The sequence below is a fragment of the Sphingomonas pituitosa NBRC 102491 genome (assembly GCF_001598435.1).
Taxonomy (GTDB): Bacteria; Pseudomonadota; Alphaproteobacteria; order Sphingomonadales; family Sphingomonadaceae; genus Sphingomonas; species Sphingomonas pituitosa.
The window spans coordinates 57,672-109,163 of the sequence record NZ_BCYY01000016.1; the positions used below are offsets into that span (position 1 = coordinate 57,672).

Annotated in this window: 70 protein-coding genes and 1 tRNA gene (2 of these 71 running past the window's edge); 38 read left to right on the forward strand and 33 right to left on the reverse strand. The window is 66.6% G+C overall.

The window, feature by feature from the left end; genetic code table 11:
- The 11 genes from SPI01S_RS13655 to SPI01S_RS13705 form a co-directional block, all read right to left on the reverse strand.
- On the reverse strand, positions 1 to 1,291 hold the 5' portion of the coding sequence (locus SPI01S_RS13655) for a retroviral-like aspartic protease family protein (RefSeq protein WP_245653599.1). Its footprint begins 449 nt before the window's first position; 1,291 of the gene's 1,740 nt are visible here — the first part of the coding sequence; its start codon is at positions 1,289 to 1,291; its stop codon lies beyond the left edge, outside the window.
- A gap of 208 nt (positions 1,292 to 1,499) precedes the next feature.
- On the reverse strand, positions 1,500 to 2,393 hold the full coding sequence (locus SPI01S_RS13660) for an SMP-30/gluconolactonase/LRE family protein (RefSeq protein ID WP_066723397.1): 894 nt from the start codon (positions 2,391 to 2,393) through the stop codon (positions 1,500 to 1,502).
- A gap of 1 nt (position 2,394) precedes the next feature.
- Positions 2,395 to 3,192 (reverse strand): D-xylose 1-dehydrogenase, encoded by a 798-nt coding sequence (gene xylB / locus SPI01S_RS13665; RefSeq protein WP_066723399.1) that lies wholly within the window; start codon positions 3,190 to 3,192, stop codon positions 2,395 to 2,397.
- Positions 3,193 to 3,200: 8 nt separating this feature from the next.
- Positions 3,201 to 4,313: a fumarylacetoacetate hydrolase family protein gene (locus tag SPI01S_RS13670; RefSeq protein ID WP_066723401.1), complete on the reverse strand. Its 1,113-nt coding sequence runs from the start codon at positions 4,311 to 4,313 to the stop codon at positions 3,201 to 3,203.
- Positions 4,314 to 4,429: 116 nt separating this feature from the next.
- On the reverse strand, positions 4,430 to 5,086 hold the full coding sequence (locus SPI01S_RS13675; protein ID WP_066723404.1) for a dTMP kinase: 657 nt from the start codon (positions 5,084 to 5,086) through the stop codon (positions 4,430 to 4,432).
- Positions 5,087 to 5,154: 68 nt separating this feature from the next.
- Positions 5,155 to 5,625, reverse strand: a complete 471-nt coding sequence (locus SPI01S_RS13680) for a hypothetical protein (protein WP_066723671.1) — start codon at positions 5,623 to 5,625, stop codon at positions 5,155 to 5,157.
- A gap of 101 nt (positions 5,626 to 5,726) precedes the next feature.
- Positions 5,727 to 6,782: a sigma factor-like helix-turn-helix DNA-binding protein gene (locus tag SPI01S_RS13685; RefSeq protein ID WP_066723408.1), complete on the reverse strand. Its 1,056-nt coding sequence runs from the start codon at positions 6,780 to 6,782 to the stop codon at positions 5,727 to 5,729.
- Between the two features lie 237 nt (positions 6,783 to 7,019).
- Complete coding sequence (locus SPI01S_RS13690; RefSeq protein ID WP_066723412.1) at positions 7,020 to 8,045, reverse strand: peptidoglycan-binding protein; 1,026 nt, start codon at positions 8,043 to 8,045, stop codon at positions 7,020 to 7,022.
- A complete protein-coding gene (locus SPI01S_RS13695) occupies positions 8,042 to 8,473 on the reverse strand; it encodes a hypothetical protein (protein ID WP_066723414.1) in 432 nt (143 codons plus the stop codon). Before SPI01S_RS13695 ends, SPI01S_RS13690 begins: the two co-directional genes overlap by 4 nt.
- Positions 8,470 to 9,846, reverse strand: a complete 1,377-nt coding sequence (gene fliI / locus SPI01S_RS13700; RefSeq protein WP_066723417.1) for a flagellar protein export ATPase FliI — start codon at positions 9,844 to 9,846, stop codon at positions 8,470 to 8,472. Before fliI ends, SPI01S_RS13695 begins: the two co-directional genes overlap by 4 nt.
- Positions 9,847 to 9,859: 13 nt before the next feature.
- Positions 9,860 to 10,261, reverse strand: coding sequence for a flagellar biosynthesis repressor FlbT (locus SPI01S_RS13705; protein ID WP_066723420.1), 402 nt, complete (start codon positions 10,259 to 10,261; stop codon positions 9,860 to 9,862).
- A 197-nt stretch (positions 10,262 to 10,458) separates the two neighbouring features.
- Here SPI01S_RS13705 and SPI01S_RS13710 point away from each other — a divergent pair, with 197 nt between their 5' ends.
- The 3 genes from SPI01S_RS13710 to SPI01S_RS13720 are packed head-to-tail and all read left to right on the forward strand — an operon-like array spanning position 10,459 to position 14,809.
- Entirely contained in the window at positions 10,459 to 11,760 is a 1,302-nt protein-coding gene (locus tag SPI01S_RS13710; protein WP_084253464.1) for a flagellar hook protein FlgE, read from the forward strand.
- Between the two features lie 25 nt (positions 11,761 to 11,785).
- On the forward strand, positions 11,786 to 13,891 hold the full coding sequence (locus SPI01S_RS13715; protein WP_066723431.1) for a FlgK family flagellar hook-associated protein: 2,106 nt from the start codon (positions 11,786 to 11,788) through the stop codon (positions 13,889 to 13,891).
- Positions 13,892 to 13,903: 12 nt separating this feature from the next.
- Complete coding sequence (locus tag SPI01S_RS13720) at positions 13,904 to 14,809, forward strand: flagellin family protein (RefSeq protein WP_066723432.1); 906 nt, start codon at positions 13,904 to 13,906, stop codon at positions 14,807 to 14,809.
- Here SPI01S_RS13720 and SPI01S_RS13725 read toward each other — a convergent pair.
- Positions 14,796 to 15,401, reverse strand: a complete 606-nt coding sequence (locus SPI01S_RS13725) for a uracil-DNA glycosylase (protein WP_066723435.1) — start codon at positions 15,399 to 15,401, stop codon at positions 14,796 to 14,798. The genes SPI01S_RS13720 and SPI01S_RS13725 overlap by 14 nt on opposite strands.
- Positions 15,402 to 15,424: 23 nt before the next feature.
- Here SPI01S_RS13725 and folK point away from each other — a divergent pair, with 23 nt between their 5' ends.
- The 3 genes from folK to SPI01S_RS13740 all read left to right on the forward strand — a co-directional run bounded on the left by folK (position 15,425) and on the right by SPI01S_RS13740 (position 17,460).
- Positions 15,425 to 15,901 (forward strand): 2-amino-4-hydroxy-6-hydroxymethyldihydropteridine diphosphokinase, encoded by a 477-nt coding sequence (folK, locus tag SPI01S_RS13730; RefSeq protein ID WP_066723438.1) that lies wholly within the window; start codon positions 15,425 to 15,427, stop codon positions 15,899 to 15,901.
- A 12-nt stretch (positions 15,902 to 15,913) separates the two neighbouring features.
- Positions 15,914 to 15,989: transfer RNA gene (locus SPI01S_RS13735), tRNA-Lys, on the forward strand.
- Positions 15,990 to 16,152: 163 nt separating this feature from the next.
- The gene (locus SPI01S_RS13740; protein WP_245653600.1) at positions 16,153 to 17,460 is read left to right on the forward strand and encodes a tyrosine-type recombinase/integrase; all 1,308 of its coding nucleotides are present in this window, start codon (positions 16,153 to 16,155) and stop codon (positions 17,458 to 17,460) included.
- Between the two features lie 15 nt (positions 17,461 to 17,475).
- Here the strand turns inward: SPI01S_RS13740 and SPI01S_RS13745 are convergent, their stop codons facing one another.
- From SPI01S_RS13745 to SPI01S_RS13830, 20 genes are all read right to left on the reverse strand, one after another.
- Positions 17,476 to 17,703 carry a helix-turn-helix transcriptional regulator gene (locus SPI01S_RS13745; RefSeq protein WP_066723444.1) on the reverse strand — a complete coding sequence of 76 codons (228 nt, stop codon included), beginning with the start codon at positions 17,701 to 17,703 and terminating at the stop codon, positions 17,476 to 17,478.
- Positions 17,690 to 18,130: a thermonuclease family protein gene (locus SPI01S_RS13750; RefSeq protein WP_066723447.1), complete on the reverse strand. Its 441-nt coding sequence runs from the start codon at positions 18,128 to 18,130 to the stop codon at positions 17,690 to 17,692. The genes SPI01S_RS13745 and SPI01S_RS13750 overlap by 14 nt, the downstream gene beginning before the upstream one ends.
- Positions 18,124 to 18,372 carry a hypothetical protein gene (locus SPI01S_RS13755; RefSeq protein WP_066723449.1) on the reverse strand — a complete coding sequence of 83 codons (249 nt, stop codon included), beginning with the start codon at positions 18,370 to 18,372 and terminating at the stop codon, positions 18,124 to 18,126. The genes SPI01S_RS13750 and SPI01S_RS13755 overlap by 7 nt, the downstream gene beginning before the upstream one ends.
- Positions 18,365 to 18,874, reverse strand: a complete 510-nt coding sequence (locus tag SPI01S_RS13760) for a hypothetical protein (RefSeq protein ID WP_066723453.1) — start codon at positions 18,872 to 18,874, stop codon at positions 18,365 to 18,367. The genes SPI01S_RS13755 and SPI01S_RS13760 overlap by 8 nt, the downstream gene beginning before the upstream one ends.
- Positions 18,871 to 19,176 (reverse strand): hypothetical protein, encoded by a 306-nt coding sequence (locus tag SPI01S_RS13765; RefSeq protein ID WP_066723455.1) that lies wholly within the window; start codon positions 19,174 to 19,176, stop codon positions 18,871 to 18,873. Before SPI01S_RS13765 ends, SPI01S_RS13760 begins: the two co-directional genes overlap by 4 nt.
- A 190-nt stretch (positions 19,177 to 19,366) precedes the next feature.
- Positions 19,367 to 20,251: a hypothetical protein gene (locus SPI01S_RS13770; RefSeq protein WP_066723457.1), complete on the reverse strand. Its 885-nt coding sequence runs from the start codon at positions 20,249 to 20,251 to the stop codon at positions 19,367 to 19,369.
- Positions 20,252 to 20,271: 20 nt separating this feature from the next.
- Entirely contained in the window at positions 20,272 to 20,514 is a 243-nt protein-coding gene (locus tag SPI01S_RS13775) for a hypothetical protein (protein WP_066723458.1), read from the reverse strand.
- The gene (locus SPI01S_RS13780; RefSeq protein ID WP_218017614.1) at positions 20,511 to 20,918 is read right to left on the reverse strand and encodes a DUF7694 domain-containing protein; all 408 of its coding nucleotides are present in this window, start codon (positions 20,916 to 20,918) and stop codon (positions 20,511 to 20,513) included. The genes SPI01S_RS13775 and SPI01S_RS13780 overlap by 4 nt, the downstream gene beginning before the upstream one ends.
- The gene (locus SPI01S_RS22335; RefSeq protein ID WP_157084691.1) at positions 20,915 to 21,337 is read right to left on the reverse strand and encodes a Clp protease/crotonase-like domain-containing protein; all 423 of its coding nucleotides are present in this window, start codon (positions 21,335 to 21,337) and stop codon (positions 20,915 to 20,917) included. Before SPI01S_RS22335 ends, SPI01S_RS13780 begins: the two co-directional genes overlap by 4 nt.
- The gene (locus tag SPI01S_RS13785; RefSeq protein WP_066723467.1) at positions 21,334 to 22,236 is read right to left on the reverse strand and encodes a DHH family phosphoesterase; all 903 of its coding nucleotides are present in this window, start codon (positions 22,234 to 22,236) and stop codon (positions 21,334 to 21,336) included. The genes SPI01S_RS22335 and SPI01S_RS13785 overlap by 4 nt, the downstream gene beginning before the upstream one ends.
- The gene (locus SPI01S_RS13790) at positions 22,223 to 22,519 is read right to left on the reverse strand and encodes a LexA family protein (RefSeq protein ID WP_066723470.1); all 297 of its coding nucleotides are present in this window, start codon (positions 22,517 to 22,519) and stop codon (positions 22,223 to 22,225) included. The genes SPI01S_RS13785 and SPI01S_RS13790 overlap by 14 nt, the downstream gene beginning before the upstream one ends.
- The gene (locus SPI01S_RS21895) at positions 22,516 to 22,695 is read right to left on the reverse strand and encodes a conjugal transfer protein TraR (RefSeq protein ID WP_084253465.1); all 180 of its coding nucleotides are present in this window, start codon (positions 22,693 to 22,695) and stop codon (positions 22,516 to 22,518) included. Before SPI01S_RS21895 ends, SPI01S_RS13790 begins: the two co-directional genes overlap by 4 nt.
- Positions 22,695 to 23,177: a hypothetical protein gene (locus SPI01S_RS13795; RefSeq protein ID WP_066723472.1), complete on the reverse strand. Its 483-nt coding sequence runs from the start codon at positions 23,175 to 23,177 to the stop codon at positions 22,695 to 22,697. Before SPI01S_RS13795 ends, SPI01S_RS21895 begins: the two co-directional genes overlap by 1 nt.
- Positions 23,174 to 23,476, reverse strand: coding sequence for a hypothetical protein (locus SPI01S_RS13800; RefSeq protein ID WP_066723475.1), 303 nt, complete (start codon positions 23,474 to 23,476; stop codon positions 23,174 to 23,176). Before SPI01S_RS13800 ends, SPI01S_RS13795 begins: the two co-directional genes overlap by 4 nt.
- Positions 23,476 to 24,186 (reverse strand): hypothetical protein, encoded by a 711-nt coding sequence (locus tag SPI01S_RS13805; protein WP_066723479.1) that lies wholly within the window; start codon positions 24,184 to 24,186, stop codon positions 23,476 to 23,478. The genes SPI01S_RS13800 and SPI01S_RS13805 overlap by 1 nt, the downstream gene beginning before the upstream one ends.
- Positions 24,183 to 24,395 (reverse strand): hypothetical protein, encoded by a 213-nt coding sequence (locus SPI01S_RS13810; RefSeq protein WP_066723487.1) that lies wholly within the window; start codon positions 24,393 to 24,395, stop codon positions 24,183 to 24,185. The genes SPI01S_RS13805 and SPI01S_RS13810 overlap by 4 nt, the downstream gene beginning before the upstream one ends.
- Positions 24,395 to 24,778 carry a hypothetical protein gene (locus SPI01S_RS13815; protein ID WP_245653601.1) on the reverse strand — a complete coding sequence of 128 codons (384 nt, stop codon included), beginning with the start codon at positions 24,776 to 24,778 and terminating at the stop codon, positions 24,395 to 24,397. The genes SPI01S_RS13810 and SPI01S_RS13815 overlap by 1 nt, the downstream gene beginning before the upstream one ends.
- Before the next feature lie 133 nt (positions 24,779 to 24,911).
- Positions 24,912 to 25,301: a hypothetical protein gene (locus SPI01S_RS13820; protein ID WP_066723493.1), complete on the reverse strand. Its 390-nt coding sequence runs from the start codon at positions 25,299 to 25,301 to the stop codon at positions 24,912 to 24,914.
- Positions 25,298 to 25,564, reverse strand: coding sequence for a hypothetical protein (locus SPI01S_RS13825; RefSeq protein ID WP_066723676.1), 267 nt, complete (start codon positions 25,562 to 25,564; stop codon positions 25,298 to 25,300). The genes SPI01S_RS13820 and SPI01S_RS13825 overlap by 4 nt, the downstream gene beginning before the upstream one ends.
- 107 nt (positions 25,565 to 25,671) lie before the next feature.
- Entirely contained in the window at positions 25,672 to 26,397 is a 726-nt protein-coding gene (locus tag SPI01S_RS13830) for a S24 family peptidase (protein WP_066723496.1), read from the reverse strand.
- Positions 26,398 to 26,502: 105 nt separating this feature from the next.
- On the opposite strand from SPI01S_RS13830, the gene SPI01S_RS13835 reads away from it, so the two are divergent.
- The 10 genes from SPI01S_RS13835 to SPI01S_RS13885 all read left to right on the forward strand — a co-directional run bounded on the left by SPI01S_RS13835 (position 26,503) and on the right by SPI01S_RS13885 (position 32,193).
- A complete protein-coding gene (locus tag SPI01S_RS13835; RefSeq protein WP_066723499.1) occupies positions 26,503 to 26,706 on the forward strand; it encodes a hypothetical protein in 204 nt (67 codons plus the stop codon).
- A 295-nt stretch (positions 26,707 to 27,001) separates the two neighbouring features.
- Entirely contained in the window at positions 27,002 to 27,430 is a 429-nt protein-coding gene (locus tag SPI01S_RS13845) for a hypothetical protein (RefSeq protein ID WP_245653602.1), read from the forward strand.
- 34 nt (positions 27,431 to 27,464) lie between these two features.
- Positions 27,465 to 27,725, forward strand: coding sequence for a hypothetical protein (locus SPI01S_RS13850; RefSeq protein WP_066723510.1), 261 nt, complete (start codon positions 27,465 to 27,467; stop codon positions 27,723 to 27,725).
- Positions 27,725 to 28,930: a hypothetical protein gene (locus SPI01S_RS13855; RefSeq protein ID WP_157084692.1), complete on the forward strand. Its 1,206-nt coding sequence runs from the start codon at positions 27,725 to 27,727 to the stop codon at positions 28,928 to 28,930. Before SPI01S_RS13850 ends, SPI01S_RS13855 begins: the two co-directional genes overlap by 1 nt.
- Positions 28,931 to 28,994: 64 nt before the next feature.
- Positions 28,995 to 29,231: a DUF2312 domain-containing protein gene (locus SPI01S_RS13860; RefSeq protein WP_066723513.1), complete on the forward strand. Its 237-nt coding sequence runs from the start codon at positions 28,995 to 28,997 to the stop codon at positions 29,229 to 29,231.
- Positions 29,232 to 29,488: 257 nt separating this feature from the next.
- Positions 29,489 to 29,710 carry a hypothetical protein gene (locus SPI01S_RS13865; protein WP_157084693.1) on the forward strand — a complete coding sequence of 74 codons (222 nt, stop codon included), beginning with the start codon at positions 29,489 to 29,491 and terminating at the stop codon, positions 29,708 to 29,710.
- Positions 29,711 to 29,733: 23 nt separating this feature from the next.
- Positions 29,734 to 30,096, forward strand: coding sequence for a DUF1064 domain-containing protein (locus SPI01S_RS13870; protein ID WP_066723518.1), 363 nt, complete (start codon positions 29,734 to 29,736; stop codon positions 30,094 to 30,096).
- Positions 30,093 to 30,944: a YdaU family protein gene (locus SPI01S_RS13875; protein WP_084253467.1), complete on the forward strand. Its 852-nt coding sequence runs from the start codon at positions 30,093 to 30,095 to the stop codon at positions 30,942 to 30,944. The genes SPI01S_RS13870 and SPI01S_RS13875 overlap by 4 nt, the downstream gene beginning before the upstream one ends.
- A complete protein-coding gene (locus SPI01S_RS13880; RefSeq protein ID WP_066723526.1) occupies positions 30,895 to 31,455 on the forward strand; it encodes a hypothetical protein in 561 nt (186 codons plus the stop codon). Before SPI01S_RS13875 ends, SPI01S_RS13880 begins: the two co-directional genes overlap by 50 nt.
- Before the next feature lie 54 nt (positions 31,456 to 31,509).
- Entirely contained in the window at positions 31,510 to 32,193 is a 684-nt protein-coding gene (locus SPI01S_RS13885) for a hypothetical protein (RefSeq protein WP_066723527.1), read from the forward strand.
- 95 nt (positions 32,194 to 32,288) lie between these two features.
- Here the strand turns inward: SPI01S_RS13885 and SPI01S_RS22340 are convergent, their stop codons facing one another.
- Positions 32,289 to 32,477, reverse strand: coding sequence for a hypothetical protein (locus tag SPI01S_RS22340; RefSeq protein ID WP_157084694.1), 189 nt, complete (start codon positions 32,475 to 32,477; stop codon positions 32,289 to 32,291).
- Positions 32,478 to 32,742: 265 nt separating this feature from the next.
- Between SPI01S_RS22340 and SPI01S_RS13890 the strand changes: the two genes are divergently transcribed.
- The 22 genes from SPI01S_RS13890 to SPI01S_RS13990 form a co-directional block, all read left to right on the forward strand.
- Positions 32,743 to 33,063, forward strand: coding sequence for an HNH endonuclease (locus tag SPI01S_RS13890; protein WP_066723538.1), 321 nt, complete (start codon positions 32,743 to 32,745; stop codon positions 33,061 to 33,063).
- A 182-nt stretch (positions 33,064 to 33,245) separates the two neighbouring features.
- Positions 33,246 to 33,602 (forward strand): hypothetical protein, encoded by a 357-nt coding sequence (locus SPI01S_RS13895; RefSeq protein WP_245653603.1) that lies wholly within the window; start codon positions 33,246 to 33,248, stop codon positions 33,600 to 33,602.
- Between the two features lie 112 nt (positions 33,603 to 33,714).
- Positions 33,715 to 35,430, forward strand: a complete 1,716-nt coding sequence (locus SPI01S_RS13900; protein WP_066723679.1) for a terminase large subunit — start codon at positions 33,715 to 33,717, stop codon at positions 35,428 to 35,430.
- Positions 35,427 to 36,647, forward strand: a complete 1,221-nt coding sequence (locus SPI01S_RS13905; protein WP_066723543.1) for a phage portal protein — start codon at positions 35,427 to 35,429, stop codon at positions 36,645 to 36,647. Before SPI01S_RS13900 ends, SPI01S_RS13905 begins: the two co-directional genes overlap by 4 nt.
- The gene (locus SPI01S_RS13910) at positions 36,644 to 36,826 is read left to right on the forward strand and encodes a hypothetical protein (RefSeq protein WP_066723545.1); all 183 of its coding nucleotides are present in this window, start codon (positions 36,644 to 36,646) and stop codon (positions 36,824 to 36,826) included. Before SPI01S_RS13905 ends, SPI01S_RS13910 begins: the two co-directional genes overlap by 4 nt.
- On the forward strand, positions 36,823 to 37,467 hold the full coding sequence (locus SPI01S_RS13915) for an HK97 family phage prohead protease (RefSeq protein ID WP_066723553.1): 645 nt from the start codon (positions 36,823 to 36,825) through the stop codon (positions 37,465 to 37,467). Before SPI01S_RS13910 ends, SPI01S_RS13915 begins: the two co-directional genes overlap by 4 nt.
- A 55-nt stretch (positions 37,468 to 37,522) precedes the next feature.
- Positions 37,523 to 38,734 carry a phage major capsid protein gene (locus SPI01S_RS13920; protein ID WP_066723556.1) on the forward strand — a complete coding sequence of 404 codons (1,212 nt, stop codon included), beginning with the start codon at positions 37,523 to 37,525 and terminating at the stop codon, positions 38,732 to 38,734.
- 54 nt (positions 38,735 to 38,788) lie between these two features.
- Positions 38,789 to 39,073: a hypothetical protein gene (locus SPI01S_RS13925; protein WP_066723559.1), complete on the forward strand. Its 285-nt coding sequence runs from the start codon at positions 38,789 to 38,791 to the stop codon at positions 39,071 to 39,073.
- A gap of 2 nt (positions 39,074 to 39,075) precedes the next feature.
- On the forward strand, positions 39,076 to 39,801 hold the full coding sequence (locus SPI01S_RS13930; protein ID WP_066723561.1) for a hypothetical protein: 726 nt from the start codon (positions 39,076 to 39,078) through the stop codon (positions 39,799 to 39,801).
- Positions 39,802 to 39,814: 13 nt separating this feature from the next.
- The gene (locus SPI01S_RS13935) at positions 39,815 to 40,312 is read left to right on the forward strand and encodes a hypothetical protein (RefSeq protein WP_066723563.1); all 498 of its coding nucleotides are present in this window, start codon (positions 39,815 to 39,817) and stop codon (positions 40,310 to 40,312) included.
- Complete coding sequence (locus SPI01S_RS13940) at positions 40,309 to 40,530, forward strand: hypothetical protein (protein WP_066723564.1); 222 nt, start codon at positions 40,309 to 40,311, stop codon at positions 40,528 to 40,530. Before SPI01S_RS13935 ends, SPI01S_RS13940 begins: the two co-directional genes overlap by 4 nt.
- Positions 40,527 to 41,150, forward strand: coding sequence for a head-tail connector protein (locus tag SPI01S_RS21900; protein WP_084253469.1), 624 nt, complete (start codon positions 40,527 to 40,529; stop codon positions 41,148 to 41,150). Before SPI01S_RS13940 ends, SPI01S_RS21900 begins: the two co-directional genes overlap by 4 nt.
- A complete protein-coding gene (locus SPI01S_RS13945; RefSeq protein ID WP_245653604.1) occupies positions 41,150 to 41,515 on the forward strand; it encodes a head-tail adaptor protein in 366 nt (121 codons plus the stop codon). The genes SPI01S_RS21900 and SPI01S_RS13945 overlap by 1 nt, the downstream gene beginning before the upstream one ends.
- The gene (locus tag SPI01S_RS13950; protein WP_066723566.1) at positions 41,515 to 42,045 is read left to right on the forward strand and encodes a hypothetical protein; all 531 of its coding nucleotides are present in this window, start codon (positions 41,515 to 41,517) and stop codon (positions 42,043 to 42,045) included. Before SPI01S_RS13945 ends, SPI01S_RS13950 begins: the two co-directional genes overlap by 1 nt.
- A complete protein-coding gene (gene gp17, locus SPI01S_RS13955) occupies positions 42,042 to 42,437 on the forward strand; it encodes a tail completion protein gp17 (RefSeq protein WP_066723568.1) in 396 nt (131 codons plus the stop codon). The genes SPI01S_RS13950 and gp17 overlap by 4 nt, the downstream gene beginning before the upstream one ends.
- A 17-nt stretch (positions 42,438 to 42,454) precedes the next feature.
- Positions 42,455 to 42,643, forward strand: coding sequence for a hypothetical protein (locus tag SPI01S_RS13960; RefSeq protein ID WP_066723570.1), 189 nt, complete (start codon positions 42,455 to 42,457; stop codon positions 42,641 to 42,643).
- A 61-nt stretch (positions 42,644 to 42,704) separates the two neighbouring features.
- A complete protein-coding gene (locus SPI01S_RS13965; RefSeq protein WP_066723573.1) occupies positions 42,705 to 43,154 on the forward strand; it encodes a hypothetical protein in 450 nt (149 codons plus the stop codon).
- 103 nt (positions 43,155 to 43,257) lie between these two features.
- Entirely contained in the window at positions 43,258 to 43,680 is a 423-nt protein-coding gene (locus SPI01S_RS13970; protein ID WP_066723576.1) for a hypothetical protein, read from the forward strand.
- A 110-nt stretch (positions 43,681 to 43,790) separates the two neighbouring features.
- The gene (locus tag SPI01S_RS13975) at positions 43,791 to 44,114 is read left to right on the forward strand and encodes a phage tail assembly chaperone (RefSeq protein WP_066723580.1); all 324 of its coding nucleotides are present in this window, start codon (positions 43,791 to 43,793) and stop codon (positions 44,112 to 44,114) included.
- Positions 44,115 to 44,163: 49 nt separating this feature from the next.
- The gene (locus SPI01S_RS13980) at positions 44,164 to 44,472 is read left to right on the forward strand and encodes a hypothetical protein (protein WP_066723582.1); all 309 of its coding nucleotides are present in this window, start codon (positions 44,164 to 44,166) and stop codon (positions 44,470 to 44,472) included.
- Between the two features lie 62 nt (positions 44,473 to 44,534).
- Positions 44,535 to 49,184: a D-alanyl-D-alanine carboxypeptidase family protein gene (locus SPI01S_RS13985; protein ID WP_066723584.1), complete on the forward strand. Its 4,650-nt coding sequence runs from the start codon at positions 44,535 to 44,537 to the stop codon at positions 49,182 to 49,184.
- Positions 49,181 to 51,492: the 5' portion of a hypothetical protein gene (locus SPI01S_RS13990; RefSeq protein WP_066723587.1), read on the forward strand. It continues 1,357 nt past the right edge of the window; the window shows 2,312 of its 3,669 coding nt (coding positions 1–2,312); it begins with the start codon at positions 49,181 to 49,183; its stop codon lies beyond the right edge, outside the window. Before SPI01S_RS13985 ends, SPI01S_RS13990 begins: the two co-directional genes overlap by 4 nt.

The following is a 51,492-nucleotide window of genomic DNA, read 5'->3' on the forward strand; positions in this document are numbered from 1 at the left end:
TGCGCAGGCGCTGCATGTCCTCGCGCGGCAGCTGCCCCGCGACCAGATCGAGGTCCTCCATCGCCCCCGGGGCATTGCCCGCGCGCTCCCGCACCGCGGCGCGGGTCATGCGGGTGCCGGTGTCGGCCGGATCGAGCGCGAGCGAGGCGTCGAGATCGTCCATCGCCAGGATCGGCCGGCCGGCAGCCAGATAGACCAGCGCGCGCTGGCGAAGGTAGCGCGGGTCCTTCGGCGCCATCGTCACGGCATGCGAATAGGCTTCGATGGCGTGCGGCAGGTCGCGCTGCGTCTGATACATCGCACCTTGCCGGGCATAGCCTTCCGCATCGAGTGTCGCACCGCCTGCGGGTGCGCCCACGGTGCTGAAGCCGCTGGCGGTATCGAGCTTGGCGGTCGCGTCGAACAGGCGGCCGCCGGTATAGGTGAAATAGATCCGGTGCTGGGCATTCGACACATAGACCCGGTGGGAAACGAAATAATCGGCGCCGAGCAGCATGTCGGTATCGACGTCGCCCAAATCGGCCATGTGCAGCCGCACATTATGCAGTTCCTCATTGCCGATCTTGAGCAGCTTGAAGCTGCCGATCCAGCCCTGCTGCGCGCGCTTGCCGACGCCGACGGACCAACCTGCCTGTTGCACGCCGGGATCGCCCGGCTTCACCCCCGCGCGCGCGGCCGCACGCAGCGAGATCACGGTCCGTTCGGCGCCGGTATCGAACGTGGCCCTCAGCTTCGCACCGTCCAGTTCCACCGTGCCGACCGTGTGATTGCGGGCCTCCTCCTTGGACTGGATCGGGAGTTCGAAGAACGGCTTGCCTTCGGTCCAATAGGCGAAGGCGGTCTTGCCGCAATTCTTAGGCTGGAACAGCCGGACGGCGCCGCCCGGGAAATCATATTCGACGTCGGCGAGACCGAGAACATTCTGGCCCAGCAGCCCGGTCTGCCCCGTGTCGGACCCGCCGACCAGGAATTCGATATTGGGAAGGTCGGCGCCGGCAAGGCCGAAATGCGCCACGCGGGCCACTTGGGCATCGGTGGTCCCGCCGATGCCGCCAAGCCGGAAGCCCGGCGGAGCGGGAGAGCGCGGCAGGTTCAGGGTCTTTGCCACCGGCTGCGGGATGAGGCTGAAAAAGGCGCCGCTGTCGAGCAGGAAAGGCGCCGACTTGCCGTTGACCGTGGTGTCGATGATCGGTTCGAGACCCTTCATCGTCACCTTGAGCTCGGCAATTTTCGCGAGCTGGCAGTTGCCGGCAAGTGCGGGGCTGGCGCTGCTCGTTCCAAGGAGAGCCAAAAACCAAAGATGTGCGATGCGATGACCGTTCATCGACCTTCCCCCCCCTTCGACACCAACCCGCGCGAATTTCGGATTTGGGATGGGAATAGCCTAGGCGCGCAAGATGACGCGAGCCTTACGCCGCGCGGGTTTGATCGACATTGTTGCGAAGGGGACGCGGTCGGCAAGCGCCCTCCCCGGTACGGTGCCGGGGACGGAAGGGCATTCACGCGCCGACGCGGATCATGGCGGTCGGCTGGCCGGCCACGGTCACCCGGAAGCTGAACAGGTCGCCCGAGGTCGGCCGTGCGGCCTTGTCCTCGGCGGAGAGGTGCTTGTTCGCGGTGGTGGCGTAGACCGTCTTGAGGTCCGGGCCACCGAATGCGATCTTGGTGATCGCGTCGACCGGGAAGGGGACGGTCTCGACCAGTTCGCCCGCCGGCGAATAGCGGCGCACCGCCGAGCCTGCATAGAGGCTCACCCACACAAAGCCTTCGCTGTCGACGCAGGGGCCGTCCGGGAAGCCCTCGCCCTCGGCGATGCGCACGAACTCGCGGCGGTTCACCAGCGCGCCCTCCGCGTCGATGTCGCAGGCATAGACCACCTGGCCCAGTGTATCGACATGGTAGAGCGTCCTGCCGTCGGGCGAGACCGCCGGGCCGTTGGTGATCGACACCTTGGGACTGGAGGCAACGCAGCTGCCATCGGCGGCAAGGCGGTAGATGGTGCCGGTGGCGTCGCTCTCGCCATCGTCCATCGTGCCGAACCAGAGGCGGCCTTGCGGATCGACCGTGCCGTCGTTCAGCCGGTTGCCGGGCAGCTCGGGCTCGGGATCGACCAGCGGGGTGAAGCTGCCGTCGGCCGGATCGAACCTGGCGAGGCCGGTCTGCAGCCCCGCGACGAAGCCGCCGCTGGCGCAGGGCAGCGCGAAGCCCATCTGCGCCGGCGCGTCCCAGCTCGCCTTGTCGCCGGTGGCGGGATCAAGACGGTGGATCTTGTGGCTCTTGATGTCGACGAACCACAAAGCGGCGTCGCGCTCCACCCACACCGGGCCTTCGAGAAGCGGGGCGCTGAGCCCCCACACGCTCTCCGGCGCCGAAACCACCACCTTGTCGGTCATCTTATCTCCAGCCTGCATCCACAAAGAACTCGTGGCTCGTTATCAGGCGTGCGTCGTCGGATGCAAGGAACAGCGCCGCGGCGGCGATATCGTCGGGGACGAGGCGGCCGGGCAGGCACTGCGCCTTGACGATCTCGGCCTCGCCTTCGGGCGTGTACCACTTCATCTGGCGCGGCGTCTTGACGTTGCCGGGCACGATGCAGACCGAACGGATGCCGTCCGGGCCCAGCTCGCGCGCGAGGCTGCGGGTGAGGCCCTCGATCGCAGCCTTGGCGGTCTGGTACAGCGTCAGTTCTTCCAGCGCGAGGTGCCACGAGATCGAGCCGAGGTTGATGATCACGCCGGCGCGCTTCGCCTTCATCGCCGGGATCACCGCCTGCGCCATGAAGAACTGGTGGCGCAGGTTCACGTTCAGGCGGTTGTCCCAATATTCCGGGGTCACCTGCTCGATCGTGTGGCGGTCGTCATTGGCGGCGTTGTTGAGCAGCACGTCGAAGCCGCCCTCGGCGTCGATCAGCGCCTGCACCTGCGCCTGCGCGCCGCGGACGTCGGTAAGGTCGACCTTGTGGAAGCGCGGTGCGATCGGCGCGTCGGCAAGGCTGGCGACCAGCGCCTGCGAATCTTCTTCAGCGATGTCGAAGAAGGTCACGTCCGCGCCCTGGCGGACGAACCCCTCGACCAGCCCGGCGCCGATCCCCGAGCCGCCGCCGGTGATCAGGACCCGCTTGGCCCTAAGGCTCGGATAAACGGCACGCTCAGCGGCCGGAATCGGGCCCTGCTGGAGATCGGCTTGCGACATGGAGACCCTTACGAATTCGAGAGAAGGCCGCGGGCGGCGAGGTTGCGCATCAGATCGCGGATGCCGAACGTCCAGGGCGCGGCGGCCTTCGACGTGGTGACGCGGTTGACGAGCGTGCCGAGCTTCGGCGTGGAAATGCGGACGACGTCGCCGGTCTTGTGGGTAAAGCCGCGGCCGGGATGGTCGCGATCCTGCACCGGCGCGAACAGCGTGCCCAGGAACAGCGCGAAGCCGTCCGGATACTGGTGCTCGCTCAGCGTCTGGCGGACCAGCTCGGTCGGGTCGCGGCTGATCTCGCTCATCTTGTTGGTGCCCGAAAGGCGATAGCCCTCCGGCCCGTCGATGGTGAGATCGACCACCGCGCTGCGCACGTCGTCCATGGTAAAGCTGTCGTCGAACAGGCGGATGAACGGGCCGATCGACGTCGAGGCATTGTTGTCCTTCGCCTTGCCGAGCAGCAGCGCGCTGCGGCCTTCGAAGTCGCGCAGATTGACGTCGTTGCCGAGCGCCGCGCCCTTGATCGCACCGTTGCGATCGACCACGAGCACCACTTCCGGCTCGGGATTGTTCCAGTCGCTGTCCGAGCGGATGCCGATCTCGGCACCCCAGCCCATCGCCGACAGCACCGGCGCCTTGGTGAACACTTCGGCATCCGGCCCGATCGCGACTTCGAGATATTGCGACCACATGCCGGCATCGATCAGCGCGGCCTTGAGGCTGGCGGCCTCGGGCGTGCCGGGGACGACCGAGCGGATGCCCGCGCCGACCTTCGCTTCGAGGTCGCCGCGAATCTCGGCGGCCTTGGCGGAATCGCCGCGGGCGCGTTCCTCGATCACGCGCTCCAGCGCCGAGACCGCGAAGGTGACGCCGGCGGCCTTCACGCACTGCAGGTCGACAGGCGCGAGGATCTGCGGGGCCGACTCGGTGCCGAGCGCGTCGACGCTGCACAGCACCTCGCCGCTCAGCGTCGCGATGTCGTCGCGTTCCAGCAGATCGGCGACGGTGGGCGCGGTGGCCGATACGTCGATCACCTGGCCGTCGCGGAGGAGGACGGGGCTGGGGCCGGCGGGCGTCTGCACACGACCGACCAGGGTCGCCTGCGCATGATCGGCAGGCAGCATGTCTCGAAGCGCTTCCAAGGGACCTCTCACCAACTCGTTTCGGATTGTGATAGCGCTACCATTGGCGCTCCGGCAAAGCAAATGTCAAGCGAGGCATAACGGGCTTTCCGCCAGTTTCAAATATGAGAAAGAATTTCGCCTACGATTGCTTCCGGCGCACGCATCGTACCGGCCTCGCTGGCACGGACGATCCGCCATGGCCCAAGCAGATCGGCGGCGACCATCGCCTCATAGTTGCCGCGCACGCGCTGCTGGAGCGCGATGTCCGCCTCATATTCGTCGAAGCTGCGATCGGTGTAGCTGCGCTGCGCCTTTTGCAGGATCAGTTCGCGGGCGAGGTCCCAGGGCGTGTCGAGATAGATCGACAGGCGGGGGCGGGGCAGGGCGAACTGGCCGGTTTCGAGCGCGAGGATCCAGTCCATCAGCGCGCGGCCTTCCTCGCCACCCAGCTTGGCCCCCTGATAGGCCATGTTCGAGGCGATGTAGCGATCGAGCACCACCACGTCGTGCGTCGCCTGCGCCTCCAGCAGCGCGTCGCGCCATTCGAACCGGTCGAGCGCGTAGAGCACGGCGGCGGCATGGGGGCTGACGGCGACCGGCAGTTCGCCGGCCAGCATCTTGCCGATCGTCACGCCGGCGACCGTCTCGCCATAGCGTGGAAAGCCGAGCACCGTGGCGGTCCGGCCCGACGCCTGCAAGGCCGCGCACAGCCCGCGTGCCGCGGTGTTCTTGCCGACGCCGTCGGCACCCTCGATCGCGATGAGTTCACCCATAAGGGCGCCATAGCATGCCGCCACGGCTTGTCACCAAAACTCCCCTCCCGCTTGCGGGCGTAGACGCCTCAATGCAGCGATGCGGTTTCCGGCTGGCTGCAAAGCAGCGCGCAGGGGCCTTCGCCGTCGAGCGGCAGGATCGCCATGAGCGAGGCAAGGCCGCCGGCATGGTCCAGCAGCCAGCCCGGCTCGGCCACCGCGGGGCGTTCGGGCGAGAAGGCGACGCCGGTGCCGTCGGTGATCACGCCCAGCCGGCGCGGCGGGCTCGGCCAGCGGCCGGCGAGATAGGTGAGGCAGGCGCTCGCCGCATCCTGCAGCGCGCCCTCGTCGCTGTCCTCGGGGCAGAAGCCCTCGGGCGTGGCGTCGATTTCGGCGACCAGGCGGAAATCGTCGCCGCGCCACCAGATCATGCGCAGCGATCCGTCGATCTCCTGCTGCAGACCCAGAAATAGCCGACCGCCGGCCGGGAGCAGCGGCTGCGCACAGCGCACCATCTCTTCGGCCAGTTCGGTCAGCTTGTAATTAGACCGGGGCAGCATCTGCATCGCACCTCGGCCGTGTATCTGGGAGTTTCGGGGCATCGGATCATTCCGGGAAGGGGTACCCTTCTCTTATAGAACGCTTTCGCCCCGATGGGGTATCAGTGCAGCGCAGCGCTGCTCGGTGCCGGCGCGGCGGCGATCGAAACCGCTTCCACCGCCTCGCGGTTCGCGTCGGCGGCGACGACCGCATCGATGCTCAAGGCGTCGATGGCCGTGACGCTGGAGAGCAGGTTGTGCGGCTGGCTGGCATCCGGAAGGATGGGGGCGGCGGCACGGGCGGCAGCCGGCTGGCGACGCTTGGACGAAGCCGGGGCGCCATATTCGGCCATCACCGAGAAGCGGGGGTCGGCGGCGGCGATCTCGGCGATCACCTTGGCGGCGCGCTTGGTGATCTGGCGGACGCGCTCCTTGGTCACGCCGGTTTCCATCGACAGGTCGTCCAGCGTGGCGGTCTGGAACACGCGGCGGGCGACGATCTCGCGATCGCGCTCCAGCTTGGCTTCCAGCTTCTCCAGCTCGGCCGGATCGATGCCGTGGGTGGCGTTACGGAGGCGCGGGCCCTCGCGGCGCAGCGCGGCTTCTTCCCGCTTCGGGCGGGGGCGGCGGCGGAGCTGCTCGATGCCGACCTTGCGGAGGTGATCGACATAGGCCTCGATCAGCGAACCGATGGCGCCATCCGCGAGATAGTCCGACGCGGCGCTCTCGGTGCGCTCCAGGGCGTCCTCGTCCTCGATCATCGCCTCGGGCGACATCTCGTCGCCATCGGCGGAGCTGACCATCGCGCTGAGCGAAACCGTGGTGGCTTCGACCTTCTTCGCCGAGGGGCGCTGGTCGGTCATCAGGCGGAAGCGCAGGCTCTGCAGCTCGCCGCGGATCTGCCAGTTGACGAAGGTGGTGAACTGGGCCTTTTCCGGCTCATAGGCCTGGATGGCGCGGTGTACGGCGATGGCGCAGCACTGCTCGGCGTCGTCCCAATGGGCGGTCAGGCCGTACTGGCGGATGAAGTGGCGAATGCGGGGGGCGATCAGCTTCAGGATGCGGGCAAAGGCGCGATCGATTTCAGCGCGCTGACGGTTGGTCTGCTTGCCGTCCTTGGGCGAGTTCTCGATGACGGTTTGGACTGCGGCTTCGAGAGCGATCGTGATCTTCGACATTCGTATTCCCCTGGTTCAGCGCCGGTCCGATCGTTCCGGCGCCGTCGACAGGAGACACATTTCGTCTGAAACCTTTAAAGGAGTGCTAATCGGGGCCTTAGGTAGTTTTCCGCAAACGCACTCCCAAGCTTTATAGCAACGCCGATTCGCTTGGCGAGCCAAGTGCTTGAAAAAATGATGGTTAATAGCCGTTTAGCAGCTTCGCTAACGGACATGGAAACGGCCTAAGTGGCTGTTTCAGGAGGCGAATTTGTCCGGTTGGACGTGCCGGTCGATGAACTCGAGTAACCATTTGCGGTGCGCACGGGTCGCGTCGCCCGCGCTGGCGATCCGCTGCTCGGCCGCCGATCCTCCGATCTGGGCGGTCAGCAACTGGCGTGCACGGGCCGAGTCGATGTTACCGGCAAGAAACTTCTTTGCATCGCCGAGACCAAGATGGTGACCAAGATAGGCAGCCTTGGCCAATGTCTCCGAATCGGCGCGCACGTTGAGGCCCGCTGATTCGAAATGCTGCAGGTTGTTGCGCGCCATGTCGGCGATCGTCAGGATCGAAGCCTTCGGATCGTAGCGGAGCGCCAGCAGTTCGCTGCGGCGCGACGGATCGACCTTGCCGTTATCCTTCAGCCAGCCGCGTGCCCTGGCAACCTCGTTGAGCCAGGTGCCGCCCTGTTCGGCGAGCGTCTGCCAGGTGCCGCTGAGGAACTGGCCGAGCCCGGCCGCGCTGGAGCGCGGATTGCGCGACAGCGGGTTCCAGCTGCCGTCCTGGCCCTTGCCCGCCTCGGCATTGATGATCGCGGCGAGCGCGGAGGAGGGCACGCCGCTCCGCGCCTCGGCCGCCGCGAGCGTATCGGCGTAGCGGGCGTTGTTGCCGAGCGAGACCGCACCGGCTACGGCGCCGGCGGCCGGCGCGGACGCCAGCGCGGCCGGACGTTCGGCAACGGCGCGGGCGCGCTCCGCCGTCATCGGGCCCTTCGGAAGCGCCGCGACCTCGTCGGGCGCATCGTCATGGCACGCGCAGGCGCACTGACACTTGCACTTGCCCTTGGCAGACTTCGGCGCCTGGGTGCCGAGCAGTTCGAGCAGCGAATCCATCGCCATGTCCGATCCAGCGCCCAGCGGTGAGCGGCTCTTCTCGCCGTCGCGGTCGGTGTCGCCGATCGCGGCGCGCCAGAGGCGGGTCGAGAGTTCGGACTGCGCCTGCGCATAGATGACGTTGGCGCGCTGCGCCGGCGTGAGCGCGGCAAGGTCTGTACGGTGGATCATGCGGCCTTCACCAGCATCCGCTTGCGCTCGCGCAGGAAGCGCGCCGCGGCAATGTCGTCAATCGCCGCCTGTTCGGCGGCTTCGGCCTCGCGTTCGGCCTCGGCGCGGAAGCGTTCGGCGGCGCTTTCGATCGCGCGGAACGTGCCATAGGCCTCCCGTGCCTGCTCGCGCAGCGTGAGGAGACGTGCCTGCTCGGCCGCCGCTTCCTCGGCAATCCGCGCCTGGGCATGCTTGGCGGTGGCGAGCCAGGCGTCCGAGGCAAAGGGCAGGGCATGGGCGAGCACGCGCTCCTCGCGGACGCGTGCGACGAGGTCTCTGCCCTGTTGCTCGAGCTCGCTGATGCGCTCGATCGACGCGCCGATCGCGACCTTGAGGTCGTCGACGGTACGTTGCTGCATCCGCAGCGCCGTGTCGAAGGGCGTCCTCATGCGGCGAGGCCCACGTCATGCCCATGCCCATGGCCGTGGCCATCGCCCATCGCCTCGCCGGACAGGATGGCGGCGAGCTCGGCAAAGGCTGCGTCGGCATGGCCCTGGTCGTTCTTGCCCTGGTTGAGCAGGGCCTCGATGCGGGGCGCGAGCGCCACCGCGCGATCGACGTCGGGCGAGGAGCCCGTTTTGTAGGCGCCGAGCCGCACCATTTCCTCCATGTCGGCATAGGTCGACAGCAGCTTGCGCGCGGCGATGCGGATCTCGTTCTGCTCGGGCTCAAGGCAATGGGGCAGGGTACGCGACACCGATTTGAGGATGTCGATCGCCGGATAACGGCCGCGCTCGGCGATCGCGCGGCGCATCACGACGTGGCCGTCGAGGATGCCGCGCACCGCGTCCGCCACCGGCTCGTTATGGTCGTCGCCGTCGACGAGGACGGTGAACAGGCCGGTGATCATGCCCGAACCCGGTGCACCGGGGCCGGCGCGCTCCAGCAGGCGCGGCAGTTCGGCGAAGACGGTGGGGGTATAGCCCTTGGTCGCGGGCGGCTCGCCCGAGGCGAGGCCGATCTCGCGCTGCGCCATCGCGAAGCGGGTGACCGAGTCCATGAGGCAGAGGACGTTGAGGCCCTGGTCGCGGAAATGCTCGGCGACGGCGAGGGTGGTCCAGGCGGCCTGGCGGCGCATCAGCGCCGGCTCGTCCGAGGTGGCGACGACGACGACCGATCGGGCCATGCCCTCGGGCCCCAGATCGTCCTCGATGAATTCCTGCACTTCGCGGCCGCGTTCGCCGATCAGGCCGATCACCGCCACGTCGCACTGCGTCCAGCGCGCGAGCATCGAGAGGAGGACCGACTTGCCGACGCCGGAGCCGGCGAACAGGCCGAGGCGCTGGCCGCGGCACAAGGGCACGAAGGTGTCGAGGCAGCGCACCCCGGTCTCGATCCGCTCGGCGACGCGCGAGCGGCCGGCGGCGGCGGGCGGGGAGGCCTTGATCGGCTGCGGATCGGCGCCGTTGACCAGCGGGCCCTGCCCGTCGACCGGGCGGCCGAGGCCGTTGATCATGCGGCCGAGCCACGCCTTGGAAGGGCGGACGGTGAACTGGCCGGCGCCGAGCTCGGCGATCGCGCCCAGGCCGACGCCCTGCGGATCGACGAAGGGCAGGCACAGCGCCACGCCGCGATCGAGCGCGGTGACTTCGGCTTCCACCTTGCCGGTGGGGGACTGGATCTCGACGCGGCTGCCGATCTGGGCGACGCCGGTCAGGCCTTCGACTTCGATGAGCGCACCGCGCACCGCCACCACGCGACCGAAGCGACGGTCGGGGACCATCTCCTTGATGGCGCGGGCGGCGCTGGCGAGCGTCTGCATCGCGTCGGCTCCCTCAGGCGGCCTGCGTCGTGGCGGAGCCGGCGGCGGCGTCTTCCATGGCGATCAGCTCGCGCGCGACCGACAGGGCCTTGTAATATTCGCCCTGGGCAAGATCGTTGGCGAAGCGGATGCACAGCTCGCGCGCCTCGGCGGTGCCGAGGCTGGCGATCAACAGGCTGAGCAGCTGGACCACTGAATCGTGATGCGCGTCGCGGCCCGACGGATCGATATAGGCGAGCATCGTCGCGAAATAGAGCTGGCGCGCGGGCGTGGTCGCTTCCTCGGGCCGCATCACTTCGCGGCCGCGCAGGATCGATACCATATTCTCCACGGCGAGCTGGGTCCGGCCGACGGCGCGCAGCACGGCACCGTTGACGATCGCCTTTTCACCGTCGCGGAGCGTGATGCGAAGCATGGAACTGGCCTTTCGATAAGCGTTCCTGAACTTATAGCGGTGTTTTGCGCGCGACTGGGCAAACACCCGGCAAATTTTGCCGCCTGCTGCGCACAAGCGGCAAAATCGACCCTCCGATTTGGGCCTTGCCTTTACGCCTCTACAATAAGGGTGTCGCCGGCGTGGGGATCGCGCGGGCATCTCGAGGAGTTTTGAACTTGAGCCTCTATTCCGCTCTTTACGCTGGCGTTTCCGGGCTGAGCGCGCAGTCGAGTGCCATGGCCACGGTTGCCGACAACATCACCAACATCAACACCGTCGCCTATAAGGGCGTCGAGGCGCAGTTCCGCACGCTGGTGACCGATGGTCGCGCGTCGTCGAGCTATGCCGCTGGTGGTGTTGCGGCAACCCCGATCACGCAGGTCACCAAGCAGGGCCTGCCGCAGGCTACCGGCAGCAGCACCGACCTCGCGATCGACGGCGACGGCTTCTTCATCACCCGTTCGGGCGTCTCGGGTAACGATCCGGTCGCCTATACCCGCGCGGGATCGTTCAAGCCCGACGAACAGGGCTTCATGCGCAACTCGTCCGGTCTGTACCTCTATGGCTGGCGCCTGGACGCCACCGGCGGATACACCAACACCGGCAACCTCGACACCCTGACGCCGGTGCGCCTGAGCGACCTGGTCGGTACCGCAGCGCCGACGACCACGATCGACGCGCGCATCAACCTGCAGTCGGATGCCACGTCCTATACCGGTGCGTACACGGCAGGCAATCTGGCGACCAACACCGTCCCGCCGACCTTCACGCGTTCGTTCACGGTCTATGACTCGCAGGGCGGCAGCCACGAGCTCAAGATGTCGTTCCTGAAGACGGGGGCGAACACCTGGAAGGCCGAGACCTACATGAACCCGGCCAGCGACGTGACGGCCACGGGCGGTCTGCTTGCCAGCGGCGAGATCAAGTTCAACGGCGACGGCAGCCTGGATCGGACCAATTCGACCGGGACTTTCTTCAACCAGCTCAACATCAATTACACCAACGGCTCGTCGTCGGTGCCGATCACGATGTCGCTCGGCACCAATGGCGGCATCAACGGCCTCACGTCGTTCGGCCAGCCTTCGTCGCTGGTGCGCGGCGGCGCCGATGGCGGCGTTCTCGGCAACATTGCCGCGACCGAAATCTCGAAGGACGGCACGGTCAGCGCGATCTTCGATGACGGTTCGAGCCGCAAGGTGTTCCAGCTGCCGGTCGCGACCTTCCCGAATCCCAACGGCCTGACCCGCATTTCGGGCAACGCCTATTCGGGCAACCGCCAGTCGGGCATGATGACGATGAACGCGCCGGGCGAGCTCGGTGCCGGCAAGCTGCTGTCGAACACGCTGGAGGCCTCCACGGTCGACCTGGCGGGCGAGTTCACCAACATGATCCGCTTCCAGCGCGCGTACAGCGCATCGTCGAAGATCATCACGACCGTCGACGACATGCTGCGCGAAGTCAGCGATCTGAAGCGCTGATTTTCAAGGCAGGGGGACGCTCGACATGGCGCTGAACGATATCCTGGGAACCGCCGCTTCCGGCCTGGCTGCTGCCCAGGCCGGATTGAAGGCGGTATCGAACAACATCGCCAATGTCGGCGTCGCCGGCTATGCGCGCGAGCGGGTGAACCTTTCGACCTCGGTGCTGGCGGGCAACGTCAGCGGCGTGAGCGTCGGCGAGTTCGAACGCGTCGCCGACCGCTTCCTGGAAGCCACCGTCTACCGCCGCGCCGGCGACTACGGCAAAGCGGAAGTCGCCTCCAGCTATCTGGACCGGCTGCAGTCGCTGCTCGGCGAGCCCGGCGCCAAGTCGGGCCTGCCGGCGCGACTGGACGCGATCAGCAGCGCGGCGATCTCGATGACCGGATCGCAGTCCTCGGCGCAGACGTCGGCGGTCTTCACCGGCACCGTTGCCGACGCGATCACCTCCATGCAGCAGATCACGCGCGACGTGGACGGCCTGCGGGCCGACGTGGAGTCGGAGGTCGGCTATTCGGTCGACAAGATCAACACGCTGCTCCAGCGCATCTACGACCTCAACGGCACGGTGTCCCAGGCGACCGGCCTCGGGCGCAACGCCAGCGGCGCGACCGATCAGCGCATGAGCGCGCTCGAGGAACTGAGCAGCATGCTCTCGGTCAACGTTCGCGACCAGCCGGACGGCCGCGTCATCATCGAGACCACCTCGGGGCAGATGCTGCTCGACTCGCGGCTGCGCCAGCTCGACTATCCCAACAAGGGCGCCGGCATCGGCAACTCGCAGATCACCTATCCCGACATCTCGATCCGCTTCGCCGACAAGAACGGCACGATGGGCGCGTTGTCGGGCGAGAAGATCGAGTCCTCGGCCGTCGGCGGCAAGCTGGGCGGCCTGCTCGACCTGCGCGACCGCGCGCTGCCCTCCTTCTCCGAACAGCTGGGCGTCGTGTTCAGCGGGCTGTCGGAAGCGCTCAATGCGGTTTCCAACGAAAACACCGCGATGCCGCCGCCCGCCAGCCTCACCGGCCGCCAGACCGGCCTGGTCGCGGGCGATCGGCTTGGCTTCACCGGCAAGGCGACCTTCGCCGTTACCCAGGCCAACGGCACCCTCGTCGCCAAGACCGAAGTCGATTTCGACGCGCTCGGGCCTGCGGCAACCGTGTCCGACATGGTCAACGCGATCAATGCGGGGCTCGGCGGCGCGGCGACGGCCAGCTTCGCCAACGGGGTGCTGAGCTTCGCGGCGAGCGGCGCGGGCAACGGCGTGGCGATCGCGCAGTCGACTGCCAGCCCCAGCGCCCGGGCAGGGGTGGGCGTGTCGCAATATTTCGGCATGAACGACCTGATCCGCAGCGACAGCAACAGCCTGGTGCCGACCGGCTTCAATGCGACGGATCCGCATGGTTTCACCACCGGACAGACCGCGCAGATCGTCCTGCGCGACGCCTCCGGTCTGGCGCTGACCAGCTACACGCTGCAGCCGACCACCGGCGGCACGATGGGCGACATCGTCACCCAGCTGAACGGCAGTCCGCTGGGCAATTTCGGCGCCTTCTCGCTCGATAGCCGCGGGCGGATGCGTTTCGACCCGGCCGGCGGCCTGAGCGGGGCCAGCCTGTCGATGGCGTCGGATTCGACCGATCGCTTCGGCAGCGGCCGCACCTTCTCGGCCCTGTCCGGGCTCAGCGGCCTCAACAGCGGCCTGGACGTGGCGAAGGTCCGCAACGAGATCCTCAACAGCCCCGGCTCGCTGCCGCTGGGCCGCCTCGACACCAGCGTCGCCGTCGGGACGAAGGCGATCGGTGCGGGCGATACCCGCGGCGCCACTGCCTTTGTCGAGAAGCTCGCCAGCACGCTGGACCTGGGGAAGGACGGCGTCACCAGCGTCGGGCGCTTCTCGACCCAGCTGCTCGGCCGTGCCGGCCTGGAAGCCAACCAGGCGCAGGGCCGCTACGACGACGCCAATGCCCGCAAGTCCGACGCGGTGAACCGGCGCGACAGTTATTCGGGCGTCAACATCGACGAGGAACTCTCCCAGATGGTCGTCCTGCAGAACAGCTATTCTGCCTCCGCGCGCGTGATGAGCACCGCGGCTCAAATGTACGACACGCTCCTCCAGATGGTTCGTTAAGGGGACTGACCGATGACCCGCGTTGCCACCATTCCGCTTCAGCGCACCATGGCCAGTGCCATTTCCGGCGCGCAGGAGAAGCTGGCGATCACCCAGAAGCAGCTCTCGACCGGCAAGAAGGCGACCGACTTCGCGTCGCTCGGCACCGAGGCGGTGCGCAACCTTTCCGCGCACAGCCTGCTGGAGCAGCAGAAGGCACAGGCCAACGTCGCGAAGCGCGTGGGTACCACGATGTCGCTCTACCAGGGCCATATCGAAGGTATCCAGACCGCCACGACCTCGCTGCGCCAGCAGATCCTCAACGCGATCGGCACCGGCCAGGCGGCCGGCCTGCAGCAGGCGATGGACAGCTCGTTCAATCAGATGCGATCGTCGCTGAACGCAGCGGAAGGCGGCACGCCGCTGTTCGGCGGCTCGCAGATCGACCGCGCGCCTTTCTCCGTCACCACGCTGGCCGATGCTGCGAGCGTGCCCGCGGCGCAGGCCTTTCACGACGACAACGTGCTGGCCAGCGCTCGCGTGGCCGACGGGCTGGACGTCACCTACGGCGTCAATGCCAGCTCGATGGCGACCGGCATCTATGATGCCTATCGCGCAATGGCGCAGATCGGCCCGATCGGCGAGACGCTTACCGATGCACAGAACACCGCGCTGCAAGGCGTGATCTCCAAGCTCGACATGGGGCTGAAGCAGCTCGGCGCCGTCAATGCCGACAACGGCCGCAAGCAGAACCAGGTCGAGGACCTGACCAAGCGCGGCGAAGAGCGCTCGCTGCTGCTGCAGCAGGTGATCGAGGACAATGAGGACGCCGATCTGGGCCAGGTCGCCATCGACCTGTCGCAGCAGAAGACCGTGCTCGAGGCGAGCTATTCGGTGTTCTCGCAGCTTTCCAGCCTGAGCCTGGTCAAGTATCTCTAAGCGCCAGCGCGCGTTCGAACACCGCGATCAGCATCGGCGCGGTCAGCCGGCCGATGCTCTGATTATACCGCGAGACGTGATAGCTATCGAGCACCACCTGCCCCTTCGGCAGGCGGTGCTCTGCGCCGTGCGCGAACCGCGCCTTGGGCAGCTTGCCGCCCAGCGCCTTCACCGCCGACTGGTGCGCGATCTCCCCCAGCGCAACGACGATCGGCGCGCGCAGCTGACCGGCCAGGAACGGGCGGCAGGCATGGATTTCCGGCGGGGTCGGGCGATTCTCCGGCGGCAGGCAGCGTACCGCATTGAGGATCTGCACGCCCTTCGGCTCGCCTGCTTCGGCAAGACCCAGCTCCTCCAGCACTGCGAACAGCAGCGTGCCGGACTCGTCGCCGGTAAAGGCGCGGCCGGTGCGGTTCGCCCCCGACCGGCCGGGCGCGAGGCCGACGATCGCGATTCCCGCATCGGGGTCGCCCAGCATCGGCACGGGCGCATTCCACCATTCGGGCTGTTCGGTGCGCAGCTGGGTGCGCAGCGCAACGAGGCGCGGGCAGAACGGGCAGTCGCGATCGGGTTCGGGGCTTGGCGTGCGCATCGCCCGGCGATAGGCGCAGGCGCGTGTCCGTCACAAGCTACATCATCGCCCTGGGCTCCAACCGCCGCGGTCGCCACGGCCCTCCGCGGTCGGAGGTGCAGGCCGCACTCGCCGCGATCGGCGGCGTTCAGGCGGTGTCGCGCATCCACGAGACGCCGCCGCTGGGCCCCTCGATCCGCCGCTTCGCCAACGCCGTGGCCGAAATCGAGAGCGACGAGGCGCCGGAAGCCCTGCTCGGGCGGCTGAAGGCGATCGAGCGGGCCTTTGGCCGGCGGCGGGGGCAGCGCTGGGGCGCGCGGGTGATTGATCTGGACATCGTGCTGTGGTCCGGCGGCTGCTGGGCGAGCCCGACGCTGACCGTGCCGCACCCCCAGTATAGAGCGCGCCGTTTCGTGCTGGCGCCGCTGGCCGAAATTGCGCCCGGCTGGCGCGATCCGGTGACCGGCCGCACGACACTTCCGTTGCTGCACGCGGTTGACCGGCGGCGCCCCTGCGCCTAGGTGGCGGGACGTGGGTCCGTAGCTCAGTCGGTAGAGCAAGCGACTTTTAATCGAGAGGTCCCGGGTTCGAATCCCGGCGGACCCACCAGCCTCTCCGGACATCCAAGGACATCGAAGGACACAAGGTTGCGGAAACCCTCGGTTTCTGTTGAGCCTCGACGTGCGTTCAAGGACACCCAGGGACACCCGAGGACGGGGCATCCGGGGGCACTCTTGGGGGCATCGTTCCGAGATTTGGGGGCATCCGTTCCGTGCCGTTGACCGACACCCAGTGCAAGAAGGCCGCGCCAGCCACGCGCGAATACAAGCTCGCCGATGCTGGCGGGCTCTACCTGTTCGTGACCACCAAAGGGCACAAGTCCTGGCGGCTCAAGTACCGCTTCGCCGACAAGGAAAAGCGGCTGATCCTCGGCGCCTATCCGGACATGCCGCTGCGCGACGCGCGCGACGCCCGGGAGGAGGCGAAGCGGCTGCTGCGCGAACACCGCGACCCGGCGACCGAGCGGCGCAAGCAGAAGATCCTGGCGCACGCCGCGGCCGGCGCGACCTTCAAGGTGGTGGCCGAGCGCTGGTACACCGCGCAGCTCGGCCGCTGGTCGAAGGTGAACGCGACCAAGATCGATCAGGCGCTCAAGCGGGACGTGTTCCCGGAGATCGGCGCGCTGCCGCTGTCCGACATAGACGGCCCGACGGTGCTGGCGCTTCTGCGCAAGATCGAACGCCGCGGGGCGATCGACAGCGCCAAGCGGATCCGGCAGCACATCTCGGCCGTGTTCGGCTACGGAATGGCCGAAGGCTTCTGCGATCGCGACCCCGCCGGCCGGCACCTGGTGAAGGCGATGCTGCCGACGCCGGTGGGCGGCAGCCAGCCCGGCCTGAGCAGCGTCGAGGAGATCCGGCAGCTGCATGCGACGATCGACGCTTCGACCGGCGGCCCGCTGACGAAGCTGGCATCGCGCCTGCTCGGGCTCACCTTCGTGCGGCCCGGCCTGGTCCCGACCGCGCGCTGGGCGGAGTTCGAGGGCATCGACTGGACGGACCCGAGTGGGGCGAGGGACAGCCCCGAGCCGATCTGGCGGATCAGCGCCGACCGCATGAAGCTCGAGCTGGAGAACAAGGCTGACGAGGCGTTCGAGCATATCGTGCCGCTGCCCGCCCAGGCGGTTGACGTGCTCCGCGCCGTGCACGCGCTGAGCGGGCGCTTCCCCTACTTGTTCCATAGCGTTCGCTCAACGCACCAGCCGATGTCGAACAACACGATCGGCTACCGCTACAACCAGTGCGGCTATCGCGGGCGGCACGTCCCGCACGGCTGGCGGACGGCTTTCTCTACGATCATGAACGAGCGCGCGACGCAGCTTGGGCTCGAGGGCGACCGCCCGATCATCGACGCGATGCTCTCGCACAAGCCGAAGGGCGTGTCCGCAGCGGAGATGGCGTACAACCGCGCGCGGCATATGCCGCGGCGATGGGAATTGGCGCGCTGGTGGGCCGAACAAACTATGGGCGGGGCGATCCCGGCTATCCAGCTGTTGGAAGAGTATGAGCGCGCGGGATAGCCCCCGCGCGCTGGTTCACGCCGCCTCGCTCCAAGACATTGGGTTGGCCATCCAGTCTTGCAGGTCGCTCTCGCGCCAGGCGACGGCGTTCGCGCCGAGGCGCACACTCTTGGGGAACTCCCCCCTTGCCATCTTCCGATAGATCGTCTTTCCGCAGAGCCCGGTGCGGGCCTCGACCTCGCGCAGGCGGACAAACGCGGCGATGGGCGCGGCGGCGCCGGTGAACTTCTCAGCGACTCCCATCGCTCTTCTCCTTCATCGAAAGCATGGGGCGGCCGGCTGGGCAGGCCCCGAGGTTGTAGCGGCGCCAGTACCGGTCCCAACGCGTCGCCGCGCCGGCGGCCAGCACCGCGCACGAAAGGTCACGGCCGTCCGGAAGGCGGCAGCGCGCGACGATGCGGTTGTAGCTGGGCTCGAGCGCCTGGCAGGCCAGCCGACTGTGCAGCACCAGAGCGGAAACCTTGCGCTGGCTTGCCCGGGCTCGCGCGTCATTGCAGACGTACCCGGCGCGCCGCGCGCGGCAGGGCTCGGCCGATCGGAAGTCCGGGGCCTGGACGCCTGCAATGCGCACCTTGGGGCCCTCGGTGCACCAGAGCGGCCCGTCGCCATCGTGGACGCGGGTGACCGTGCAGGTGAACGGCGCGGCGGCTAGGAGGGTGGCAATCAGCATGCCTGATCCTCCAAGATGCGGCGGACGGCGAGGCGTTGCTGGCGGGCTTCGCTTTCAGCATAGTCGGCGTGCCATGTTGCATCGTGCGCGCGGGCAATGCGCTCTCCGTTCACGTCCTCTTTGTGCGTAAAGCCAGTGTCTGCTGGCCCCTTCCAGCCCATGAACGCCATTTCCCGCTGGATGCGTTGGAGCATGTCAGACGGCCACCCCGCGATCTCTTTCGCGCGCTCCAGGTCATGCATGGCGCTGCTCCTCGGTTGCGTGGGCGCGGGTGTAATGCGGGAGGCAAGCGCCAGCACCGGCGGAGAGGCATTCCCGGAGCACCAGCCCGAGCGGGTTGTACTTGATGAAATATGCGCCGCCACCTGGACCGGATTTCGACATACCACTTCCAAACCAGTGCCGCGTAGGCGGAATGATCCAATTCATCCGGTCTTCCGACCATTCGCCGTCGTCGGCCTCGACCCAGTATTCGCAGGAGTGTGCGCGTTCTTCGCTGCGGGTGACCGGCTGATAGGCCAGCGTGTGGCCATAGGCGCGTAGGAACGCCATCTGTTCGACAGTGAGCCGTTCCAGCACGAACCGCGCAACGCCAATATCGGGATCGGTGCAGGAGGTGCATTCTCCGCCGAATGCCTCCCCCGTGCCGTGGCAGATGATGCAGGAGAAATAGGTAACGGCCGGCAGCATACCGCGCCGCTCCACCGCCCCCGCCTCCAGGCTGTCCGCTAGTGTGGGGGTCATGTGGTGGGCTCCAGAGTTGCACCGGCGACATAATTCCACTGGGGCGGCCAGATTAGGCCCTCGTCGCGGCAGTATTCGGCCAGTTCGTTAAGCTGGTATCCCTCAAGGCGGTCAAAGCTACCGCGCCAGAAGAAATAACGAACGATGTCTTTGCACGCCGCGCACTGTCGGTATGAGTTGAAATCGCCTTGGTAGAGCCCGCTTTCGTCCCAGCTCTTTTCCCCGGCGCGCACGGTTTGGCCGCATGTCTCGCAGCGGTGGTCCTTCCTGCGCGTGCGTATCTTGCTGCACCAGAAGCCCATCACTGCTCCCCTCTGTGGTTGAGTGCTGCGGAAGGAAGTTTATCCGCCCATTGAAATTCATGGTGTTCCGGGTTTCCTGTCGCCCCGAAGTGGTAAAGGCGAACCCGTTCATCGCGGGGAAGGTGTCCTTCCCACTGATCATACAATGCCTCTTGCAGCCACCTGCGAGGCAGGAAAGAGAGAAGCCAACTCATCGCTTCGCCCCCTCAATATATCGTCCAGCCGCCTGCGCGATACGTGCGAGACAATTACGCATAGCCTCGTCGATCGCTTCTTCGTCGTTCAGCTTCCACGCCTCAATCGCCTGCACTACAGCGTCGGTCATCGCGTCAAGTGGCTCAGATGCGTTCTGTATGTGCCTCTCCAGCGCCTCCCGCGCAGCATCCCCGCTCGGATGGGGGGTGGCGGACAGGTGAGCATCCCACTCGGCAGGATCATCCACCCCGTCGCGAGCATCAGCCCAAGCCTTGTCCACAATGCGATCGGTCAGCGGGAACGGCGCTTTCCCGGCGCCCACCGTCACTTCGGCGAACGCGGCCATGAAACCGATCTCGAAGAAATACTGCGCGCTTTTTGCTGGAATGCCCTTCTCCGCCTCCCCTCCGCTGATAGGGTTGATGGTGGAGAGCGCGTTACCGTAGCTGCTTAGAAATTTGCCATCCTGCCAGATGACGCCGATGCCGCCGCATTCTCGACAGCCGCTGCCGGGCTGGCACCGAAACCGCGCATCGTAAGGATAATCCTTGGTCGAAACGCATCCGTCGCAGGACTCCTGACATCCGCTGCACGCGGTCCAGCAACCGCCATCCTCCTCCATCACCTCGGCAATACGGACCTTCTCGCGCTCCACCTCAGCAGTCAGCGCGGCTGTGGATGCCTCGCGGTGGCTGGTGCTGATGGGACGCTCAAGCTCGTCAAGTTCTTGCTGGAACCTGCCCCGATCCTCGTACCACCAAGGATCAGATGTCCCGCTCTCGATGGCAATATTGCAGCGACGTATTTCGGAGCGAAGATGCTCGGCACGTTCTACTTTGCCCTTCGCCGCGTCCCGGTCTGCATCAGTTGCTTGCGTCATGGGTGTTCTCCGATCCTCGCTCATGACGGCTGCCTCGCTTCCTTGATGCGTTCGTGGAAAAACAGCACTGCGGCGTCGGCCGCCGCCTGCCAGCGACGCGACTGACCCGGGTCGATTCTGTCCATCTGCGCGAAAGCCTGCGCGACGGTCGCACCGAGCGGGCGCCGCGCGCCCATGGCGGCCTCGGCAAGCCTGCACGCCAGCTCGTCCCGCGGGATCTCGATCCCGATCAGCGTCCGCTTGATCTTCTCCGCTTGGCTCATTCTCCGCTTGCTCCCCAGGCATAGGCGGGCGGCTGATCGAGCAGCCACAGGTGTCGCATATTGGCGACGTTCACGACGGCGCGGTCGGCCGGATAAATCTCGACCGCCCAGCGATCGGCGTATCCGGCCTCGCGCTTCAGGCGCTGCAGGTCGTCCCAGCTGATGTTCTCGCGCCAGCTGTTCGATCGCTCGCACCATGTGGTGCGGTTGACGGACAGACGCAGAATGCCGCCCGGCTCCTCGTAGACCTGCACGAGGAACTCGCGCGATCGGTAGACCTTCAGACGCCGCGCCTCGTCGATGCCAGCTGACGGCCATTCCTGCCACGGCACGGCCACCAAGGCGGCCGGATGGCGCATGTTGTCGCGCTTCAGCTGGCGCAGCTGCGCGGCGTTCGGTTTCATCGTGTCCTAGGCCCTTTGCTCAGGCAGCTTCCAACGCGCGGCGGGCTGCCGATGCTGTTCAGATCGGAAAGCGGCGCGACGCTGATCGTCAGGTCCTCAGGCGTCGCGTCGCGCCAGACCATGACCCGCCGGCGCGGCTGATGTCCTGGGCGCGGCGGGTGGCGATCGTTGCCAAAGACGGCGCCGACCTGCAGAACGACGAGCGGCTGCCCGAACAGCCGCCTCCGCACCGATAGCCTTGTCGGCGGTGTGCTTCCCGGACGCTCGGCATAGTCCTCCACTCTCGCGAGCGCGGCACCTTCTGCGACCAGCTTGCCGAGCTCCTCGGCTTCCGCTGGCGACCAACGTTCGCCGAGGAGCGCCTGGCAGGCAGTCTTGAACTTTTCGCGCGGCGGGCGCGGTGGGATTGGTGGGCTCATCGCGGCACGCTGAACCCGGCGGCGTTGCGGTGCCCGCCACCGCCGAACTTGGACGCGATCGCCGAGACGTCCTCGCGATCGTCGCGGCTCCGCAGGCTCCACATGCGGGCATTCGGCGCGTCGAAGTAGGTGCCCGCGAACGGGGCGCTTGGGTGCGACTCGAGCAGCGCGTGACCGACCTCGCTCGCGAACATCGGCGGGCAGTTCACCACCACCGCATCGAACGCCCCGACGCGCTGCCGGCGCGCGAAGGAGGCGATTTCCTGCACCTTCGCATCGTGGAAGCGCTGCATGGCGGCAGCCTCGCGCATGATGGTCCGGCAGCTCGTCGTGTACGCGAGTTCGTGGGCGATCTCGTCGAAGCGCGCGAAGCTGAACGGCTCGGCGCGAAGCCACAGCCCGAATGGCTTGGTGTCGGGCAGGGTGAAGCGCCACAGGTCCCGATCCTCGATCAGCGTGATCAGGTAGGGCGCCGGGCGCTCGTGGCAAAACTCCCAAGCCATCCGCGCGCCAGACCGTTCCATGTCGAAGCAGGCGACGATCGGCGGATATCCGCCCCGGGTCAGATCTCCAACCATCAAGCCCACCACCGCCGGCGTGAACCGCTCCGGCTTACCCTCGAACCGCGCGAACTGCTCCAGGTCTTCCCTGGCCGTCTTGTGATGGTCGAGGACGACAATCGACCGGGCCGCCCGCGCCATCTCTTCCAGGACGGCCTTCTTGTAGCTGAAGTCGACGATCAGGACGTGGCGGCCGGCGACATCGGGCGGCGTCTGGCCATAGTTCGCCGCCACATACTCGCAGGCGTCGCCCCAGCGCTGCCAGCATGCCCAGGCGGCGCCGAATCCGTCGGCGCACTGATCGTGATAGATCACGAGGTCGGGCCTATAGTCGGGCATCGGTAATCTCCGTTTCCGCCGCCTCGCGGCGCGCTAATTCATGCCGAAGGTCCTCCGTGGGGACTGCGGCCAATGTGGGCTGATCCACGAGCGTCAGGCCGCGCCGGCGGCCCGGAACCTTCCGGACCAACCCGGCGTCGATCAGGAAATCGACCGCCTGGTGAGCATGGCCAGCCGAGGAAAATCCGCACTGGGCGGAGATCTCCCGATAGGTCGGCGCCAGCCCCGTTTGGGACAGCCGCTCCCTGATCAGGGTGAGCACCTGCAGCTGTCGCGCGGTCATCGCCGCCTCCCATCGCGGCAGGGCGCACACCGCCCGCCGACCAGCCTCGCGCTATCACCGCCGCACTGCTCGCATTCGCCCGGCACGCCGACCGGAACCGGCTGCCGTGCCGCGCGCAGACTGCGCTCGAGGTGCTGCTCGGCGAGCTGGTTCGCCTCGTCGATCGTGTCGGCCATCAGGCGGCCTCAGCGACGTCGTGCTCGCCGCAGCCGCGACCGACCAGCTCGCCGTTCACGCCGCCGGTGAAGTCCTTCCAGTGCACCCAACCCTGCGGGCAGGCGAAGCCCCACTCGCGGACCTTGGGCCCGGTGAAGAACAGCGAGACTGCGGGCGTGCCGTCAATCAGCTCGAGCCTGTGCAACGCCTCGGCCGGCCGGTGCACGATGTCACCTGCCTCGCGGATGAAGGTGCCTTCGGGCGTGATCTCGCGATAGCGGCCGATCAGCAGCATGGAGGTGTTCGCCCACGGGTGATCGTGCAGCGCCCGGTCATCGTCGTCGCGCAGGATCTCGTGCAGGAAGACGTTCTGATGCTTGTTGCGAGGGATGAGCCACCAGCGCCGCAGGTAGGCGGGGGCGCCGATGACGAAGTCCGGCCGGCGCTGCATCATGGCGCGTGCCCAGGCGGCCATATCCTCGGGTGAGGTGTAGGGGATCATCGCGCCTTCCTTGCCGTTTTCGCGGGGTTGATCGCGCCGCCTTCGACGTCGACGCCGCGGGCGGTCAGCTGCTCCGTCCAGAGCGCGCGCATCTCGTCGGAGCAGTGCGCCATCGCGTCGCGCCAATCCGGCGCCCGGCCGTGCTCGATATTGAACCGCGTCTGATAGAAAAGGCTCTGCGCGTTGTGCGGCAGCTCGAGCTTGTGGGCAGTCGCGCAGATCTCGCACGTGCCTTCGCGCGCCGGCATCAGCATCATGGTGCCGCTGCCTTCGGTGGGGATGTTGATCGGCTGGCGCATCAGTAGTCGCCCACCGACGTGATCACCGCGTCTTCGTCGATGATCAGCTTGGTGCCACAGGCGACATAGGCCCGGAGTTTCTGCTCGATGCCGTAGACGCGGCCAACCCAGCTCTTCGTCGCGGCTGGCCTGTCGTGAACATAGAACCCGGCGATGCTGCCGTCCTTGTCGACGAGCAGGCGGTATTTCGCCTTGTAGAGATCGCGGCCTTTCAGGACTTCGTCATCGTCAAGCTTGATCCAGGTGCTGCCGTAGTCACTCCGCTCCACCTCAACCGTGATGTGCTCGCCCCACTCGCCGTCGTCCTCGTAGGGCTTCAGCATGTAGGCGGCGATTTCGGAGAGCTTCACCTCCTTCGGGGCGAGCTTCAGAAGCTCATCCATGTCGGCTGCCAGCTGCCCGGCAACCAGCGGCGCAACGCGGGCCTCGATCTGCACCTTGAGCATGCTGGCGACGGTGGCGCCGTAGGAAGGCAGGTCGAGCCGATCTACGCGCAGCGCTTCCTCGATCGCCTTCTCGATCAGCTTACCGGTATCGCTGTAGCTGCGCAGCGCCCGGTCGACGCTCTCGACGATCAGCTTGTCGACGCGGGTCTGCACCTCCTTCTCGATGAAGTCGGGCGTCATGCGGCGCGCGACCGCGGCGCTGATCAGCGAACACAGCTGGTCATCCGCCGGCGCGACGGCCGGCGCGGTGGTGGTGTCGGTCAACGGACGTCTCCCTGGAATGAGGTGCTCCGGCCGGCCTCCGCGGCCGGAGCGAGGGTGCGCGCTTGTGCGCTGCTTGCGACCTCGAGGGGGTGTGCGGAGGCCACCTCGGGGGAATGGGGCTGGTACGCCGCGACGACGCACCGGATCAGCATGCTGGCGAGCAGCAGCGCGGCGACGCCGAGCATGGCTTTGGGGAATCGATCGCGCATCAGAGGGGCTTTCGATCAAGCAGGTGGCGGTTCGGCCGGCTCGGCATCTTCACCCAGCCGTTCGCCAGCACGATCTTCACGTCGCCGCTCGGTGCGATGACGCGGTATCGGCCGTCGGAAGTGACCGACATGACGGGGCAATCGAACTGGAACACCGGCGGCGCGTCGCCGCGCGGCCACCACATTTCCCGCATCGTCGCCTCGCGGAACACGGTGATGATGAAGGCGTGCGTGTTCGGGTCGATGTTGTTCGCCTTCATCGCGCCCAGCTGCGCGCGGGTAAACCGATCGCCCGGCGCATTCAGCCAGCCGACCCAGGGGCTCTGGTTCGACGGTGTGATGACGAGGTTCGAGGGCTGGCGCGGGAAAGTCACAGCGGCCACCAGCGGCGCCGAGGGTGCTCCTGCGGCTGCTCGACCTTGAACGGCCCGCGCCGGTCGGCGGCGATCCAAACACCGCCCCAATGAGCGGTGTCGTCGGGTCGCTGGCTGGCGCGTTTGCGGGGCTGAGCGGCCTTCACAGAGCGCCACCCTTCTGCTTGGCGATGAATGCGCGGATCTCAGCGACCGCGCCGTCCATGATGACGCGCATGAAGTCGACTTTTCCTGCCTCGTTCGCAGGCAGCTCGGCGAGGCCATAGGTCTCCAGCATGGTGGCGACTTCTGCCAAGCTTTCGAGCGTGCCCTGCCCCTCCAGCGGTAGGTTCGCGCAGAAAGCCCGATAGTCCGCCTCGCCAGCTAGCACATGCCTGAGCATGTCCTCTGCCTGCGCGACCGTCAGCAGGTTTGTGCCGTGACGCTGGTGTGGGTGACCCTTGATGGTGGCACAGCTATCGGCGCAGACCTCGGGCGGAAGAGGCCAAGCGCAGAAGCGCTCGGCCATCGCGCGAATGGGATTGCTCTTCATGCCGCCACCGCCACGCGCTCGGCGTCGATTGCCATGTTGATCAGCTCGAAAAGCACCCGAGGGGATATACCGAGCCGAGCCGCGCGCAGGTCGATGCCTTCAAGGTGATCTTCCACGCGGGCACCGATGGCCGCGCGCCGCGGATCGTCGAGCGCCATGCCGACCAGCGGCCGGGTGATCTGGCGGATCGCCAGGACGTCACCGCGGAAGTCGTCGACCGCCTGCAGAACGTCCGGGTCGTTGAGTGAGGGATGCTGTTGCATCGGGGTCTCCATGCCGCAATGTGCGGTACAGATCCCGTATGTGCGGGAAATATCCCGCAGTCAATACCTATGCGGGAAGTTTCCCGTATTTCACTCGTTGCATGCTGTTACATGCCGAACGCTTCGTCCCAAGGCATGACGCGATGAACCTCTCGATACATGCGGCTATCGAGCCGAAAGATTGCTGGCGGGTTGAACTGCTGCAGTTCGATATAGCTGGCCGAGCGCCTAACGAGGCGTTTGATCAGCACCCCTGCAGCGTTGTCGCTGTCGACACGATCGCGGAGGTAAACGACAACATAGTCCCGGATGCTGGGCGGCTTCTTCGGGTCAACGATGATGCCGGCACCGCTTTCGAACGCGGGGGACATCGACTCGCCTGTCACATAAAGCCCATAGATATCGCGACGATGCAGCAAGGCTGGCGGGCGCCTAAAGCGGTCGACCACTTCTCCCATATTGAGGTCGGTCTGCTCGATAGCAACCATGCCATCGAACCCATCCCCGTATTCGTGTTCCGAACCCATTGCAGTACCGTAAACGGGGATATCTTGGATCATATCCTGAGGTTGAGGGACAAGGCTCCTAATTCCGCCTTCATTCTGGACCGCGCCGGCAGGCTGGTCTGACCTGCCCTGAAGATAGTCGGTCGTGGTTTCCAGAATTGAGGCGAGTGATGCCAGGCGCGTGGCGAGAGGGTGGGCGCCGCGCCGTATGTCCCTGATGAGATCGGGTTTCCCCGTGGCTGCCAACGAGGCTTTCCGGTCGCTTAAGCCAAGCGCTTGCAGGCGCTCGTCGATGCGATCGATGAGGATGGTAGATCGGTCAGCCATGCGGGAGCCATCCCGCAAAATCGCAGTCTGTGCATCCGGGAAGTATCCCTTGACATGTGCGGGAACTATCCCGCATATGCTCAATTCCATGGAACAGGCTTCGCAATGAGCAGCAGCAACCTTCTCGCCGACGTCGAGACTTTCCTCAAGAGGACGGGGATGGCCGATAGCGCGCTTGGTCGCGGCGCCGTGAATGACTGGAGGCTGGTCAGCCAGCTGCGCGCTGGTCGCCGCGTCTGGCCGGAGACCGAGCAGAAAGTCCGTCGCTTCATGGAGCAGTACGAAGCGCCCGAGGCGCGGGCCGCATGATAGCGATCGACCACGATAGCGCGCTGCGCGCCCGGCTCGCCTCCACGTGCGCCCTCTGCGGCGTGGGCGGTTGGCACCCGGAAGCCCGGTCCTGCCAATTCCAGAATTGCAGCCTCTCGGTCGTCAGCGATTCCCCCCTGGTCGCTGACGGCGTGTCGGGAGCGGGCGCGGATCTTCCCTCCCTGGGGTCCGCGCCCGTGTTTCCCGCCGATACCGATTCCCTTTTCCATGCCCCGGAGATTGCACTTTGAGCCGCCCGCAGATCCACGGTCGATACGCTACCGTTCCCGCATCCTTGCTTCTGGAAACGCTGGGCGACAGCCTCGCCAAGATCCGGCGGGAAGACGGCGCGACGGATGATGATCTGGGCGCCGTCCTGGGCAAAAGCGGCGACACGGCCGAGCGGTACCGCGCCGGTGGCAGCGAGATGGGCGTCGTCGCGTTCCTGCGCGGCTGCCGCGCCTGGGACGGCCGCTTCGCCAACCCCGCGCTGGCGCTGGTCGGCATGAAGCTGGTCGAGATCGACAGCGGTGAGGGCAGCGATCGCGCTGGCTTCACCGCGCTCGCGACCCTGCTCGCCCAGCTGTCCGAGGCGCTGGAAGACGACAACATCGTCGACGATCGCGAGCTGGCAGCCATGGCGGCGGCCGTCGAGAGCGCCGGCAAGCATATCGACCGGCTCCGCGAACGCGCGCGTCCGCGGCTGATCTCCAACCGAGGATGAACCGCCGGCGCAAAGCCGGCTGAAGGAGTGCACCATGATCGCCAAAAATGGCGCGGCGGCTGCGCAGGCAGCTTCCGCGAGCGAATCTTTGCGCGCTGGAACTGAGGCAGGGGAGCGGTATCCGTTCCGCTCCCACCGGACGGTTGCCGAGGTCTGGGCCGACTGCGGCCCGTTAGCTTGCGTCGGGGGTATCTGGCGCTTGGAGGACGAGCGCGCCTCGACCGTCCACCACGAGGTTGACGGGTTCGTCTTCATTCCGGTGGTGGCGCGTGTCGGCGCTTCGGAGGTGTGCTGATGCCCGCCCACCGCAATCCCGCCTGGTCGGCGGCTGAGCTGAAGCTCCTGCGCGAGCACTATGTCGAGGGCGGTATGCCCGCGGCGCACTCGGCGCTGCCCGCTCGCTCGATCTACTCGATCCGCATGAAGGCCGCCAGGCTCAAGCTGAAGTCGCCGCTCCGCGCGCCGGCCCGCAAGCATATGCTGAACGGCGAGCGCCTGGCGGCTGCCATCGAGCTGCGCGAGCAGGGTGTCCCGTTCTCCAAGATCGCGGCGCAATTCGGCGTCTGCGAGACGGCAGCCACGAACGCAATCACAACGGCGCTCTGCGCAGCGCGCGGGCATCGCCCTGCGGAGCGCGATCGCGCGGGTAAGCTCCTGCCCACCGAGATCGAGCGCCTGCGCTACATGCTGAAGAAGGGCGTGAAGCACATCGAGATCCAGCAGCGGATGGGCATCAGCGCGTCTTCCGTCTCGCACTACCGTCGAGCCTACAACGCGGAGCTGGAAGCGCGCGGCAAGGCGCTCCTGCCGCCCCCAGGCAACGGCGAGCGCTATTCCGGAGTGCCGGTCGATCCGAATGACCGAAAGCGTGTCGAGGAACTGCTGCTGACGGGTCTGGGCTCGATCAAGGTCTCCGACCGGACTGGTGTCAGCAAGACGTCGGTGGTGAAGATCCGCGCCACTCTGGTGAAGCGCCTAAAGGCGAGGGGGCAGGTGCTCCCAGGATGTGACATCAACGGCCGGCGCGTGAAGCTGATCGCCCAGGCGCACAGCATTCCCGAATCGACGAAGGAGCGCTTTCGCAGTTTGCTGCTCAACGGGATGCCGGTCGCGCGCGCTGCCACCATCTGCGGCATCGGGGCCTGCAGCGGCTACCGGCTCCGCAATGAGCTGCGCGATCAGCTTGCGGCCCGCGGCGAGCAGCTGCCGCCGGTCCGTCGGCCTGGCAAGCTGACCGAGCAGGCTCGCGCGATCCGGAGCACGGAACAGCTCAGCCGGGAGGAGCGCCGCCGCCTTCGCCGGCTGGTGAGCGAACACGGCGAAGAGGAGGGGCGCCGCGAGTTCCAGCGCGAGCGCCGCGCCGCCGCCATGGCTCCGAAGACCTTCGAGGAGCAGCTCGCCCGGGTCGCCTCCGGCGCTGCCAGCATCACCCGCACCTTCAAGCCTTCCCGCGCCGCACCTGAGCTGACGCTCGGCGGTGTCGCATCGGCGGCGCTTTGATGAGCGCCGGCCAAATCCAGCTTTTCCGCGCCGAGACCGGCGTCATTTCCAAGGGAGATTACCAGTGAGCGACAACATCTCTGCCGAACAGCTTCGCCTGCTCATCGAACGCATCGAGCGGTTGGAGGAGGAGAAGAAGGGCATCAGCGACGACATCAAGGACGTCTACGGCGAGGCCAAATCGACCGGCTTCGACGTGAAGACGATCCGCACGATCGTCCGCCTGCGGAAGATGGAAAAGCACCACCGCGAAGAGGCGGAGATGCTGCTCGAGACCTACAAGCAGGCCCTCGGGATCTAATCCCCAGCGATGTCCGAACCGTACACTGCCCCGATGATCGCGAGCGTCCTGAGAGGGATGACCGACGAGCGTTTGAGGGCGGTCGTACCCACCGACTTCCATGTCTGGCCCACGAAGCGGATCGTCCGATCGGACGTCATCCGCCACCTGATCCAGCAAGAGCGAGCACGGAGGCGATAATGGAAAGCCCGCCTTACCTTTTCGACCAATTTGCATGCACGCGCGGCGTGTCAAAGGAGGGCGCAAAGCGCGCCCTCATGATGCAGGGCTATGCGGCCGAGGGCCGGACTTTGAAGGAGTCGACCAAGGCGCTGGGGATCAGCGAGCGCTCGGCGCGCCTGCTCGCCCGGCGCTTCATGATCGATTTCACCGACTACCGGCCCTACGCGGGACGGGAGAAGAAGGGACTGGAGCGCCCGGCGCCGTTCGTGCGCCCGGTTGAGCCTGCGGAAGGCCTGCCGCTGTTCGGTGATCACTGACCATGGCGTTCCGACCGTCCGCGATGCTGCGCACCGCACGCAAATCGCGGGGCAACAAGTATAGCGCCAAGCAGACCGCCTGCGGGGCTGGGCACGCGCACCCGTCGAAGAAGGAGGCGCGCCGCTGCAACGACCTGCACCTGCTCCAGATAGCGGGCGAGATCAGCGACCTGCAGATCGGGCCGAAGTTCTTCTTCGAGGTCAACGGCCGCACGCTGCTGCACGATAACGGCCGGCGCGCCGTCTACACCCCGGACTTCGTCTACCGGCAGCGCGGCGGCCAACTGACCGCAGAGGACAGCAAGGGCATGCGGGTGCGTGACTGGCCCCTCCGCAAGGCGCTGTTCCGCGCCTGCTACCCGCACATCGAGGTGATTGAATCATGACACGGCAATCGTCCGCCTGGATGCCGCTCTATGTGGGCGACTATCTGGGGGACACCCAGCGCCTGACGACGGAACAGCACGGGGCATACCTGCTGCTGATCCTCGACTATTGGCGCAACGGCCCGGCACCGGACGACGACGCGGTTCTGCAGCAGATCACCAAGCTCGACGCGCGATCGTGGAAGAAGCATCGCCCGGCCATGCAGCGGCTATTCCAGGTCACGGACGGGGAATGGCGCCACAAGCGGATCGATGCCGAGCTGGCCCAGGCCGAGGCCAATGCGGAGCGCCGTTCGAGCAAGGCGAAGGCCGCAGCCGAAGCGCGCTGGGCACAATCCGGCGATGCTCCGAGCAATGCTGGCCGGGCCGGGAAGGGTGACCCATCCGGGCATGCTTCGGGCACTGCTCCGAGCATGCCCGACGCAATGCTTGGAGCATGCCCGCCACAATCACCTTCACCCAAGAAGAATTCCGTTCCTGACGGAACGGGCGCCGAAGCGCCGAGCCCACCCGATCCCGAGAAGGTAATGTTCGATGCCGGGCGCCAGCTGCTTGCCGGGGCGGGTGTGACGGCGGAGGCGGCTGGCAGGCTGCTGGGCAAGTGGAGGCGCGACCACGGCGCCGAGGCGGTTATCACCGCCCTCGGCAAGGCGCAGCGCGAAGGCGCGATCGATCCAAAATCATTCATCGAAGGATGCTTGCGACATGGCAAATCACCTCATCACGGCCGCCCGAGCGGACCAATCGAGAGCAGTCGCCGCTTTCGCGAGCGGCTCGAACTGGACGCTCAGCGAGGCGATGACGCTGGCCGAGGGCTTGGAGCTTTTCCCTCTGCTGGCACGGTATGAGCGTGGCCTTGCGCCGCTTAAGGACGCGGAGCCGGGCCCGATCACAATCGCATCGCGGCTCAGCGTTGGGCTGCGCGAGGACCTCTCGGTGCTGCTTACCAAGGTGGCGCCGACCATGAGCGCCGAGCAGTCGGATGCGTGGCTCACCGTCATGGTCGCTGCTCTAGGCGACCTGCCCGGGAGAGTAGCGCGCGAGGCGGCGCAGGCGGCGCTGCATCGACCGATGAGCTTCCCCAACCAGATCGAGGCCGAAATCCGCACACTCGCCGCGGGCTTGATGGCACGCCACCGGCTCGCCTGCGAACGGTTGCGGCAGATGGCGGCTGAAGCGAACCGCCGCGCTCTCGTCGAGGAGGAAGAGGTCGCACCGATGACCGACGACGAAATCCGGCGGATGAAGCCAGAGATGCGCGGCCTCGGTCTGGCGTGCGGCGCACTGACGCAAGATCAGATCGATCGCGCGCTCGCCGGGTTCGAGGGCGAGTCACAGCCGGAGCAGCGCGCCGCGTGAAGGTGAGAACAAAGCGTGATTCGGGTGCGGGTTTGGAGTATTGGGGTGGTTGAGATGAGCGGGACGACGGGCACGGCTGGCACCTGGTGCATTCTGCGGACGAGCGGCGGGCGCACCGTGCCCCTATCCAAGTCGCTCGCCGAAGCAGGGTTCGAGGTGTGGACGCCGGTCCGGACGATCCGCCGCCCGGCTCCTGGGCAGGGTCGCCGCCTGGTCATGGGCCAGCGGCGCAAGCTGATCGACGTGGATCTTGCGATCCTGCCGGGCTTCGTGTTCGCTCGGGCCGACCAGCTCCATGATCTGGCGCGGGCGGCCAGCGCCGAGCTGAGCCCGCACCCCAGCTTCTCGGTGTTCCATCAAGCTGGCCGGGTTCCGCTGGTGCGGGATGCCAGTATCACCGGTCTACGAGCAGCGGAGGAAGGCGCGCGCGAGCTGCGCCGTGCCGAGATGGAAGCCGAGACGCGGGATGAGGCGCGCCGCGCGCGGGCCGACCGCATGCGCACTGAAAGCAATCGGCGCAAGATGCTTCGTCGGGTGACGAAGGATCTGCCCAGCAGGACCGAGGTTATGGTCGAGGGGATGCGGGCCTTCGATGGCTTGATCGGCATCGTAGTGGAAGGCCGCGGCGCCACGGCGATCGTTGAGTTCGGCGGTTCGTTGCGCATCGAAATCGAGGCTTGGCAGCTGACGCCGGCGCTGCTACAAAACGGGAACACTCAGCAGGGTGTTGCCGCTTGAGCGGCCTCGGGACCTTCGATCTGGAGCATTGCTCTTGCGACTCCCGCCAGACTGACCGGCGCAAACCGCGCTGGCGGAAGTCCGAAGGCTACTCGTCAATCAGCTTCCACATGATCACGATGCTCAAGCACATACCGGATCGCCAGTGCGGTGCGCTTTTCGATCGGCGACTGGCCTCGCGCCATGGTGCCGATGGACACGCGCGATAGGCCGACGAGCTCGCCCAGTTCGGCATGGGTCATGCCTGTCCGATCAAGGATCGCTTGAAGCTCTTGCGCTTGCATGGATGGTCTCGCTCCTCTATTTTGCCATCCGGAACCTCACGCCGCTGTTACGGTCGTGAGGCCCCGGCTTAGTTACCAGATACGGAAGTCGATCTCGAAGATCTTCTTGCCGTTTCGGAACCACCGAAGGATCAGCTTAACCATTTGCTTCCTTTCGGTTTTGTCAGTGGGGGTGCATCCCCGCTGACAAGAGAATTGATAAGCTACTTATCTTTCCGCGTCAACGGAAAAGATAAGTAGCTTATCCTTTTATGCGAGGTTGTGGATGCCCAGCCGCCCGCCTCAACTGCGGCAGCAGCCCGCGCGCACCACCAGCAATTGGGATCGGCGAAAGAGCAGGCACGAGCGCGGCTATGGCCGCGAGCATGAAGCCATGCGCAGGGTCGTGCTCGCCGAGGAGCCGCTTTGCAGGCTGTGCCGCGCCAAGGAGCCGCCGCAGTTCACGCCCTCGACGATCGCCGATCACATCCGGCCGAAGGCCGAAGGCGGCACCGACGAGCGCGAGAACTATCAAGGGCTCTGCGACCCCTGCAGCAAGGCAAAGACCGCGCGAGAGAGCGCCAGAGCGCGCCGCCGGGCGAGATGACGGCGGGAGGGGGGGGGATCAAAAGCCGCCACCCCGGCCGCCACCCGTACCGCTCTCAGGGCCTTTTTTCGTGCGTGCAGATTAAACTTTCAGGTGCGAATTGAATTCCGGAGGCTAGGATGAAGCGAGGCCCAAAGGCCGAACCGCCCGCCTCCAAGCTGGCCCGCGGCACCTTCCAACCGGTGCGCGACGCCGCGAAAACCGAGGTTCTCGTGCCGGGCGATCCCCCGGTGATGCCGGATTATCTGACCGCTGGCGCGATCGACGTTTGGCAGGAGGAGCTCGGCCGCGTGATGGCGGCGGGCACCGCCGAAATCGATAGCTCCCTGTTCGCTCGGTACTGCTCGCTCGAGGCGCTGGTGCGCGAGGCGTTCGCCGAAGGTGGCGAGCCGCCGCCGGCGGCGTACCTCACCGTCCTGCGACAATATGCAGAGCTGCTGGGCATCGCGGGTCGGAAAAGCCGGGTCGGCAAGGTGGGCGATGACCCGATCAAAAACCGGAACCCGTTCGCGCGCAACGGCGCGAGGGCGCGCGGCTAAGCCAGCGCTCACATTCGAACCGACTGGCCACGATCGCAACTATAGCGAGATCGCGCTCGGCTATGCGCGCACCGCTGCGGCGGACAAGCAGCAGGAATCGCATTGCAAGTGGGTGCGGCTGGCCGCGCAGCGGCATCTGGACGACCTGAAACGGTCGAAAACCAAGGCGTTCGAGTTCTATTTCGACCCCTGGCACGGTAACGACATCTGCGATGTCATCGAGAAACTGCCCCATATCGAGGGCAATTGGTGCACCTGCCCGCGGGCCGCCGACGACATTCACAGCGATCGGTGCGGCAAAATCGACCTTGAGCCCGCTCAGATCTTCATCCTTAGCACGGTTTTCGGGTGGAGGCGGAAAGGAAGCGGGCTCCGCCGCTTCACCATGGTCTATGAGGAGGTCGCGCGTAAGAACGCAAAGTCGACGAAGACCGCCGGCGTCTCGCTCTACTGCCTCGCGTGCGAGAACGAGACCGGGCCGCAGGTGCTCACCGTGGCGACGACGTTCGACCAGGCGAAGAAGGTTTTCCACCCTGCCAAGCGCATGGTGGAGAAGACGCCGGACCTGCAGGAAGCGTTCTCGCTGATCGCCTGGGCCAAGTCGATCGAGTGCAAGGACAATGGCGGCTACATGCAGCCGCTTCACGCGAAGTCGAAGAGCCAGGACGGGCACAACCCGCACCTGGTGACGCTCGACGAGTTCCACGCCCACAAGGACCGCGGGCTGTTCAACGTCATGCGGTCCGCGTTTGGCGCCCGGAAGCAACCGTTGATGTGGATCATCACGACCGCCGGCTCCGACATTAACGGCCCCTGCTACGAAGAGCGGGCTTTCGCGACCAAGGTGCTCGAGGGCACCATCGTTGCCGACCACTATTTCGTGATCATCTTCACCTTGGACCGCGCCGAGGACTATGGCGACGGCCGGAAGGTCGGCGATGACCCGTTCGACGAAACGAAGTGGTGCAAGGCGAACCCGCTGCTCGGCGCCGCGGTCCAGCTTTCCGAGCTTCGGCAGTACGCGATCGAGGCGAAGTCTAACCCCGCCGCCGAGAGCGAATTCAAGACCAAGCGCCTCAACATCTGGATCGGCGCGCTATCCGCCTGGCTGAACGTCACCCAGTGGAACCTCTGCGGCGACGCCAGCCTGACGCTCGACGACTTCGCCGGGCTCGATTGCTACATCGGCGCCGACCTTTCGAACGTCGATGACTTGTCCGCGCTGGTACTGGCGGCGATCGATCCCAACGGGCGGCTGCTGGTGAAACCGTGGTTCTATGTGCCGGAGGCACGGCTCGAAAGCGTCGACACGTCGGTCAAGCAGATCACGGAGCTGTATAAGCGGTGGGCCGCGGGCGGTTTCCTGACCCCCACGCCCGGCGACTTCATCGATCACAACGTGATCGAGGCGCAGATCCGCCTGATCAAGGCCCAGCTTGCGGCGCGCAAGGCGACGTTCGATCAGTGGAACAGCGGCCTCGCTATGGCCGCTCGGCTCAATGAAGAGTTCGGCGAGCCGGATAATCCCTTCGGCGTCCAAATGGCGAAGAACGCCCGCAACTATACCGACCCGGCCAAGGCGATCGAGGCGCGGGTGAAGGCCGGGCCAGCCCGCCTCCGGCACGACGGCAACCCGGTGATGGGGTGGATGGTCGGAAACGCCGTAGCGGACCGCCGCACCGACGGCAGCATCCTGCCGAAGAAGGAAACGGCGAACAGCGCCAATAAGATCGACGGGGTGGATGCTATGCTCAATGCTGTCGCCCCGATGCTGCTCCCCTCCGAAGACGATGGCGTCGACGAGTGGATGAAGAGCCTCGCTGCATGAGCGTTTGGGGCAACATCCTCGCCGCGATCGGCTTCGCGCCCGGCGCGCAGGACGGCGACAACGTCCGGACAGGCCAGATCACCACCGAGCGAGCCACGGATTCGGAGACGAGCGGCTCGTTTCTCGGCCTGTCCGCGACCTGGGCATGCGTGAATTTCTGGGCAGGCAACATCGCCGGCCTGCCGGTGACCGTCTATCGCAGGGGGCCGGGCGGGGTCGCAGTCGAAGCGACCGATCACCCCCTCTATTCGCTGCTGCACGACAGCCCGAACTACGATCAATCGGCGTTCGACTTCTGGGAGTTCATCGTCGCTTCCATCGAGCTGCAGGGCAACGGTTATGCCGAGATCCTGCGCCGCGAGGACCGCAAAATCATCTCGCTCACCCCGATTCGGCCGGATCTGGTGCGGGTCACCCGCCGCTCAAACGGCGATTTGCAGTACAGCTGGACCGACAGCGAGGGCGACCACACCGAAACCCAGGAGCGGGTGCTTCATATTCGCGGCTTCGGCGGCAATCCTCTCGGCGGCCTGTCGCCGCTGGCGGTATGCCGGCGCACCTTCGCTGCCGCTTCCGCCGCCGATCGCGCCGCGCGCGCCATGTTCGCCAATGGGGCGCGGCCTTCCGGTACGCTTTCAACTGACAAGCTGCTGAAGGCGGAGCAACGCTCCGAGCTTGAGGAGCTGCTTCGGGAGAAATTCGTCGGCGCGGCGAATAGCGGACGGCCCATGCTGCTCGACAACGGGCTGACCTGGCAGGCGCTTTCACTGAGCCCGGAAGACGCCCAGATGCTGGAGAGCCGGCAATTCAGCGTCGAGGATATTTGCCGCGTGTTCGAGGTGGATCCGCACCTGGTCGGCCACACCGCTGGCAACACGAAGCTCGGCAGTAGCATCGGCGATCAGACGCTGTCTCTCCTCAAGTTCAAGATGCGCAAACGCCTGAAGCGGATCGAAGGCTCGCTCGAAAAGCAGCTGCTCACCGCCGCCGATCGCGCGGCCGGCGTGTCGATCGAGTTCAATCTCGAGGGCTTCCTGCGCGCGGATTCGGAAGGCCGGGGGCGGTTCTACGACCTGATGAAGCAATTCATGACCGTCAACGAGGTTCGCGCGCTCGAAGGACTCGGCCCCGTTCCTGGCGGCGACGTCATCCTAGCCCAGATGCAGGACATTCCGCTCGCCGCCGCGGTCGCCAACACGAAGGAGCCGGCACAATGACCGAAGACCCCCGCCTCGCCGCGCACCGCGCCCAGATGCAGGTCGCCGGCACCCAGCTGATGACCCCGGAGGAGATCCTTGCCGGACAGTCACAGGCGGGCGTCCCGCGGCCGAGCTTTCTCAAGGATCATGACGACGACGGCTCGGTCCAGAGCCTCGTCTCGGGGGGTGAACGATGAACGAACTCGACTTCGAGCTCGACACCAAGTCGATCGCCGATGATGGCACCGTCGAGGGCCTCGCCATCGGCTACGGCAACATCGACCACGGCGGCGACCAGGTCATGCCGGGAGCGTTCAGCGCATCCCTGGCGGGCCGTAAGTCGCTGCCGATGCTGCTCTACCATGATCAGCGGCGCCCCGCTGGCGTGTGGAACAGCTGGCAGGAGACGTCCGACGGTCTGCTCGTGAAGGGGCGGTTCGCCATGTCGACCCCGACCGGCAAGGAGGCCTACGGACTGACCAAGGACGGCGCGATCGGCGGCCTTTCTATGGGCTTCAAGACGCTCAAGCAGCGGATGGAAGCCAAGACGCGGCAGCTGCTCCAGGGTGTGCTGCACGAAATCTCGCTGGTGACGATCCCGATGAACGATCGGACCCGCGTCATCAGCGTCAAGGACATCGGTGATCTTCGCGACCGCTTGGCAGCCGGGGAACGGCTGACGGAGCGCGAATGGGAGGGTCTGCTCAAGAAGAGCTTCGACCTCTCCAACGCAGAGGCTGAGCGCGCCGTGCGTCTCAACCTCAAAGGAGGCCAGGGGGAGCCTGGCGGCACGGCGAGCGACCAGGCGCGAAGCTTCTTCGAGGCTCTGCGCTCCTAACTCCACCGGGCTTACGCGTCCGAAGACGCTGCCCCCCCCCAGATGGAATTCTATCATGAGCACCGAAACGAAGTCGGTCGCCGAGCTGGCGGCCGAGACCAAGGCTGCGTTCGAAAAGAGGCACGACGAGGTCAAGGAGATCGCCCAGAAGGCGCTCGCCGAGGCCGGCAAGGGCATCCCCATGGCCGAAAAGGCCAAGGAGATCGCCGATCAGGCGCTCACCGGCATGAACGAGCTGAAGAGCCTGCTCGACACGCTCGAGCAGAAGGCGGCCCGTCGTGGCGGTGGCGACGAGCGCCAGCAGAGCATCGGCGAGCAGTATGTCGAGAGCGACGAGTACAAGTCGGCGTTCGCGAATGGCGCTCGGCAGGGCCAGAACGTCGGTATCGAGGTGAAGGCGATCACGTCGCTCACCACGGACGCCAACGGCTCGGCCGGCGACATGGTCCGCCCCGATCGCGTGCAGTCGCCGATGCAGATGCTGCCCAACCGGCAGATGACCATCCGCAACCTGATCGCGCCCGGCCAGACTTCGTCGAGCTCCATCGAATATGTCCAGGAGACCGGCTTCACCAACAACGCCGGCATGGTCGCGGAGGGCACGCTGAAGCCGGAATCGACCCTGAAGCTGGACCTGAAGAACGCCCCGGTGCGCAAGATCGCGCACTGGTTCCTGGCATCGGCCGAAATCCTCGCCGACGCGCCGGGCCTGCGCTCCATGATCGACAACCGCCTCCGTTATGGTCTCGCGTTCGTCGAAGACGTGCAGCTGCTGAAGGGTGACGGTACCGGGCAGAACCTGCTCGGCATCAAGCCGCAGGCGGCCGACTATGCAGTCCCGGTGGGCCTGACCGGCTTCGCGGCACCGTCGATGATCGACAAGCTGCGCATTGGCCAGCTGCAGGTCGCGCTGGCGCTGTACCCGGCCGATGGCCAGGTTCTGCATCCGATCGACTGGGCCATCATCGAGATGATGAAGGACGGCGAGGGCCGCTATCTGATCGGCAACCCGCAGGGAACGCTTGCACCGACGCTCTGGGGCCTGCCGGTGGTGCCTTCGATGGCGCAGACCGTCGGCGAATTCACGATCGGCGCCTGGAAGATGGGCGCGCAGCTGTTCGACCGCGAACAGTCGGGCGTGATGGTTTCCACCGAGGACGGCGACAACTTCCGCAAGAACATGGTCACGATCCTCGCCGAGGAGCGCCTGGCGCTGACCACGTACCGCCCGGAAGCCTTCGTCGACGGCGCGTTCGCCAACGCCTGAACCACCTAACCGGGGCGGGCGGCGCGTCCGCCCCGGCAACGGGAGCATCGTTCGATGTCCGACAAGAAGATTAAGTACGAGGTGCGGCGCTCCATGCAGTGCGGCGCCGAGAGCTTCGAACGCGGCGACACGCGCGAGTTGACCGAGGCGGAGGCGCTGCCGCTGCTGAAGTCCGGCGCGCTGTGCTTGCCCGGCGAGGATCCTGCGCAGCGCGATCCGGCCGTGATGCACACGTTCGGCAGCGCGCCCCAGGAAAGTCCGACCGACTTCACGGTTGCACACCCCGATAACGCGGTTCAGCTGCCGAAGCGGCAGCAGGGCGCCAAGAAGGCGAGCTGATCATGGCCGACAACGTCACCACCCCGGTCGACGCCGGCAAGGTCCTTGCCTTCAAGGACATCGGCGGCATTCTCTTTGCCCTGAACCTGCTCGCCGATGCGACCGGGCAGGACGTCATGGGCCTTGTCGCCGCCAATCCGGCGGCCAACACCCTGCTCGGCCGCCTGAAGGCTATCGCGGACCTGCTCACCGCCCAGAACGGCTATGTGGACGGCATCGAGACGCTCCTCGCGCAGGCCACGCCAGCGGGCGAGAACTACATTGGCCGGATCGGCGGCGATGTGCTCACCGCCCCCGGCAATGCTCCGGTGGTGACCACCACGGCTTATGCCAGCGGTAACGTCGTCGGCGGGCTGCTGACCTTCACCGGCGCGGCGCGCACGCCCGCGGGTGCCGGCTTGATCCAGGCTGCGTCCGTTTTGTCGAAGAGCGTGCAGACGGCCGCCCTGGACCTGCTGATCTTTTCGGCCAATCCGACCGCCTCGACCTTCAACGACAAGGCCGCAGTCGCCATCAACGCCGCCGACACGGACAAGCTCGTCGGCGTGATCCACCTGACCGACTGGTCGGCGCTCGGTACCGCCTCGATCGCCCAGGCGGTTGCCGTTGGCCTGCCGTTCAAGCTGGCAGCGGGCACCTCTCTCTACGGTGTGCTTGTCGCCCGCGCGGCGATGGCGCTCGCTTCGACGTCCGACCTCACCCCTTCGCTCCGGATCATCCCGGGCTGATCGGAGGCGCGCCATGCTGTCGCATCTCATAGTCCTCGGGCTGCTCGGGGCACCGAACGATGGCAGCGATATCGGTGCCGTGATCGCCACGCCGGACCGCACCGCGTCGATGCTGGTGATCCAGGCGACCGCCTCGCGACCGACGTCGATCCCCCTGGGCGCGGCCGCCTGGCCGCAGCCCTATGATCCGGGTGATCACGCGCCGTACGCCATCAACTTCGCCGACCTGCTCGACGAGGGCGAGAAGATCGCTAAGATCGAGGCTATCAAAATCGCACCGGCGGCGGTGCTGCTCGGCATCTCGGTCGACGAGGCGCCCGGCTATGGCCCGATCATCGACGTGGCGGGCGAGAAGATCCAGCTATGGTTCCTCGTCGACCAGGCGTATTGGGAATCAGCCTCCTTCGCCTCGGCCGGCGTCCTCCTTCCGTTCACAGTGCGGGTGCTGACCGACAGCGTGCCGCCCAAGCGGTACGAGCGCACGGCGGTGCTGACGGTGCGGCAGCTGTGAAGATCGATAACGGGTATCGCGCCCGCCTCGAGATCGCCGGCGTGTTCGATGGCATCGCAGGCGTCCAGGGCAACAAGGCCTCGTTCGCACCCAACCGCTCCACGGCGCGGCCGGAGAGCGTCAAGGGCGGCTTGCTGGACGGAAAGCCGGTCCTGCTCACCACGGCGAAGGACGAGACCGGGCCCCTATACACCACTCGCTTCCAGGTGATCGAATGACGATTGAGGAGATGCGCGCAGCGGCCGGGCTGGCCGACACCGCGACAGAGGCCGAGGTTGTCGCGGCCTATGCGGCGCTGATCGACGACGGTCGTCCTGTGTCGCTGCCGATCGTCGAGCCGGTCACCGTCGAGCAGGTGCGCCTGCACTGCAAGATCGAAGAGGACGAGGAAGACGCCCTCATCGCCCAGAAGATCCGTGCCGCGCGCGAATGGGTGGAGGACTATACAGATCGGATCGTCGCCCAGCGCACGCTGGTGCAGCACTTCCGCGGCTGGGCCGGCGCTCTTGCGCTGAACAGCCGCCCAGTGGTGTCGATCGACTCGGTCACCTATGACGGGACGGAAGGCCCGGCGGCGCTGGCGCGCGGTGCTTTCACGACCTCGCGCGACCTGCTGCGCATTCATCCGGACGGGTCCGGGTGGCCGCAGCTGCGCGCCGGGGGCGGGGTGACGGTGGCCTATACCGCTGGCTACGACGCCGGCGAGGCGCCGAACTGCATGACCGAGGCGATTATCGTGCTCGTCGCGGGCATGCTGAACGAGCGCGCTGGATCCTACGATGCCGCCGAGCGGGCTGCCGAACGCTTGCTGGCGCGTCTGGTGCAGTTTTCGGTCTGATGTCGGTCTTCGATCCCTCCAAGCTCAAGAGCCGGGTGCGGATTGAGCGGCCGGTGGCAGACACCAGCCTTGACGGCGCGGGCTCGGGCACCTGGGCGCTGGTGAAAGAGGTCTGGGCGGAGGTGCAGGACAAGCTGCCGAGCCGCGGCGAAAAGCTGGCGGACGGTATCAACGCCGCGGCGCGCCCCGCACGGGTGCGGATCCGCTTCCGCGACGATGTCGCCTCGAACATGCGGCTCGTGGTTCTGCGCAAGAAGGTGCCGGTACGCATCATGCAGATCATCTCCGGCCCAGCAGAGCTGGGAACTCGCGAGGGGCTCGAGTTCATGGTCGAGGACTATCGCCCCGCAGGGAACCCCGCCTGATGGTGACGGTCAAAGGGGCCGATGTGGTGGCGCGCTACCTTGCCAACCTCCCGGCCGAAATCGAGGCAAAATTGCTCCGCGGGGCGGGGCGCGCGGCGGGTGCAGTGGTGAAGGAAGAGGCGCAGGCTCGCGCTCTGTCAGCCGAAGTGCGCGACGACGTCGTCCTGCGCAGCTCTTCGCGCGATGGCCGTATCGTTGTGAAGGTCACCGTCAAGCCCGGCTGGGGCTATTCGCTCGGCGTCTGGCAGGAGTGGGGCACCGCGGCGCACTTCATCAGCGTGGCGGAGGATCAGCGGCAGGGCCGGAGCATCGGGCGGATCAACAAGCTGTCGAAGGAGGGCTCGCTTGTAATCGGCGGCCAGTTCGTCGGCGCCACCATTTACCACCCTGGCGCGCGCCCGCATCCGTTCCTGCGCCCGGCGCTGGACATGCGCGGAAGCGACGCGATCGCCGCGGCCCAGGCCTACATCAACGCGCGGATAGCTGGCGGCAAGATCGTCGGCGCGGCAGAGCCCGAGGACGAAGCATGACGGGCGTGGACATCATCGGCACGCTGCTGCGCGCGGATCCGGCCGTGCTGGCGCTCGTGCCGATCGAGCGGATCAAGGCCGGTGCGCTGCCGGACAATGTTGCGCTGCCGGCCCTGCTCATCCGCTCCACGAGCAACGTCGAGCGCCAGCCGCTGAAGCGGGGCGAGCGCACCCGAAACACCGAACGAGTGACCGTCTCGGTGCGTGCGGCGAACTATCGCGACCAGCGCGCGGCAATGAGGCTGGTGGTGGATTGCTGCGCCGGCCGCACCGGCACCGTGGCGGACGTGGAGGCCGTGTCGATCCTAACCGCGGGGCGAGGGCCCGACACGCGCGGCCCCGGCGACAGCTTCGACCAAGGGCAGGATTTCAAGGTCTCCTTCGAGGCCTGATCACCAGGAGAACACCGATGTCGAGCAGCAAGAAGGGCGTCGCGAAGCAGGATTTCACCGACGCCGGCACCGGTAAGTCATTCGAGGCCGGGAAGGCCCCCGACTGCACCGCCGGCGAATATGCGAACTACCTCGCCGCTGGGCTGATCGAGGAGCCCGAGCAGGCGGAAGACGCTCCCACCAAGGGAAAGGCCTCCGCCAACTGATTCCGCCCGACCGGGCTGAATACCGCCGGCCCCGCCGGCTCGCCACACCAGGAGAACTATCATGACGTCGACGACTGCGGCGGGCTCGGCGCTCGCCATTTCCGCGGCTGCACCCGCAAGCCAGGACGCAACCGGCTTCGCCGCTCTCACCATGACCGAGATCGGCAGCCTCGAAAAGATCGGCGCGATCGGCGCGGTCTTCGCGAAGGTCGAGTTCACGCCGCTCAAGGGTCCGAAAGACAAGCACAAGGGCAGCGTCGATTACGGCTCGCTGCAGCCGAGCATGGCCTATGACACCGCCGACGCGGGGCAGACGCTGATGCGCACAGCCTCCGACGATGCCACGTCGAAGCTCTACAGCTTCCTCGTCACGCTTCCGAACGGCGAGAAGAATTACTTCCAGGGCCGCGTCTTCGGCATGCCGCTGAACATCGACGGCGCCGACAGCGTCGTGATGGCGAACCCCACCGTCGAGATCTGCACCAAGCCGGTGAAGGTCGCCGGCTCCTAAGCCCAACCCGGCGCCCGCGACGCCGCCTTCTCTCTGCTCCACCTGGCCCGTTTTCGCGGGATGCGGGCCAGGTGGGGCACCAATCCCGCGAGAGGTTTTTCCCATGAAGATCGCAAAGCTTGCCGCCTCCCCCACCGCCTTCCTCCACCTGAAGGGGCCCGACGGAGCCTACCTTTACGAGGGCAAGGAGCCCATGGGCATCGAGATGTACGGCCCCGGCACGCCTGAAGCGGCCGCCGTCGAAAGCGCCCAGTCCGCCCGCGCCATCAAGCGCATGCAGGACAACAACAACAAGATCAGCCTGCCGCCGGCCGAGGATCAGCGCGCCGAAAAGGCCGCCGACCTCTCCGCGCTGACGGTCGGCTTCCAGCACATCGAATATGACGCCGCCGATGGTACCCCACTCACCGGGAAGGCATTGTTCCTCGCCGTCTATTCGGATCCGTCGCTCGGATGGATCAAAGAGCAGGCCGACAAATTCCGGGATGACTGGGGAAACTTCATGCCCAGGTCGCCGAAGACCTGAAGCTCTACGTGCGGCAAATGGCATGGCTGAATGCCGTGCCACGTCCGCCCGAGGGGTCGGGTAGAGCTAAGGCGAATGCCTCCCCCGCTGCCGCAAGCCGGGCTGCCCAGATGAAGGCAAACGGCATCCGCACCCCCATGATGCCCCCGAACCCCATGCCCCACATCATCAACTGGCTGGTTGAGATTGGCCTGTCGGAGGCCGCGGGCATGGGTGTCGGCCCGATCAGCTGGCGAGAAATCAACGAGTGGCAGCGCGCGACCTGTGTGACGCTGAGCCCCTGGGAGGCCAGGCTGATCAAGACCCTCTCAACCACCTATGTCGTCGAGGGTAAGCGGGCAGAAAGCGAGAACTGTCCGCCACCGTGGCGCTCGGAGGTGACCGAGGCGGAGAAGAAGGCCGAAGTCTCGTCGCTCGCTGCGGTTTTCGGGTGACCGCCGGTCAATCGCGCGTGTATCACTGCCCGCCTTCGGAGGGTCTGGCATGCGCGCGTTTCTTCTGGCGATCGGCTTGGTGGCGCTGGCGGCCTGCTCCAGCAAGGTGGATGAAGCTGAGGCTGATCTAGCGATGATCAAGAATGCGCATCCAACGCGCATGGAACTCTGCGCTGCGCATAAGAGGGTCGCAGAAGCCTATCTTCAGACCCGGGATCAAGAAAAGTACAATGAGAAGAAGCTCGCCGCCGAAATTATGTGTTCCGGCGACATGAACGCTCCCGATCCTGCATCGCCGCAGGCCGATAATCTCGAAGTCAAAAACGTCGAAATCGGCGCGGACGGCGCGAGCAAGTAGCCGACCTTAAATCGAAGTAAGCATCACCCCGCTTCGGCGGGGCTTTTGTCGTGGAGGTCGCTATGGACGACGGCTCGCCCGCTCTTGAGGTTGGCTTCAACATCGACTTTGGCGATTCCTTCGGCAACCTCCGCTCTTTGGACGACATCCTTGGTGAAACTGCGGCCAACGCGGTGCGCGAATTCAACAAGATGAAAGCGGCCAGCGGATCGGCTCTCGACCTTTCTGGCGCGACCGCATCGGTCAGCACATTTGCCACAGCCACGACGCGTGCATTCCGAACCGCCAAGGCGGAGTCTCAGGCGGCGGAGCGCGCTGGTGAATCGCTGGTCCGTCAGTTGGAGCGCCAGATTGAGACGTTCGGCAAGACGGCATCTGAGATCCGCAACATGCGTGCGGAACAGCGCGCACTGAACGCGGAGCAGCAGGGCCTCACTCAGCTGGCAGGGGATATCCGCGCACTGAACGCTGAAATGGTCAGGCTGGAGACGGCTGGGAACGGCAGCGCCAAGGCGGTACGCGGCAACGGATCGGCTCTAGCGGCCATCTCGCCGCAGGCGCAGGACGCATTCACCCAAATTTCCATGGGTACGAATGTGCTGAATGTTCTTGCCATCCAGGGCGGTCAAGCCGCCGGCCAGATGATCTATCTCGGCGGGACCGCGGAGAAGTTCGGCAAGTTCATGCTCGGGCCGTGGGGTTTGGCGCTGACGGCAGGCATGCTTGTCGCAGGTGCGCTGACGGAGCAGATCCTGAAGCACAACAACGCGCTGAACGACGCCGTCGATAAGCTCAAGAAGGACGCCGCCGAAACGGAACTGAACCGGCAGGCGAAGGAACGCTTCAAGACAACCGCAGAAGGCGTCGCAGCCGCGATTCGCGAGGGCACCCAAGCAACCCGCGACGCGATCGCCGCGCAGAAGACCTCCGCCGAGCAAGACAACATCAACGCGAAAAACAACCTAGCTCGCGAAGTCAGCATCCGGCGCGTCACGCTTGCCCAGATCGAGCAGGCCCAAGTGCTCGCCAACAACGCTAAGCCGACCAGCGGCCCCGGCGGGGCAGATTCAATCGTGGCCGCGCAATACGCCGCTCGCGTTGTGGAACTCAAGCGGCAGGCCGAGGAACAGCAGAAACTCATCGACGCAGCCGAATCCAGGATTGGGGAAACCCGCATCGCGCTGGCGGAGGAAGTCGCCAAGCGCATGGCGGACCCAAGCGAGCGGATTAAGAAGCAGTACGATGATCAGGCCGCCGCGGCGAAGAATGCTGCTCGGGCACAAACAGCCGCTGGGGGCGCCCTGTCGACGGCCTTGGCGGGTCAACTCGCGAACCAGCTCGCCCAGATCGAGCGCAACCGCCAAGCGGCGCTGAAAGCCGAGCAGGACCGCCAGTCCGCGATGAAGCAGACGGCGCAGGTCGGCCGCGACATCGACCTCGCCGAAGCACGCCGCATTGCCCAGAGCATCGGCGCGCGCATCACGAGCGAACAGCGATCCTATGCTGAGCAGAAGGCGCTGTACGACAAGTACATGGCGTACAAGGCCGGGAAGGGCCCCTGGGCCGCGCTGGCTGCCGCGCCGGGCAGCAGTGCACACGAGACCGGCAACGCGCTCGACATTGCCAAGACGCCCGGAATGTCCCTCGCCAAGATCCGCGAGGCCTATCGTGCGGCGGGCGTCAGCATTCGCCAGCTGCTGGACGAGGGCGACCACTTTCATATCGCGTGGAAGAAGGGCGCCGACAGCGCAGCCGCCGCGTCCAAGAAGCTCGCTGACACCCAGGCGGACCTTGCCAAGAAGTTCGATCCGGCAGCGTCTGCAGCGCTGGAATATCAGGCCGCCCTCAAGAGCATCGCCGACGCGAAGCTCGATCCGGAAACGGCGGCCCGATACGGCAAGGCTGCCGCGGAGGCATTCCGCAAGGCGCGAGCCGCCGCATTCGAGCTGCCCAGCATGAGCGAGATCTCCGTTCAGGCGGAGGCCGACAAGGCCGCCGAGAAGTCTGCCGAGGAATTCGGGCGCAACGTCCTACAGCCGCTTCGTGACGAACTGGCGCTCTACGGCCTGGTTGGTGCTGCACGCGCCAAGGCTGCGCTGGATTTGGAGAAGGAAAGCTTCATCGCGAAGAACATCGCGGACGGCGCGGACGTGGCTGCGGCTCGCTGGAAGGAATACTACGCCCTCAAGAGCCAGCTAATCGAGAAGGATGCGGCCCTAGAGGCGCAGGAAAGCGCGGCGCGGCGCCTGCAGGAGGATCTGGCCCTGACTGCCGACGGCTGGGACACCGTTGCTCGCAGCGTACAGAACGCGAGCCGCGGCATGGCCGATGCCTTCGGCGATGTCGGGCAGGCGATCGGCGACATGGCCGCGATCTACGCCAACTATCAGGCGGACAGCGCTCGCGCAGACGCACAGCACCTCGCGCGGCTACGGGCCATCAAGGAAGCCGGGGGCGGCCAGGCTCGCATCGATCGAGAGAATGCAAAGTTCGCCTTGTCCAACGCGACGGCGCAGATCGGCGTCTATGGCGACATGGCCTCTGCCGCGAAGGGGTTCTTCAGCGAGAATAGCAAGGGATATGAGATCCTCGCGGCGACCGAGAAGGCGTATCGCGCCATCCAGTTTGCCATGTCGGTGCGCGCAATGGCGCAGGACGTCGCGGAGACGCTCGGCATCGTCTCGAACAGCGCTGCCCGGGCCACCGCCCAGGGCACCGAGGGTATCGCGGCGCAGTCCAAGCTGCCGTTCCCGTTCAACATCGTCGCGATGGCAGCGACCGCCGGCGCGCTCGTTGCAGCAGGCGTGGCGGTGATCGGCTCGCTCACCGGTGGCGGCGCCAAGCAGGCGCCGACCAACACCGGCACTGGTACGGTCCTGGGCGACGCCTCCGCCAAGAGCGAGAGCCTCAAGCGCGCGATCGACGAGCTGAAGGCGGTAGATACCGTCACCAACGTCTATTCGCGCCAGATGCTGGCCTCGCTGAAGTCGATCGACAGCCAGATCAGCGGCGTGGCGTCGGTGATCGTCCGCGGCGGCGACATCAACGCCAGCGGCGGCGTCGCGCAGGGGTTCAAGCCCAACCTGATCGGGTCGGTCCTCGGTGCAATCCCCGTGGTCGGCGGCCTGCTCAGCAGCCTGTTCGGCACCCGCACCGACGTGACCGGCAGCGGCATCTATGGCGGCGCGCAGTCTCTCGGCAGCGTCCTGAACGGTGGTTTCAACGGCCAGGCCTATTCGGACGTGACGAAGACGAAGAAGTTCCTGGGCATCGTCTCGGGTCGCTCCTACTCGACCCAGTACGGCGCGCTCGACCCGAGCCTCTCGAACCAGTTCACCTTGATCCTCCGCAGCTTCAACGACGCGATCAAGGCGGCGGCCGTGCCGCTTGGCGCATCAACCGACGCAATCCAGCAGCGGCTGAACGGCTTCGTCGTGAACATCGGCAAAATCGACCTGAAGGGCCTCACCGGCGAGCAGATCCAGGAGAAGCTGAACGCGGTGTTCGGTGCGGCGGCCGACAACATGGCGACGGCTGCCTTCCCGCTGATCGCCCAGTTCCAGAAGGTCGGCGAGGGCGCTTTCGAGACGCTCACCCGCGTCGCAACGACGGTGGAGCAGGTCAGCACCTCGCTCGACCTGCTCGGCGCCAGCACCAGGGGCATGGGCATCGCCGCCAAGCTCGGCCTGGCCGACCAGTTCGACAGCGTCTCGGCGCTGAACGACGCGGCGACCGCCTATTTTCAGGCGTTCTACACCTCGGAGGAGCAGGCCGCCGCCAAGACGGCGCAGATGAGCAAGGTGTTCGCCAGCCTGGGCGTGTCAGTACCGCCGACGCTCGCCTCCTTCCGCCAGCTGGTGGAGGCGCAGGACCTCACCACCACCGCCGGCCAGGCGACCTATGCCACCCTGCTTAAGCTGGCGCCGGCATTCGCGGACCTTCAGCAGTCGCTGCAGGGTGCGAAGAGCGCCGCCGACGTCATGAGCGAGCGGCAGGACCTCGAACGCCAGATCCTCGAACTGCAGGGCAAGACGGACGAAATCCGGAAGCTGGACCTGGCCAAGCTCGATGCCAGCAACCGCGCGCTGCAGCTGCAGGTGTGGGCGATCCAGGACGCGCAGGAGGCTGCCAAGGCAGCGGACGAGCTGCGGCAGGCGTGGAGCACCGTGGGCGACAGCATCATGGACGAGGTGAAGCGGATCCGCGGGCTTGGCGACGTCACCGGCTCCACCACCTACGCCGGACTGCTCGGCCAGTTCAACGCGGCGAGCGCGGCGGCGCGCGGCGGCGACCAGGATGCGGCCAAGTCGCTGCCCCAGCTGTCGCAGGCGCTGCTCTCCGCCGCCGCGAGCGCTGCCACGAGCCGGCAGGAGCTGGCCCGGGTGCAGGCGCAGACGGCCGCAAGCCTTGAGGCGACCTATGGGGCGATCAACAAGCTGGGCACCGCCGCCACGGCGACGAGCAACGCCGCGCTGCTCTCGGCTGCCGCCACCGCCCAGACCGCGACGTCGGGCTCGAACGACAACCCCGCCACCATCGCCGATCTGCGGACGGCGCTGGCGGCCCTCACTGACGAGGTGAAGCAGTTGCGAACCGACAATAACGCCGGCCACGCCGCGACGGCGGGCAACACCGGCAAGACGGCCAAGATCCTCGACACCGCCACCCAGGCGGCCGGCGGCGCGGCGATCGGCACGAAGGCGGTCGCGTGAAGGTCGTTCGGCCGCTCCCGATCAGCCTGACCGCGTCGTCGGTACCGGAGGCGGACTATCCGGCCTGGGATGCCGGCACCACCTATGCGCTGGGCGCGCGGGTGATCGTGGCGGCGCTCCACCGGGTGTTCGAGAGCGCCGCCTCGGGCAATGTTGGGCACGCGCCCGCGGCCGGCGGCACGAGCTTCTGGCTCGACGCGGGCCCGACGAACCGCTGGGCGATGTTCGACGTCGCCGCCGGGCCGGCGACCAGCTCCTCGGCAGCGATCGTGCTGACGCTGGCGCTGCCGGATGCAGTCGACGCGATCGGGCTGGTCGACCTGCAGGCGGCGAGCGTGCGGGTGCAGATCACCGCGGACAGCGTGACCCTGCTCGATACCACCCGCGGCGCGCCGGCCGCGTGCGAGGTCTTCCTAGGCCTGCCAGCTGCAGCCGCGCGCTCGGCAACGATCACGATCGTGCCAGGGGGCGAGGCTGCCGTTGTCGGCAAGCTGATCACCGGTACCGCGCTCGATCTGGGCACGCTTGCCGATGCTCCCACCGTTGGGCTCACCGACTTCAGCCGCCGGGAGACGGATGAGTTCGGCGTCACGACCATCGCGGATCGTGGCTGGACCAAGCGAATCGATGCGAAGTGCCTGATCGACGACGCGGCGCTCGACGGCATCCAGCGCCAGCTGGCGGCCATTCGCGCGCAGGCCGCGCTTTGGATTGGCGAGGGGGATTTCCCCAGCCTGATCGCCTACGGCCTCTACAAGGACCTCTCGCAAGTGATCAGCCTGCAGGGCATCAGCACCTGCTCGCTCACGATCGAAGGCTATCCAGCTGCCAGCATCGCCGTGCCGCTGAGCGACCCGGCGCTGGACGGCGCCAGCGACTTCCGCGTCGTGCGGCCGGCGGCGCTCACCGATGCGGCGCTCGTGGCGTCCAGCGTGCCGGAGGACGAGTATCCGGCATATGCCGCCGGCACCGCCTACGTCGTGGGCGCGCGCGTGATCCTGGCGGCCACACACCGGACCTATGAGAGCCTCACCGCGGGCAATGCGGGGAACGACCCAGCGACCGACCCGGCGCACTGGCTCGACCTCGGCCCGACCAACCGCTGGGCGATGTTCGACCAGGCGCTCGGCACCACCACCACGACGACTGGCGGGATCGTCGCGCAGCTGAAACCCGGCACCTTCGCCGACGCGATCGCCGTGCTGGACGCGGTCGGCGCAACCGTGCGGGTGCAGGCGCCCGGCTATGACCAGGTCCGCGTGATTGGCGGCGACGTCACCACCGCGCTGTTCCTCGATCTGGCGCTCGCCGCTGGCGACACCGCAACGGTTACGATCGCCGGCGCGGACGCTGGAGCTGCAGTCGCCGTGGGCACGTTGCTGATCGGCGCCCAGGAGGGGCTGGGCCGCCTGGCGGACGAGCCGACCATCGGCATTCTCGACTTCAGCGTGAAGAACACGGACGACTTCGGCAACACGGTGCCGCTCGAGCGCGCCTGGGCGAAGCGCATGGAGGCGAAAAGCCAGATCGCCACGGCGGGCGCCGACGCGCTGCTACGCCGCCTGGCGACGCTCCGCGCCAAGCCGTCGCTCTGGATCGGCGCGGCCGAGCTCGACGCCCTGACGATCTACGGCTTCTTCCGCGACTTCACCGTCACCCTGGGCGAGCAGGTCAGTACCTGCTCGGTCACGATCGAGGGCATGGCGAAGGCCGCGGCGGAGGTGCCCGGCGACGGGATTACACTCACCGCCTACCTGACCAACGAAGACCACACCGTTCCGGCCGACGCGGCGGGCAACGTCGCCAGCTACGCCGGCGCGGGCGGCACCTTCATCATTCGCGACGGCGCGAACGAGGTGCAATCGAGCTTCAATCTCACCACCGCTGCCAATCCGCAGGGGCTGGCGGTAAGCTATGACGGCGCAACCTATGCGATCACCGGCGGGCTCGACGTGGGCGAGGACGCGGGGGCGCTGACGATCAAGGCGGTCGGCTTCGGTCCCTATTCCGGCATCACGGCCACCAAGCAGTTCACCCTCAACAAGTCGAGGGCGGGCGGCGCGGGCGCGGCGGCGAAGCTTCTGTCGATCCGATCGAACCGGCAGACCATCTCCTATGACGGCAGCGGCGCGCCGACGCCGGCGGACCAGACCATCACGTTCGGCGTGAACAAGCAGAACACCAGCGCGACGGTCTACTGGACGATCACCGACGCGACCGGGGCTGCGGTGTCGCTCTCCTACCTTTCGGCCGCGTCCGGCGACAGCGTCTACATGACCGAGCACAACTTCTCGCTCGCGCGGGGCTC

Excerpts from the sequence above, each read along its gene's own strand:
- SPI01S_RS13660 (WP_066723397.1), bottom strand. The coding sequence starts at position 2,393 with ATGACCGACAAGGTGGTGGTTTCGGCGCCGGAGAGCGTGTGGGGGCTC.
- xylB (WP_066723399.1), bottom strand. The coding sequence starts at position 3,192 with ATGTCGCAAGCCGATCTCCAGCAGGGCCCGATTCCGGCCGCTGAGCGT.
- SPI01S_RS13670 (WP_066723401.1), bottom strand. The coding sequence starts at position 4,313 with ATGCTGCCTGCCGATCATGCGCAGGCGACCCTGGTCGGTCGTGTGCAG.
- SPI01S_RS13675 (WP_066723404.1), bottom strand. The coding sequence starts at position 5,086 with ATGGGTGAACTCATCGCGATCGAGGGTGCCGACGGCGTCGGCAAGAAC.
- SPI01S_RS13680 (WP_066723671.1), bottom strand. The coding sequence starts at position 5,625 with ATGCTGCCCCGGTCTAATTACAAGCTGACCGAACTGGCCGAAGAGATG.
- SPI01S_RS13685 (WP_066723408.1), bottom strand. The coding sequence starts at position 6,782 with ATGTCGAAGATCACGATCGCTCTCGAAGCCGCAGTCCAAACCGTCATC.
- SPI01S_RS13690 (WP_066723412.1), bottom strand. The coding sequence starts at position 8,045 with ATGATCCACCGTACAGACCTTGCCGCGCTCACGCCGGCGCAGCGCGCC.
- SPI01S_RS13695 (WP_066723414.1), bottom strand. The coding sequence starts at position 8,473 with ATGAGGACGCCCTTCGACACGGCGCTGCGGATGCAGCAACGTACCGTC.
- fliI (WP_066723417.1), bottom strand. The coding sequence starts at position 9,846 with ATGCAGACGCTCGCCAGCGCCGCCCGCGCCATCAAGGAGATGGTCCCC.
- SPI01S_RS13705 (WP_066723420.1), bottom strand. The coding sequence starts at position 10,261 with ATGCTTCGCATCACGCTCCGCGACGGTGAAAAGGCGATCGTCAACGGT.
- SPI01S_RS13715 (WP_066723431.1), top strand. The coding sequence starts at position 11,786 with ATGGCGCTGAACGATATCCTGGGAACCGCCGCTTCCGGCCTGGCTGCT.
- SPI01S_RS13720 (WP_066723432.1), top strand. The coding sequence starts at position 13,904 with ATGACCCGCGTTGCCACCATTCCGCTTCAGCGCACCATGGCCAGTGCC.
- SPI01S_RS13725 (WP_066723435.1), bottom strand. The coding sequence starts at position 15,401 with ATGCGCACGCCAAGCCCCGAACCCGATCGCGACTGCCCGTTCTGCCCG.
- SPI01S_RS13745 (WP_066723444.1), bottom strand. The coding sequence starts at position 17,703 with ATGGGAGTCGCTGAGAAGTTCACCGGCGCCGCCGCGCCCATCGCCGCG.
- SPI01S_RS13750 (WP_066723447.1), bottom strand. The coding sequence starts at position 18,130 with ATGCTGATTGCCACCCTCCTAGCCGCCGCGCCGTTCACCTGCACGGTC.
- SPI01S_RS13755 (WP_066723449.1), bottom strand. The coding sequence starts at position 18,372 with ATGCATGACCTGGAGCGCGCGAAAGAGATCGCGGGGTGGCCGTCTGAC.
- SPI01S_RS13760 (WP_066723453.1), bottom strand. The coding sequence starts at position 18,874 with ATGACCCCCACACTAGCGGACAGCCTGGAGGCGGGGGCGGTGGAGCGG.
- SPI01S_RS13765 (WP_066723455.1), bottom strand. The coding sequence starts at position 19,176 with ATGGGCTTCTGGTGCAGCAAGATACGCACGCGCAGGAAGGACCACCGC.
- SPI01S_RS13770 (WP_066723457.1), bottom strand. The coding sequence starts at position 20,251 with ATGACGCAAGCAACTGATGCAGACCGGGACGCGGCGAAGGGCAAAGTA.
- SPI01S_RS13775 (WP_066723458.1), bottom strand. The coding sequence starts at position 20,514 with ATGAGCCAAGCGGAGAAGATCAAGCGGACGCTGATCGGGATCGAGATC.
- SPI01S_RS13780 (WP_218017614.1), bottom strand. The coding sequence starts at position 20,918 with ATGAAACCGAACGCCGCGCAGCTGCGCCAGCTGAAGCGCGACAACATG.
- SPI01S_RS22335 (WP_157084691.1), bottom strand. The coding sequence starts at position 21,337 with ATGAGCCCACCAATCCCACCGCGCCCGCCGCGCGAAAAGTTCAAGACT.
- SPI01S_RS13785 (WP_066723467.1), bottom strand. The coding sequence starts at position 22,236 with ATGCCCGACTATAGGCCCGACCTCGTGATCTATCACGATCAGTGCGCC.
- SPI01S_RS13790 (WP_066723470.1), bottom strand. The coding sequence starts at position 22,519 with ATGACCGCGCGACAGCTGCAGGTGCTCACCCTGATCAGGGAGCGGCTG.
- SPI01S_RS21895 (WP_084253465.1), bottom strand. The coding sequence starts at position 22,695 with ATGGCCGACACGATCGACGAGGCGAACCAGCTCGCCGAGCAGCACCTC.
- SPI01S_RS13795 (WP_066723472.1), bottom strand. The coding sequence starts at position 23,177 with ATGATCCCCTACACCTCACCCGAGGATATGGCCGCCTGGGCACGCGCC.
- SPI01S_RS13800 (WP_066723475.1), bottom strand. The coding sequence starts at position 23,476 with ATGCGCCAGCCGATCAACATCCCCACCGAAGGCAGCGGCACCATGATG.
- SPI01S_RS13810 (WP_066723487.1), bottom strand. The coding sequence starts at position 24,395 with ATGCGCGATCGATTCCCCAAAGCCATGCTCGGCGTCGCCGCGCTGCTG.
- SPI01S_RS13820 (WP_066723493.1), bottom strand. The coding sequence starts at position 25,301 with ATGAAGAGCAATCCCATTCGCGCGATGGCCGAGCGCTTCTGCGCTTGG.
- SPI01S_RS13825 (WP_066723676.1), bottom strand. The coding sequence starts at position 25,564 with ATGCAACAGCATCCCTCACTCAACGACCCGGACGTTCTGCAGGCGGTC.
- SPI01S_RS13830 (WP_066723496.1), bottom strand. The coding sequence starts at position 26,397 with ATGGCTGACCGATCTACCATCCTCATCGATCGCATCGACGAGCGCCTG.
- SPI01S_RS13835 (WP_066723499.1), top strand. The coding sequence starts at position 26,503 with ATGAGCAGCAGCAACCTTCTCGCCGACGTCGAGACTTTCCTCAAGAGG.
- SPI01S_RS13850 (WP_066723510.1), top strand. The coding sequence starts at position 27,465 with ATGATCGCCAAAAATGGCGCGGCGGCTGCGCAGGCAGCTTCCGCGAGC.
- SPI01S_RS13855 (WP_157084692.1), top strand. The coding sequence starts at position 27,725 with ATGCCCGCCCACCGCAATCCCGCCTGGTCGGCGGCTGAGCTGAAGCTC.
- SPI01S_RS13865 (WP_157084693.1), top strand. The coding sequence starts at position 29,489 with ATGATGCAGGGCTATGCGGCCGAGGGCCGGACTTTGAAGGAGTCGACC.
- SPI01S_RS13870 (WP_066723518.1), top strand. The coding sequence starts at position 29,734 with ATGCTGCGCACCGCACGCAAATCGCGGGGCAACAAGTATAGCGCCAAG.
- SPI01S_RS13875 (WP_084253467.1), top strand. The coding sequence starts at position 30,093 with ATGACACGGCAATCGTCCGCCTGGATGCCGCTCTATGTGGGCGACTAT.
- SPI01S_RS13880 (WP_066723526.1), top strand. The coding sequence starts at position 30,895 with ATGACGCTGGCCGAGGGCTTGGAGCTTTTCCCTCTGCTGGCACGGTAT.
- SPI01S_RS13885 (WP_066723527.1), top strand. The coding sequence starts at position 31,510 with ATGAGCGGGACGACGGGCACGGCTGGCACCTGGTGCATTCTGCGGACG.
- SPI01S_RS22340 (WP_157084694.1), bottom strand. The coding sequence starts at position 32,477 with ATGCAAGCGCAAGAGCTTCAAGCGATCCTTGATCGGACAGGCATGACC.
- SPI01S_RS13890 (WP_066723538.1), top strand. The coding sequence starts at position 32,743 with ATGCCCAGCCGCCCGCCTCAACTGCGGCAGCAGCCCGCGCGCACCACC.
- SPI01S_RS13905 (WP_066723543.1), top strand. The coding sequence starts at position 35,427 with ATGAGCGTTTGGGGCAACATCCTCGCCGCGATCGGCTTCGCGCCCGGC.
- SPI01S_RS13910 (WP_066723545.1), top strand. The coding sequence starts at position 36,644 with ATGACCGAAGACCCCCGCCTCGCCGCGCACCGCGCCCAGATGCAGGTC.
- SPI01S_RS13915 (WP_066723553.1), top strand. The coding sequence starts at position 36,823 with ATGAACGAACTCGACTTCGAGCTCGACACCAAGTCGATCGCCGATGAT.
- SPI01S_RS13920 (WP_066723556.1), top strand. The coding sequence starts at position 37,523 with ATGAGCACCGAAACGAAGTCGGTCGCCGAGCTGGCGGCCGAGACCAAG.
- SPI01S_RS13925 (WP_066723559.1), top strand. The coding sequence starts at position 38,789 with ATGTCCGACAAGAAGATTAAGTACGAGGTGCGGCGCTCCATGCAGTGC.
- SPI01S_RS13930 (WP_066723561.1), top strand. The coding sequence starts at position 39,076 with ATGGCCGACAACGTCACCACCCCGGTCGACGCCGGCAAGGTCCTTGCC.
- SPI01S_RS13935 (WP_066723563.1), top strand. The coding sequence starts at position 39,815 with ATGCTGTCGCATCTCATAGTCCTCGGGCTGCTCGGGGCACCGAACGAT.
- SPI01S_RS21900 (WP_084253469.1), top strand. The coding sequence starts at position 40,527 with ATGACGATTGAGGAGATGCGCGCAGCGGCCGGGCTGGCCGACACCGCG.
- SPI01S_RS13945 (WP_245653604.1), top strand. The coding sequence starts at position 41,150 with ATGTCGGTCTTCGATCCCTCCAAGCTCAAGAGCCGGGTGCGGATTGAG.
- SPI01S_RS13950 (WP_066723566.1), top strand. The coding sequence starts at position 41,515 with ATGGTGACGGTCAAAGGGGCCGATGTGGTGGCGCGCTACCTTGCCAAC.
- gp17 (WP_066723568.1), top strand. The coding sequence starts at position 42,042 with ATGACGGGCGTGGACATCATCGGCACGCTGCTGCGCGCGGATCCGGCC.
- SPI01S_RS13960 (WP_066723570.1), top strand. The coding sequence starts at position 42,455 with ATGTCGAGCAGCAAGAAGGGCGTCGCGAAGCAGGATTTCACCGACGCC.
- SPI01S_RS13965 (WP_066723573.1), top strand. The coding sequence starts at position 42,705 with ATGACGTCGACGACTGCGGCGGGCTCGGCGCTCGCCATTTCCGCGGCT.
- SPI01S_RS13970 (WP_066723576.1), top strand. The coding sequence starts at position 43,258 with ATGAAGATCGCAAAGCTTGCCGCCTCCCCCACCGCCTTCCTCCACCTG.
- SPI01S_RS13975 (WP_066723580.1), top strand. The coding sequence starts at position 43,791 with ATGAAGGCAAACGGCATCCGCACCCCCATGATGCCCCCGAACCCCATG.
- SPI01S_RS13980 (WP_066723582.1), top strand. The coding sequence starts at position 44,164 with ATGCGCGCGTTTCTTCTGGCGATCGGCTTGGTGGCGCTGGCGGCCTGC.
- SPI01S_RS13985 (WP_066723584.1), top strand. The coding sequence starts at position 44,535 with ATGGACGACGGCTCGCCCGCTCTTGAGGTTGGCTTCAACATCGACTTT.